This window comes from Pseudomonas sp. 43NM1, from assembly GCF_002836905.1.
Taxonomy (GTDB): Bacteria; Pseudomonadota; Gammaproteobacteria; order Pseudomonadales; family Pseudomonadaceae; genus Aquipseudomonas; species Aquipseudomonas prosekii.
The window spans coordinates 1-57671 of sequence record NZ_MKGS01000091.1; the positions used below are offsets into that span (position 1 = coordinate 1).

Consider the following 57671-nt stretch of genomic DNA (forward strand, 5'->3'; position numbering starts at 1 on the left):
GCCTTACTCACCCCATCAATATGCGTCGCATACCCAGGAATCCCTCCCGCCGTTCCAGCCTTACTCCAATGATGCACAAGACTGCGGCTGGATATCCCCAGCGCATTTTTCAGTTTTGGATGATCCGCAATACCCACACCCTTGCGCACCAATGGCCCAAGGCTGTTATCCAACTGCCCCATCAACCTCTTGCGCTCGGTAAAGAAGTCCGCGCCCTGGAGTTTTCCGTGTTTGTCGAAAGTGCGTTTGTGGAGGTTTTCCAACTCTAAAAGCGTGTCCTTCAAGTTGCCCAAGTGCTTACCAAACATCGCCGCACCAATCCCAACCCCAGTCGAACCCTGCGAAAGAAAAGACTCAATTTCCCCATGATGCCGTGCCATAAACTCCGCCTCCGCATCACTCAAAGGCTCCAGCGCTGCATCAACTTTCTGCGCGGCTTCCATCAGCAAAGCCTCTTCCCGGGTGCATTGCGTGTTGCGCGGATCACTGAGGACGATCAATTGACCGGGTTTGGTGAAGTTGGAGAGCTGTGGATTAAGGCTTCTGAATTTCTCCAGCACCGCGGGCTGCGGTTGCGCAAACAAAATTGACTCAAGCGCAGACCGAGACATGCCCTGCTCCACGATATGGAAACCCGGTTCGACGGTTGAAGCGGGGGCTGTGGATGAGGCCTTTGAGCCACTGGTCAAAGTGTTCGGCGAAGGGCACATCCCTTCCTTGCAACGCTCACACTCCTCACAAAACGGCGCATCGCTTTTCAAGCTCATCACCTGCGCGGCACTCAGCAGCGCCGCCGGGGCCGCCACGAGTTTCAACGGGATGTCCGGTGAAATCGGTGCAGCCGCCAGCGCCGCCATTGGGGCGCCGCCGATCTGGATCGGTACGCTGCTGAAGATGCCGCCGGGGCCGATGTTGATCCACTGTCCGCCGGCCTGAATGGTTGCGCTGGCGCCGCCATCGATGACCACTTGCTGGCCGGCGCTGACGTGGAATTGCTGGCTGGCGCTGAGGGTTTGGCTGGCCACGCGAATGTGTCGGTCGCCGCTCACCAGCAGGTGGTCGTCCTGTTTCACTTCGGTTTGGCGTTGGCCGTGGGTGATGCGTTGCTCGTCGGCCTTCAATTCATGGCGGGCGATGCCGGTGACTACGATGCTGCGGGCGTTATCGACTTGTACCTGTTGATCATTCAGTACGTGCTGGGTCCAGTTTCGCTGGGCGCGCAGGTAAACTTCCTCGGCGCCCTTGCGATCTTCGATGCGCAATTCGTTGTAACCACCACCGCCGGGGCTGCTTTGGCTGCGGAAAATGCTGCGGGTTTTGTCGGCCGGCAGGTCGAGCGGCACCGGCGTCGCGGCGTTGGGCAGGCAGCCCATTACCAGCGGTTTATCGGCATCGGCGTCGACGAAACCGACCAGCACTTCCATGCCGACCCGCGGGATCAATACGCTGCCGTAGCGGTCGTGCGCCCAACCGGTGGCCACACGCAACCAGCAACTGGAGTGCTCGTCGAGCTGGCCGTCGCGATCCCAGGCGAGTTGGACTTTGACTCGGCCGTACTCGTCGCAATGGATTTCGCTGTCGGCCGGGCCGGTGACCACAGCAGGCTGATAGCCGAGCATGCGTGGCTTGTCCGGCCCCAGCGGCGGACGAAAGACAACGTCCCACGGTGTCGCGAGAAAGGTATTACGGTAGCCCTGGAATTCTCCGTCGTCGGTGGCGGACTCTTCCAGCACTTGCGGCTGGCGAGCATGGTGTTCGATCTGCGTGATCAGCCACAGATCATTCCAGGCCTGACGCGGGTGCTCCGCCAGTTGCAGGAAATGTCCGCAAACCAATGCCGATTGATCGCTGCTGCCTTCAGCCTGACGGAAGTCCGCGCCGTGGCGTTCGAGGGTTCTTTGTGTGAGTTTTTTGCCGTAGTCGCGGTCGGTGAATTGACCCGGAAAGTGGTAGTCCTCGAGCACCGGCAGTTGCTCGTTGTCGAGGCGGCTTTCGAGTTGCACGCCGGGCTTTTTGAAGTCGTAGTCGCGACGTGTAACGGCTGTAGTCCGGGTTTCCACTCGTACGCTGAAACGCTTGATCGCCGGTTCACGGGCGGCCATGCCGCTACCGGGCAGGTACAGGGTGGGTTCGGGCAGGCGCGGGAAAGCGGTTTGGTCGTCGCCGAACACCAGCAGATGGCCGTCGGGGCTGTGCTGGAAGTGGAAGTGAATGCCGACCTCGGCGCACAAGCGCTGGATGAATGCCAGGTCGCTTTCGGCGTATTGCACGCAGTACTCGCGGTCGGCGTAGTCGCTGCCGAGCTGGAATTCAAAGGCATCGCGCTGGATGCCGTGGTCCTTGAGGATTTGCGCGATGATGTCCGGCACGTTTTTGTGCTGGAAGATCCGCTGATTGATGCGGTGGCCAAGGTAGGTCAGGCGCGGTACGAGAGTGACTTGGTAGCGTGTCAGACGTTTACCGGAATCGCCTTGGCCGATGCGATAAATCTGACCGTGGATACCGCAACCTTGTGCACCAAAACTCAGAAATGCCTGACGGTGCAGCAGGCTTTCGAGTTCGAGGTCGGGCCGCTCACTGACCAGCTCAAGGTCAAAATGGAAGGGTTGGCTGACGGCTTCCTTGCCCGTGAACTCAAGCACTTTGAGCTCATTCTGGACGCCTTCGAGGGTCAACGTGAAACGCGGTTGATTGGCAGGCGCGAACATCCGATGTGTCTCTGCAGAATGAAGGCGGGCGATTCTGCATGAGCATCAAGGGCGTTTGAGCGGAGGTCAGGAAAATCAGATTTGCCCTACTTGCTTAGAGGATTTTCCTGAAGGGAACAGTACGTTTGGCTACAGACATTCTCTGCTTAGGGACTGTGTTGAGGCGGATGACGCCATCGCGAGCAAGCTCGGCTCCCACAGGTTTTGTAGGCCATCGCGCATAAAAAAACGGCCCGCCTCCTTTAAGGAAGCGGACCGTTTTTTGGGCGAACGATCAGGGCATTACGCCCTGCCCGATCACTTGTTCAGGCGGAAATCTTTCTCGGCGGCAGCGAAGCGTTGCAGCATGCCTTGAGTCGGAGCGCCCATTTTGCTGACGAAGAAGATCGCCAGGCTGGCGAAGATGAAGCCTGGGATGATTTCGTACAGGCCCAGCAGTTCGAAGTGTTTCCAGACGATCACGGTGATCGCGCCGACCAGGATCCCGGCCAGTGCGCCGTTGCGGGTCATGTCTTTCCAGATTACCGAGATCAGCACAACCGGACCGAATGCAGCACCAAAACCGGCCCAGGCGTAGCTGACCAGACCGAGTACGCGGTTGTCCGGGTTGGACGCCAACGCGATCGCGATCAAAGCAACCAGCAACACCATGGCGCGACCGACCCACACCAGCTCGACTTGCGAAGCAGTTTTGCGCAGGAAGGTTTTGTAGAAGTCTTCGGTCAGCGCGCTCGAGCACACCAGCAATTGGCAGCTCAGGGTGCTCATGACGGCAGCCAGAATGGCCGACAGCAACACACCGGCGATCCATGGGTTGAACAGCAGTTTGGCCAGTTCGATAAACACGCGCTCGTGGTTTTCGGTCACAGGACCGGCCACTTCCGGGTGCGCCGAGAAGTAAGCGATACCGAAGAACCCGACCGCGACGGTGCCGCCCAGGCACAGGATCATCCAGGCCATGGAGATGCGACGCGCCTTGGCGATCGACTTCACCGAATCCGCCGCCATGAAGCGCGCAAGGATGTGCGGCTGGCCGAAGTAGCCCAGGCCCCAGCCCATCAGCGAAATAATGCCGATGAAAGAGGTGTTTTTCAGCATGTCGAAGTTGCTTGGGTCTTGCGCTTCGATGGCCAGGAATGTGGTGTCAACGCCACCAGTGGCCAGCAGCACGATGATCGGCGTCAGCAACAGGGCGAAGATCATCAGCGTGGCTTGGACGGTATCGGTCCAGCTCACTGCGAGGAAACCGCCGACAAAGGTGTAGGCAATTGTCGCTGCGGCACCGGCCCACAGCGCCGTTTCGTAGGACATGCCGAAAGTGCTTTCGAACAGACGAGCGCCGGCGACGATGCCGGAAGCGCAATAAATGGTGAAGAACACCAGAATCACGATCGCCGAGATGATCCGCAGCAGGCCGCTTTTATCTTCGAAACGGCTGGAGAAGTAATCCGGCAGGGTCAAGGCATCGCCGTTGTGCTCGGTCTGCACGCGCAGACGGCCGGCGACGAACAGCCAGTTCAGGTAGGCACCGACGATCAGGCCGATGGCAATCCAGCTTTCGGAAAGACCGGACATGTAGATTGCGCCCGGCAGGCCCATCAACAACCAGCCGCTCATGTCCGAAGCACCGGCGGACAAAGCTGTCACGACGCTGCCCAGGCTGCGACCGCCAAGGATGTAGTCAGAAAGGTTGTTGGTGGAGCGATAGGCCATGAAGCCGATCAGCACCATTGCTGCGATGTAGATCACGAACGTGATCAGTGTTGGATTGCTAACGCTCATACGAAGGATGCCCTGGCTTTGTTTTTATGTAGCGTCGAAGTGTGAAACGCCGACAAACGACAATGTTTGATCAGACGATTTCCGGCCCCGCGCATTTATGACTGATGTTTCCCCAGGAAAGCCATCAGCCGGTACACCTGTCTCATCGGACCGGTTGCACCTTGGGCGCGAATCCTATTCAACAATCTAAATAAGGTGCAACCAGTTTCTGGAGAATAAGTTGCACCTAGTCGGAATTACCGCCGAACGCGCCGTTTTTGCTCCCTTTTAAGGCAGTCCGGCAGTTTTACTAGAAGTAAATGCACCAAGCAGAAGCAGTACGTTCGTACCGGAATTTAATTCCTGACGAGCTGCTTATTATTCCGACAAAAAAAGGGTTGCACCCGGTTGCACCTCGATCAGCGCGCAGCTAATCTTGCGGCCAGCTGATGCCACGCAATCGTGGCAAACATGAGGATAAAAATATGGCTACCACCACCCTTGGGGTCAAACTTGATGACCCAACCCGCGAGCGCCTCAAGGCTGCTGCGACCTCGATTGATCGCACGCCACACTGGCTGATCAAGCAGGCAATTTTCAATTACCTGGAAAAACTCGAGGGTGGTGCAACCCTGACCGAGCTGAGCGGTTTGACCAAGGACGCCGACGATGCCGTCGATGCGCCAACGGATCACGCCCACCAGTGCTTCCTCGAATTCGCTGAAAGCATCCTGCCGCAATCGGTTCTGCGCGCTTCAATCACCTCCGCTTATCGTCGCCCTGAGCCGGAAGTCGTGCCGATGCTGATCGAGCAGGCGCGTCTGCCGGCGGCGATGGCTGAAGCCACCAACAAACTCGCTTCCTCGATTGCCGACAAACTGCGCAATCAGAAAAGTGCTGGCGGCCGTGCAGGCATTGTTCAGGGCTTGTTGCAGGAATTTTCCCTGTCGTCCCAGGAAGGCGTGGCGCTGATGTGCCTGGCCGAGGCGCTGCTGCGCATCCCGGACAAAGGCACCCGCGACGCGTTGATCCGCGACAAGATCAGCACCGGCAACTGGCATCCGCATCTGGGCAACAGCCCGTCGCTGTTCGTCAACGCCGCCACTTGGGGCTTGTTGCTGACCGGCAAACTGGTCGCCACCCACAATGAAACAGGTTTGACTTCGTCGCTGAGCCGCATCATCGGCAAGAGCGGCGAGCCGATGATCCGCAAGGGCGTCGACATGGCCATGCGCCTGATGGGCGAGCAGTTCGTCACCGGCGAAACCATCGCCGAAGCCTTGGCCAACGCCAGCAAGTTTGAATCCAAAGGTTTCCGTTACTCCTACGACATGCTCGGTGAAGCGGCGCTGACCGAACACGACGCCCAGAAGTACCTGGCCTCGTACGAACAAGCCATTCACTCGATCGGCAAAGCGTCGCACGGGCGTGGGATTTATGAAGGCCCGGGCATTTCCATCAAGCTGTCGGCACTGCACCCGCGTTACAGCCGTGCGCAGTACGAGCGCGTGATGGAAGAGCTGTACCCGCGCCTGTTGTCACTGACCTTGCTGGCCAAGCAGTACGACATCGGTTTGAACATCGACGCCGAAGAAGCCGATCGTCTCGAACTGTCGCTGGATCTGCTTGAGCGCCTGTGCTTCGAGCCGCAACTGACTGGCTGGAACGGCATCGGTTTCGTCATCCAGGCTTACCAGAAGCGTTGCCCGTACGTGATCGACTACGTGATCGACCTGGCTCGCCGCAGCCGTCATCGCTTGATGATCCGCTTGGTGAAAGGCGCGTACTGGGACAGCGAAATCAAGCGCGCCCAAGTCGAAGGCCTGGAAGGTTATCCGGTCTACACCCGCAAGGTGTACACCGACGTTTCCTACATTGCCTGTGCGCGCAAACTGTTGTCGGTGCCGGAAGTCATCTATCCGCAGTTCGCCACCCACAATGCGCACACCCTGTCGGCCATTTACCATATCGCCGGTCAGAACTATTACCCCGGCCAGTACGAATTCCAGTGCCTGCACGGCATGGGCGAACCGCTGTACGAACAGGTTGTAGGCAAAGTTTCCGAAGGCAAGTTGAATCGTCCGTGCCGCGTGTACGCTCCGGTCGGTACTCACGAAACACTGCTGGCGTATCTGGTACGGCGTTTGCTGGAAAACGGCGCGAATACTTCGTTCGTCAACCAGATTGCCGATCAGTCGATTTCGATTCAGGCGTTGGTCGCCGATCCGGTGGCCAGCATCGAGCAGATGGCTACCGTGGAAGGCGGCTTCGGTCTGCCCCACCCGCGCATTCCGCTGCCGCGTGACCTGTACGGTGCCGAGCGCGCCAACTCCAGCGGCATCGACATGGCCAACGAACATCGTTTGGCCTCGCTGTCCTGCGCGCTGCTGGCCACCGCGCACAACAACTGGAAAGCCGCGCCGATGCTCGGTTGCGTTTCCAGCACTGAAACCCCGGCGCCGGTGCTCAACCCATCGGACCTGCGTGACGTGGTCGGTCATGTGCAGGAAGCCACTGTCGAAGACGTTGATAACGCGATCCAGTGCGCCTTGAACGCCGCACCGATCTGGCAGGCTACCCCGCCGGCCGAACGCGCGGCGATTCTCGAACGTGCTGCCGATTTGATGGAAGGCGAGATTCAGCCGCTGATGGGCCTGCTGGCTCGCGAAGCCGGCAAGACCTTCGCCAACGCCATCGCCGAAGTGCGCGAGGCTGTGGACTTCCTGCGTTATTACGCGGTGCAGGCACGTAACGATTTCAGCAACGACGCGCACCGCCCGTTGGGTCCGGTGGTCTGTATCAGCCCGTGGAACTTCCCGTTGGCGATCTTCAGTGGCCAGGTTGCTGCGGCATTGGCCGCCGGTAACCCGGTCCTCGCCAAGCCTGCCGAACAGACGCCGCTGGTGGCCGCGCAAGCCGTGCGTTTGCTGCTTGAAGCCGGGATTCCCGAAGGCGTGCTGCAACTGCTGCCGGGCCGTGGCGAAACCGTTGGCGCGCGTCTGGTCGGTGACGATCGGGTCAAAGGCGTGATGTTCACCGGTTCCACCGAAGTCGCGCGCTTGCTGCAACGCAACGTCGCCGGTCGCCTCGACGCACAAGGTCGGCCAATTCCGCTGATCGCCGAAACTGGCGGGCAGAACGCGATGATCGTCGACTCTTCGGCGCTCACCGAACAAGTGGTCATCGACGTGGTTTCGTCGGCCTTCGACAGCGCCGGCCAACGTTGCTCGGCCCTGCGCGTGCTGTGCTTGCAGGAGGATTCCGCCGACCGTGTCATCGAAATGCTCAAAGGCGCGATGGCTGAATGCCGTCTCGGCAACCCAGAGCGTCTGTCCGTGGACATCGGCCCGGTGATCGACGCCGAAGCCAAGGCTGGCATCGAGAAACACATTCAGGGCATGCGCGACAAAGGTCGCAATGTCTACCAGGTGGCCATCGCCGATGGCGAAGAAGTCAAACGCGGCACTTTCGTGATGCCAACGCTGATCGAACTGGAAAGCTTCGATGAGCTGCAACGCGAGATCTTCGGTCCAGTGCTGCACGTGGTTCGTTACAAGCGCAAAGACCTCGACCAGTTGATCGGCCAGATCAACGCTTCCGGCTACGGCCTGACGCTGGGCGTGCACACGCGCATCGACGAGACCATCGCCAAGGTGATCGATAACGTCAACGCCGGTAACGTTTATGTGAACCGCAACATCGTCGGCGCAGTGGTTGGCGTGCAACCGTTCGGCGGCGAAGGTTTGTCGGGCACGGGGCCCAAGGCTGGCGGCCCGCTGTACCTGTACCGTCTGTTGTCGACGCGTCCTACCGATGCCATCGAACAATCCTTCGCTCGCGGCGACGCTATCGTTGCCCCGGACGTGCGTTTGCGCGATGCCATGAGCAAGCCGCTGACCGCCCTGCAAGCCTGGGCCGACAGCCAGAAACTGGCGGAACTGAGCGCGTTGTGCGTGCAGTTTGCGGCGCAATCGCAGAGCGGCATTACCCGTGTGCTCGCCGGCCCGACTGGCGAACGCAACAGCTACGCGATCCTGCCGCGCGAACACGTGTTGTGCCTGGCAGAAGTCGAAGGCGATTTGCTCACGCAACTGGCGGCAGTATTGGCTGTAGGCGGTTCGGCGGTATGGCCGGAAGCTGACTTGACCAAGGCATTGTTCGCACGTCTGCCGAAGGAAGTTCAGGCGCGGATCAAGCTGGTTTCCGACTGGAGCAAGGACGAAGTGGTGTTTGATGCGGTCCTGCATCACGGCCATTCCGACCAATTGCGCGCGGCGTGCCAGCAAGTGGCCAAACGTGCCGGGGCGATTGTCGGGGTTCACGGTTTGTCGCAGGGCGAGACCAACATCGCGCTGGAACGCCTGGTGATTGAGCGGGCTTTAAGTGTTAACACCGCTGCGGCGGGTGGTAACGCGAGTTTGATGACTATCGGCTAACACTTGAGTGATCGTTCCCACGCTCCCGCGTGGGGGCGATCAAATGAACGCCTGGAATGCAAAACCTGTAGGAGTGAGCCTGCTCGCGATAGCGGTCTGTCAGTCACATCTGTTCTGGATGTGCCGCCGTCATCGCGAGCAGGCTCACTCCTACATTTGATTAGCGTTGCCCGCGACACACCATCACGCTCATCAATCATCCTGTTCAGCCCTCCCCGCGCGCGCCTAGACTCGGTCCATTCCCAAAAAAGGTAGGCCGACATGTCCGAGACGTTGCTCAGTTCCCGCAATCTGGCTTTCGAGCTGTATGAAGTCCTCGATGCCGAGGGCCTGACCCAGCGTGAGCGGTTCGCCGAGCACAATCGCGAAACGTTCGATGCCGCCATCAGCACCGCGCGCAGCATCGCCGAGAAGTTCTTCGCTCCGCACAACCGCAAGAATGACGAGAACGAGCCACGCTACGAGAACGGTGAAGCGATCCTCATTCCGGAAGTGAAACCCGCCGTGGATGCCTTCCTGGAAGCCGGTTTCCTCAACGCTGCGCGTAGCTTCGATGCCGGCGGCATGCAACTTCCGACCTTGCTCTCGCAAGCGTGCTTCGCGCACTTTCAATCAGCCAACGCGGCGTCCACCTCCTACCCCTTCTTGACCATGGGCGCGGCCAACCTGATCGAAAGTTTTGGCACCGAGGAGCAGAAGCAGCGCTTCCTGCAACCGATGATCGACGGGCGATTCTTTGGCACCATGGCGTTGACTGAACCGCACGCCGGTTCATCGTTGTCGGATATTCGTACACGCGCCGAGCCGGCGTCTGACGGCAGCTATCGACTCAAGGGCAACAAGATCTTCATCTCCGGCGGCGACCATCCGCTCTCGGAAAACATCGTGCACATGGTGCTGGCGAAATTGCCGGACGCGCCGGCCGGGGTGAAGGGCATTTCGTTGTTTATCGTGCCCAAGTTTCTAGTCAACGATGACGGCAGCCTTGGCCAACGCAACGACGTGTTGCTGGCCGGTCTGTTTCACAAGATGGGCTGGCGCGGGACCACGTCTACCGCGCTGAACTTCGGCGATAACGGCGAGTGCGTGGGTTATCTGGTCGGCAAGCCGCACCACGGTTTGAGCTACATGTTCCAGATGATGAACGAGGCGCGAATCGGCGTCGGCATGGGCGCGGTGATGCTCGGTTACGCCGGTTATCTGTACTCGCTGGACTACGCGCGCGAACGCCCCCAGGGTCGGGTGCCGGACAGCAAAGACCCGAATACCGCGCCGGTGGCGATCATTCAGCACGCCGACGTCAAGCGCATGCTGCTCACGCAAAAGGCCTACGTCGAAGGCTCGTTCGACTTGGGCCTTTACGCGGCGCGGTTGTTTGATGACACCACCACACTGGAAACCGCAGAGGCGCGCAAACAGGCGCATGAACTGCTGGATTTGCTCACGCCGATCGTCAAATCCTGGCCGTCGGAGTTTTGCCTGAAGGCCAACGAACTGGCGATCCAGATTCTCGGCGGCCACGGTTACACCCGCGAATACCCGGTGGAGCAGTATTACCGCGACAACCGGCTGAACCCGATTCACGAAGGCACCCACGGCATTCAGTCGCTGGACTTGCTCGGGCGTAAATTGGCGCAGAACGGCGGCGCCGGACTCAAGCAATTGATCCGCCTGATCGCCAATACCGCCGAGCGTGCGCAGGCGTATGAATCGTTGACCGCATTGCGTGAGCCGCTGGAAAAACTGGTCGCGCGCCTGCAAACGGTGACCATCGGTTTGCTGACCGATCTGGGCCAGGGCAAGGTCAATACCAGCCTGGCGAATTCGGCGCTGTACTTGAAAGTGTTCGGGCACACGGTGATTGGCTGGCGTTGGCTGGAACAGGCGATCCGCGCCGAGGAAGGATTGGCCAAATGCAATGCGGCGGATGTCAGCTTCTATAAAGGCAAGCTGCAAGCGGCGCGCTATTTCCTGACATGGGAAGTGCCGGGTTGCCACCACGAACTGGCGATTCTCGAGGCGCGCGATGATGTGTGCCTGGGAATGCAGGATGAGTGGTTCTGACCTTCAGAAATGTCGTCTGCCTGAAAACCAACCCCTCACCCCAGCCCTCTCCCCAAAGGGGAGAGGGGGAAAGGGAGCCGATCTTCACGGTTTTCAAAGCCTGAGTTCGACTCGATATTTCAGGTCGATGTAACCCGAAAGAACAAATCGGTCAGTCCCCTCTCCCCAGTGGGGAGAGGGGAAAGGGAGCCGATCTTCATGGTTTTCAAAGCCTGAGTTCGACTCGATATTTCAGGTCGATGCAACCCGAAAGAACAACCCGGCCAGCCCCCTCTCCCCAGTGGGGAGAGGGGAAAGGGAGCCAATCTTCACGGTTTTCAAAGCCTGAGTTCGACTCGATATTTCAGGTCGATGTAACCCGAAAGAACAACTCGGTCAGCCCCCTCGCCCCGCTGGGGAGAGGGGAAAGGGAGCCGATCTTCATGGTTTTCAAAGCCTGAGTTCGACTCGATATTTCAGGTCGATGTAACCCGAAAGAACAAATCGGTCAGTCCCCTCGCCCCTCGGGGAGAGGGCTAGGGTGAGGGGGCAGTCGTTACTGACACACCACAAACCTCACTTCAACCGAAACCCGCCCATCTGTCGCGCGAGGTCATCGGCCAATCGCTGCAGCATCTGGCAATCCTCACGACACGCGCGGACTTCCCCGGCCGTCGCTCGCGCCAGATCGGAAATCCCTTGCACGTTGCGGTTGATCTCTTCGGTCACCGCCGACTGTTCTTCGGTGGCGGTCGCCACTTGGTGGTTCATGTCGCTGATGCGCTCGATCTGCCCGGTAATCGCCGTCAACGAAGTGCCGGTGCGCTGGCTCGATTCAACGCCGGTGCCGGTCGCAGCCTGGCCCGAATGCATTGAGGAAACAGCATTCTCCGCGCCCTGCTTGAGGCTGCCGATCATCTGCTGAATCTCATCGGTCGACGACTGCGTGCGCCGCGCCAACGTCCGCACTTCATCCGCCACCACCGCAAACCCACGGCCCATGTCGCCGGCCCGCGCCGCTTCGATGGCCGCGTTCAGCGCCAGCAAGTTGGTCTGCTCAGAGATGCCGCGAATCACCGCCAACACTTGATCGATCGACGCCACTTGCTGCGCCAACTCACCCACCGCCGTCGCCGCAACGCCGATTTCGTCGGACATGCTTTCAATGTGGCGAATCGAGCCGCCAACCACTTCGCGCGCCTGCATCGCTTCATCGCGCGCGGTTTGCGAGGCGACGGCAGCGCTGCCGGCGTTCTGCGCGATTTCCTGCACAGTCAGGCCCATTTCGTGAACAGCGGTGGCGACCATTTCGGTCATTTCCTGCTGGCGCCCGGAGCGCTCGGCAGTGTTATCCACCACTTTCGACACCTGGCCGACGGCGGTGCGCAATTGTTCGCTGGTGGCGAGGACTTCGCCGATCATGCCGCGCTGACTGTCGAGGAAGCGGTTGAAGCCGCGCGCGAGGTCGCCCAGCTCATCGGCGCGACTGGAATCTAACCTGTGGGTCAAATCTCCACCACCGCTACCGATTGCTACCAGCGCCGCTGTTACCTGGCGGATCGGACGTACCAAACCACGGGCCAGCAACACCACCAGCAACAGGCACACCAGCGCCACCGCGAGGCCAATCGCGCTGCTCATCCACATGGCGCGGCGTGCTTCGGCGTAAATCTGCGACTGTGGCACTTCGGCCACGAGGGTCCAGCCGAGGTCGCGCAGCGGCAGGCTGAGCGCCAGGAAATCTTCGCCATCGCGGGTAAAACTGCTGCTGGTGGCAGATGCTTTTGAGGTAGCGGGATGACCCATCAAAGAGGCTGCCGCTGGGGCGCCAATCTGTTCGGCCAGAGAACGCTTGCCGCTGAATTGCGCCTCCGGGTGAACCTGGATCAAACCGTCGGAACGCACCAGATAGACTTTGCCGCGCTCACCGAAGCTGAAATTGTGGATCAGCTCCGACAGCTCTTTCATGCTCAAACCGAGCCCGGCAACGCCCACGACTCTGCCGGCCTGCTCGACTTTGAGGTCGATGAACAGCGCCAATTCTCCGGTCGCGATGTCGGTATCAATATTGAGTGTGCGCGGCTGGTCGCTGTCGAGGAACGTATAGAACCAGGCGTCTTTGGGGTTGGATCGGCTCAGCGTGCGGTCCAGGCCTTTTTCCGTGAAGTAATGGTTGGACGCGGTGCCGATGATCAGCGCGGTAAACGCCTTGTGCTCGGCGCGAATGCTTTCCAGGTACTTCACGAAGGTATCGGTCTGGGCACTGTTTTCGCCCTCGGCCAACCAGTCGCGCACCATGCTGTTGCTGGCGATGTCCTTGGCGGCGGTGAGGGGCTGAACGAGGATGCGCTCGATGTCGTTGCGCATCGCTTCGATGCTTGAAGGCAGCGCCTGCTCGACCAGATAACTCTGGGCGAGGCGGTTGACCACGAGGGTATAAACGCCAATCACGATCAGAATACTGACCAGCAGGGCGGTGCCCATCCCCAAGATCAACTGCCACTGAATGCTGCGTCGCCAGAACTGCATGGAACACCCCCAAAGAATAAGTGGCTGAAACCCTGCAACAGCCGTGCCGATTGTATACAACCCAAACGACAATTTATTCTTTGGTTGTGCTCAACGCCGATCAGGCCTGATTGATCGTCTTGGAGATCACTTCAACCGTGGCGCTGACTTGCTCTTGGTAACGGTCGAGTTCGAGTTGGTGCTGCTTTTTCATTTCGATCTGCTGCGAGCACAGGTTCATCGCAGCCAGCACCAGCAAGCGATCACCGATCAGCGTCGGGTATTTGCGCTTGGTGTCCGCTAACGCGGCTTTCAACATCAGTGCGGCGTCCAGCAGGGTTTGCTCTTCCCCGGCCGGTGCCTTGATCGAGTAGTCCTCCCCCAGGATCGAGACGACTTTCACCCCTGCGGCGCCCTGATTCATGCGCTGACAGGGCCGGCGCTGACGCGCTCAACCAAGGCCTGGATGCGCGCGGCGGTGGCGCCTTGTTTCTCTTCCTGTTCCATCAGGCTCAGTTGCAGGCTTTCGTTTTCATCCTTGGCCTGGGCCAGTTCTGCGCTCAGGGTCTGGTTGGTGCCGAGCAGGCTCTGGTTCTGTTGCACCAGGTCGCTGACCAGTTGTTCCAATTGACTTAGGGATGCTTCCAACATTTTGATTTTCCAAGCTTTTTCAAAGGGCGCGTACGATAAAGAAAAGTCACCACGGATGCCAGGGTTATTGGGCCGCAAGGCCTTGATTTCACTGGCGGGCGACCTTCCTCGCGAGTTTTAAAGACTGTGATTGGCGGATCTGGTTCCTGCACTTCGTCGCCGCGCCGCATGTGCGACAAATACGCACAGGGGCTCAAGACTTTAGTCACAGAACCGATAAGTCATGCATACAGCAGTCTTAGCCCGCACGGATGCGCTTTCCCCCCGGTAACCCCCATGTCCCTTCGTAATATGAATATCGCGCCGCGCGCGTTCCTCGGCTTCGCCCTGATTGGCGGCCTGATGCTGATTCTCGGTGTGTTCGCCCTCAATCAGATGAGCAAGATTCGCGCGGCCGGTGAAGACATCGCCAACGCCAGCGTGCCGAGCATCAAAAGCCTCGACGAATTCACTCAGCTGACCCTGCGCCTGCGGGTGTTGTCGTACCGTTTGCTGATCAACCGCGAACCCGATGTGCAGCAGAAAACAATGGACCTGTTTGATGCGCGCAATCAGCAAATTCGCGGCGCGCAACGGGTCTACGAGCCGTTGATCGATGGCGCCGAAGAACGCGCGGCGTACGATCAATACGTGCAGTTGCTGGCGCAGTACCGTCAACTCGAAGACCGGATGAAAAGCCTGTCGCGCGCCAACCAGGTCGATGACCTGCGCAAAATGCTCAACACCGAATTGCTGACCAATTCGGAAGCGGTGAATAGCGCTTTGGCGAAATTGCTCGAGATCAACACCCGGCAAATCGCCGAGACCGATCAAGAAGCGACCGATCAGTATTCGTCGTCCTTTAATCTGGTCATCACTTTGCTGGTCATCGCCACTGGCCTGACCGTGCTGTTTGCCTGGCTGCTGACTAACAGCATCACCAAGCCAATCGCCAATGCGCTGGACGCTGCGGAAGAAATCGCCGAAGGCAACCTGACTCGCCCGATCATCGTCGATGGCGAGGACGAAGCCGGTCGCTTGCTGGCGGCGATGGCGAAGATGCAGGAAAAACTGCGCGACACCCTGCAACGGATCTCCGGCTCGGCCACGCAATTGGCTTCTGCAGCGGAAGAGCTGAACAGCGTCACCGACGAAAGCGCGCGTGGCCTGACTCAGCAGAACAACGAAATCGAGCAAGCGGCGACCGCAGTCAATGAAATGACCAGCGCCGTTGAAGAAGTAGCGCGCAACGCGGTGAGCACGTCCGAAGCGTCGAAAAACGCCACCACCTCTGCCGGTGACGGCCGTGACCTGGTGCAGGAAACGGTCAGCGCGATCGAACGCATGAGCGCTGATGTGCAAAGCACCGCGACGCTGATCGGCGACCTGGCTAACGAATCCCGTGACATCGGCAAAGTGCTGGATGTGATTCGCGGTTTGGCCGACCAGACCAATTTGCTCGCGCTGAACGCGGCCATCGAAGCGGCGCGTGCCGGTGAAGCCGGGCGTGGTTTTGCCGTGGTTGCCGATGAAGTGCGAGCCTTGGCGCATCGCACTCAGCAGTCGACCAGCGAGATTGAGCGGATGATCGGCAGCATTCAGAGCGGCACCGAGCACGCCGTGGATTCGATGCGTAACAGCACTGAACGCGCGGAATCGACGCTGAGCATCGCCCGTGGCGCAGGATTGTCGCTGGACACGATCAACACCGCGATTGTCGAAATCAACGAACGCAACCTGGTGATCGCCAGCGCCGCCGAAGAGCAGGCGCAGGTAGCGCGCGAGGTTGACCGCAATCTGGTGAACATCCGTGACCTGTCGGTGCAATCGGCGACCGGGGCCAATCAGACCAGCGCGGCGAGCAACGAACTGTCGCGCCTGGCGCTGGACCTGAACAACATGGTTGGACGCTTCAGCCTTTGATCTGAAATGAGCGGTGCGCTCAAGAGCCACCCCTCACCCCAACCCTCTCCCCATGGGGGAGAGGGGGAAAGGGAGCCGATCTTCGCGCGTTTCGAAATCTGAGTTCGACTCGAAATCGCAAACCGCTCCTGAGTTAGATGCAATCTTTCAGGTCGATGTACTTCGAACAAACACCTCGGTCAGTCCCCTCGCCCCTTTGGGGAGAGGGCTAGGGTGAGGGGCCGATCCCAAGCCGATCGAAATCGCAGATCCACCCCTGAGTTCAATGCAATCTTTCACGTCGATGTACCTCGAATAAACCCCTCGGTCAGTCCCCTCGCCCCTTTGGGGAGAGGGCTAGGGTGAGGGGGCGATCCCCAGCCGACCCCAAACCCAATCACCACACCGTCAAAAGCTTTTTGACAGCATCACATTTCAACAGGTTAGAATCGCTGGCACGCAGACTGCATGGTCAGTTTGTGCCTGTTTTTTTCAGCTTTCTGGAGTATTGCCTTTGAATGCGACGACCATCAACAGCCTGTTCTTGATCGGCGCGTTGCTGGTAGGTGCGAGCATTCTGGTGAGCTCACTTTCGTCGCGCCTCGGCATCCCGATTCTGGTGATCATCCTGGCTGTGGGCATGGCGGCCGGCGTCGACGGCGGCGGCATCATCTTCGATAACTACCCCACCGCTTACCTCGTCGGCAACCTCGCGTTGGCCGTGATCCTGCTCGATGGCGGCTTGCGCACACGGGTTTCGAGTTTCCGCGTGGCGTTATGGCCGGCGCTGTCGCTGGCCACGGTCGGGGTGTTGATCACCACCGGTTTGACCGGCATGGCGGCCGCTTGGCTGTTCGACCTCAACATGATTCAAGGCCTGCTGATCGGCGCCATCGTCGGCTCAACGGATGCGGCGGCGGTGTTCTCGCTGCTCGGCGGCAAAGGCCTGAACGAACGGGTGACCGCCAGCCTGGAAATCGAATCCGGCAGCAACGATCCGATGGCGGTGTTTCTCACCGTGACCCTGATCGACATGCTTGCCAGCGGCCAGACCGGCCTGCACTGGAGCCTGCTCGGCCACTTGATCCGTGAATTCGGCATCGGTGGCGTGATTGGTCTGGGCGGCGGTTGGGTCATGCTGCAACTGGTCAACCGCATCAACCTGGCCAACGGCCTCTATCCGATTCTGGTGATTGCCGGCGGCCTGCTGGTCTTTGCCCTGACCAACGCCTTGCACGGCAGCGGTTTCCTTGCCGTTTACCTGTGCGGTCTGGTGATCGGCAACCGTCCAGTGCGCAGCCGCCACGGCATTCTGCACATGCTCGACGGCATGGCGTGGCTGGCGCAGATCGGCATGTTCCTCGTCCTCGGTTTGCTGGTCACGCCGCACGACTTGCTGCCAATCGCCCTGCCCGCGCTGGGCTTGGCGCTGTGGATGATCCTGTTTGCGCGGCCGCTGTCGGTGATGGTCGGCCTGCTGCCATTCAAAGCGTTCCACGGACGGGAAAAAGCCTTCATCTCGTGGGTCGGTCTGCGCGGCGCGGTGCCGATCATCCTCGCGGTGTTCCCGCTGATGGCCGGCCTGCCGCACGCTCAGCTGTATTTCAACCTCGCGTTCTTCATCGTCCTCGTTTCGCTGCTGGTGCAAGGCACGAGCCTGCCGTGGGTGGCTAAATTGCTGAAAGTCACGGTGCCGCCGGAGCCCGCGCCAATCTCCCGTTCGGCGCTGGAAGTGCACGTCACCAGCGAGTGGGAGTTGTTCGTCTACCGCCTCGGCGCCGAGAAATGGTGCATCGGTTCACCGTTGCGCGAGCTGAAAATGCCCGAAGGTACGCGCATCGCGGCACTGTTTCGTGGTCAGCAACTGCTCCATCCGTCGGGTAGTACCGTGCTCGAAGTCGACGATTTGCTCTGCGTGATCGGCCATGAACACAACCTCCCGGCCCTCGGCAAACTGTTCAGTCAGGCGCCGCAACGCGGTCTGGATTTGCGCTTCTTCGGCGACTTCGTACTCGAAGGAGATGCCCAGCTGGCTGCGGTTGCGGCGCTGTACGGGTTGAAGGTCGAAGGCATCGATCCGGACATGTCGCTGGGCCGCTTCATCGCGCAGAAAGTCGGCGGTGCGCCAGTCGTGGGCGACCAGGTGGAATGGAACAGTACCATTTGGACGGTCGCGGTCATGGACGGGAACAAGATTGGCAAAGTGGGCGTCAGATTCCCCGAAGGAAGTCGCCCAGGCCCGGGGCTCTTCCTCTAAACTGCCATTCTTTTCACCTAGTTCCAGACCGGTATCTATGCCAACCCTGCGCTCCCTGTTCGCCATCGCCCTGCTGGGCCTGAGTCTTTCCATTGGTCCATTGCAAGCTGCGGAGCCGCCCACCAGCGAAGCCGTGCAGGCGAACCTGGACAAGATTGCCGACCGCAAACTGCCCGAGGCCGACCAGAAAGCCCTGCAGTCACTGCTTCAAGGCACGCTGACCCAGCTCAACAACAAGAAAGATTACGAGCAGAAACTCAGCGATCTGAAGCAGCAACTGGCCACCGCGCCCAAGCTCAACATCGAGAATCAGCGCGAACTGGTCCGGCTCAAAGGCACCAAAGTGCTGCCGGTGGCACAACGCTACGCCAACTCTTCGATCCAGCAACTCGAACAGATGCTGACCGAGCGCTCCACCCAGCAAAGCGATCTGCAAAAAGCCCTGTCTGAAGCCAACAGCCTGATCATCACCGCGCAGACGCGGCCCGAGCGCGCGCAAGCCGAGATCGCCAGCAGCCAGACGCGCATCCAGCAGATCAACAACATCCTCAAGGCCGGCAAAGATAACGGCAAGACCTTGAGCGGCGAGCAGCGCGATCAGCTGAATGCCGAACTCGCGGCGCTCAACGCGCTGATTCCGCTGCGTCGCCAGGAACTGGCCGGCAACAATCAGTTGCAGGATCTGGGCAACAGCCAGCATGACTTGCTCTCGGAAAAGACCACACGTCTGGACCAGGAAATCCAGGAACTGCAAACGCTGATCAACCAGAAGCGTCTCGCGCAGTCCCAGGAAACCGTGACGCAACAGTCGATTGAAGCGCAGAAGTCCGGCAGCAGCAGCTTGCTGGCGGTCGAAAGCGCGGCCAACCTGAAGCTCTCCGATTACTTGCTCAAGAGCACCGACCGTCTCAACGAAGTCACCCAGCAGAACCTGCAAACCAAACAGCAACTCGACAGCGTGACCCAGAGCGATTCGGCGCTGGACGAGCAGATCAACGTGCTCAAGGGCAGCCTGCTGCTGTCGAAGATTCTCTATAAGCAGAAACAAGCACTGCCGCGCCTGCAACTTGATCGCGACCTCGCGGACCAGATTGCCGACATTCGTTTGTATCAGTTCGAAGTCAGCCAGCAGCGCGAATTGCTCAGCAACCCAGCGGCCTACGTCGACAATCTGTTGTCGACGCAACCGCCGGAGCAAGTCACCCCGCAATTGCGCAAAAGCCTGCTGGAACTGGCCAACACTCGCTCCGACCTGCTGGAGCGGCTGAACCGCGAATTGAGCGCGGTGCTCAACGAATCGATCACCCTGCAACTCAATCAGAAACAATTGCTCAGCACCGCGCAGAGCCTGCGCGCGACGCTCGACGAGCAGATGTTCTGGATTCCCAGCAACAAACCGCTGGACCCGGAATGGATGCGCGGCGTGCCGGAGCGCTTGCAACGTCAGGTCACCACGCTGCCGTGGACGTCGAGCCTGAGCGAATTGATTGATGGCCTGGTGCAGCGGCCGCTGCTGTTCCTGCCGCTGGTATTGCTGATCGGCGCATTGTTGTGGCGCCGCAAGAATCTTTACGCGCGGCTGAACAAGGTTCACCAGGACATCGGCCACTTCAAGCGCGACAGCCAGTGGCACACGCCGCAGGCGATTCTGATCAATATTCTGCTGGCGGTGCCGGTGGCGCTGGGCCTGGCCTTGTGCGGCCTCGCGTTGCAATTCGACGCCCGCGGGCAAAACGCCAATATGGGCGCGGCGCTGATCCAGATGGGTCAGGCGTGGCTCGTGTTCTACACCGCTTATCGGATTCTTGCGCCGGGCGGCGTTGCCGAACTGCATTTCCGTTGGGAAAAACCTCAGGTCGAATTCCTGCAAGGCTGGATCCGTCGTCTCGGCCTCGTGGTCATGGCCCTCGTGGCCGTGGTGGCCGTTGCCGAGTTGCAACCGGCGGCGCTGGCCGATGACGTGCTGGGCATGCCGGTGGTGCTGACCTGTTACGGCTTGATGGCTTGGCTGCTCGGTCGCCTGCTGATCAGCAGCCCGACGCACGAAAGCGCTTCGCTGTTCCGTCGAGCGGTGGGGGTGCTGTTCGCGGTGCTACCAATCGCGTTGTTTGTCGCGGTGTGTTTCGGCTATTACTACACCGCGCTGAAACTCAGTGACCGCTTGATCAACACCTTGTACTTGCTGATGTTCTGGCTGGTGATCGAAGCCACGTTTGTGCGCGGCCTCAGCGTTGCCGCACGGCGCCTCGCCTATCACCGCGCCCTGGCCAAACGCCAGGCTGCAAAAGAGGCCGGCGAGGGCGAAGCCGTCATCGAAGAGCCGACGCTGGACATCGAAAAGGTCAACGAACAATCGCTGCGCCTGATCCGTCTGGCGCTGCTCGGCGGTTTCATCGCTGCGCTGTACTGGGTCTGGTCGGACCTGATTTCGGTGTTCTCGTACCTCGACAACATCACGCTCTACGAATACACCAGCGGCACCGGCGCGAACATGAGCATGGTGCCCATCAGCATCGGCGACATGCTCGGCGCGCTGATCATCATCGGCATCACGTTCGCCCTGGCGCGCAACTTGCCCGGTTTGCTCGAAGTGTTGGTGCTGTCGAAGCTCAACCTCGCACAGGGCAGCGCCTACGCCACCACCACGTTGCTGTCGTATGTGATTGCCGGCGTCGGTTTTGTCTCGACCTTGTCCACGCTCGGCGTGAGTTGGGACAAGTTGCAATGGCTGGTGGCGGCGCTCTCGGTTGGCCTCGGTTTCGGCATGCAGGAAATCTTCGCCAACTTCATCTCCGGGATCATGATCCTGTTCGAACGCCCGGTACGGATCGGCGACACCATCACCATCGGCAACCTGTCCGGCACGGTGAGCAAGATCCGCATCCGCGCCACGACCATCACCGATTTCGACCGCAAAGACATCATTGTCCCGAACAAGACGTTCATCACCGGGCAACTGATCAACTGGTCGCTGACCGACACCATTACTCGGGTGACGCTCAAACTTGGTGTCGACTACGGCTCCGACCTCGATCTGGTCAAGGCCTTGCTGCTGCAAGCGGCACGCGAAAACCCGCGCGTGCTCAAGGAACCCGAGCCGCACGTGTACTTCCTGAATTTCGGCGAAAGCACCCTCGACCATGAGTTGCGTATGCACGTGCGCGACCTCGGCGACCGTAACCCGGTGCTCGATGAGGTCAACCGCTTCATCAATAACGAATTCAAGAAGCAGAACATCAACATCTCGTTCCGGCAGATGGAGGTTTACCTGAAAAACCTGCATGGCCAGGAATACAAGTTGGTGCCGGTCGAGGAAGAGAACAAAACCATCATCTCGCGCGAAGTGCCCGCCGGTGTTTCAACGCAGGCCAACACGGATGCCTCGACGGATGTTGCAAAAGATCCTTCGAAGGATGTCTCGACCGGGCTCGCCAAGGATGACCCGGAACAAGAGCCGCCTCCGACCAAACTCGACTAACGCGTTTATCCCTAGCAGAATGCTCGGACATTCTGCTGGAGATGGCCGTTGAAAGCCCTCGACGAACTGACCTTCGATAATCGCTTCGCCCGCCTCGGCGACGCATTCTCAACCCACGTGCTGCCCGAGCCCATCGCCGCGCCGCGACTGGTGGTCGCCAGCCCCGCCGCCATGGCCCTGCTGGACCTCGACCCGGCGCTGGCCGAGACGCCGGTGTTCGCCGAACTGTTTGGCGGCCACAAGCTCTGGGCCGAGGCCGAACCACGGGCGATGGTTTATTCCGGTCATCAATTCGGCAGCTATAACCCGCAACTCGGCGACGGCCGCGGCCTGTTGCTCGGCGAGGTCTACAACGAGGCCGGCGAACACTGGGACTTGCACCTCAAGGGCGCCGGCCAGACGCCCTACTCGCGCATGGGCGATGGCCGCGCGGTGTTGCGCTCCTCGATCCGCGAGTTTCTCGCCTCCGAAGCCCTGCATGCCCTGAACATCCCGACCACCCGCGCACTTTGCGTGATCGGCTCCGACACGCCGGTGTGGCGCGAAAAACAGGAACGCGCGGCCATGGTCCTGCGCCTGTCGCCGAGCCATGTGCGCTTCGGCCATTTCGAATATTTCTACTACACCAAGCGCCCTGAGCAGCAGAAAGAGCTCGGCGAGCACGTGCTGGCCATGCATTTTCCCGAATGCCTGGAACAACCCGAGCCGTACCTGGCGATGTTTCGCGAAATCGTCGAGCGCAATGCCGAACTGATCGCCAAATGGCAGGCTTACGGGTTCTGCCACGGCGTGATGAACACCGACAACATGTCGATCCTCGGCATCACCTTCGACTTCGGCCCGTTCGCCTTCCTCGATGACTTCGACGCCAACTTCATCTGCAACCACTCCGACGATCAGGGCCGCTACTCCTTCAGCAACCAGGTGCCGATCGGCCAATGGAACCTCAGCGCCCTCGCCCAGGCCCTGACGCCGTTCATCAGCGTCGACGCCCTGCGCGAAACCCTCGGCCTCTACCTGCCGCTGTATCAGGCGCACTACCTCGACCTGATGCGCCGCCGCCTCGGCCTGACCACCGCCGAAGATGACGACCAGAAACTCCTCGAACACCTGCTGCAACTGATGCAAAACAGCGGCGTCGACTACACCCTGTTCTTCCGCCGCCTCGGCGATCAATCGCCGCAACTCGCGGTCGCGCAGTTGCGTGATGACTTTGTCGACATCAAGGGTTTCGATGCCTGGGCCGAACTCTATGTGGCCAGGGTTGCGCGCGAAGGCTTGCTCGACCAAGCGCAACGCCAGGTTCGGATGCACGCGGTGAATCCGCTGTACATCCTGCGCAATTACCTGGCGCAGAAAGCTATCGATGCAGCAGAGAGCGGTGACTACGCCGAGGTGCGCCGACTGCATGCGGTGCTGAGCAACCCCTTCGAGGAACAGCCGGGGATGGACAGCTACGCCGAACGGCCGCCGGAATGGGGTAAGCATCTGGAGATCAGTTGTTCGTCGTGAGTGCTTAAATAAACGTTTCTGCCGAGACGGCGAAGCGCTCAGCCAACCAGCGGATCTGTCGCACGTTGAGCTGACGCTTGCCGCTCAGGATTTCGGAAACCACTGATTGGGTTCCGACGCCCGGCAAGTCGCTTTGGCTCAATGCGTGCTCGCGCATCAAATAGCCGAGAACCTCGACGCCACTGGGTTTGGGCATCGGGTGATGCTTGTGATCCCACTCCTCAATCCAGTCGCCGATGATATCCACCAGACTCATCAACGGGTGGGACTCATCGCCGCCGGTCATCGCCAGCAATTCATCGAGAGCCTGGGCCAATTGGTCGTAGTCTTCTTCGTTTTTTGGTTTGCGCAGCAACGGGGCAACGAACTCCCAATGCTCGGCGGCTCTTTTGATCAAAATACTCATGTCCTTTCTTCCTTCCACTTCCCGCGCTCGTACTCGCGGTGATCGAGTACATGCTTGATATAGAGCTTCTGCGCACGGTATCTGACGTAGGCGATCAGCCGTAGCTTGTTGCCGCCGATATCGAAAACATGCAATTCACCTACTTTATCGATGGCGGGAAACAGAGCCTTCATTGCCGCAAAATCGTGCGGTTTGCTTCCTTTGGCCAATTGATACCAATGATCCAGTGCGCTAGCAGTCATTGGCCATTTGACCTTGGCTTCGCGTATGCGTTTTTCGGTGATGACATGCATGCAACATCCTTATCGCATTCTGCTATGGGGAGTTAATCACAGATTGGGGATATCGCAAGTTGCGATAACACCCGAAAGACCAGCGGTCTCACTGATTCACTCAGCCTAGTTTTCGCGCGATAGGCTGCACGATTGAAAATGTCAGCAGACGTCTCCAAATACAGGACATCGGCTTCTTACCAGGACCACCCTCATGTCTGAACCACTGCTAATCCCCTGCCCCCACTGCAACGGCCTCAACCGCATCCCCGCCGAGCGCATGGGCGATCAGCCGAAATGCGGTCGCTGCAAGGCGGAAGTGTTGCTGAGAAAACCTTTTGAATTGAAACAAGGCGATTACGCCAGCCAGATCAAGGGTGATCTGCCGTTGCTGGTGGATGTCTGGGCCGAATGGTGCGGGCCGTGCAAGTCGTTTGCACCGGTATTCGAGCAAGCGGCGGGGCAATTGGCGAGCAAGTGTCGGTTGGCGAAACTGGACAGCGAGGCCAATCAACAGTTGTCGGCGCAGTTGGGGATTCGCTCGATTCCGAGCTTGATCCTGTTCAAAAACGGCCGGGAAATCGCGCGCCAGAGCGGCGCGCTGCCATTGCCGCAGTTGCTCAGCTGGCTGCGTAGCCAAGGAATCTAAGCCCACCAAAGATCAAATGTAGGAGTGAGCCTGCTCGCGATGGCGCCCGTTCATTCAACAAAGATGTTGAATGTGAAGGCCCCATCGCGAGCAAGCTCGCTCCCACAGTGGTTCGGTGGTGGCTGTGGGGTCAGGCGTTCTCAAGCAGGTTATGCAGCTCAACAAATTGCTGGGTCAGTTTGTGTCGTGGATCAAGGTAGATCAGCGGCGTGTTCGCCTGGTGCGACTCCCGCATGCGCACCGAACTGCCCAGATAAACCGGCAACACCGGCAGGCCTTCGGCGATCAGTTCGTCGAGGATCTGCTGCGGCAGGCTCGCCCGGGCCTGAAACTGGTTGACCACAATGCCTTCAACCTCCAGCCCTTCATTGTGGTCCTCTTTCAACTCCTCGATTTCCGCCATCAGGCCATACAGCGCTTGGCGCGAGAAACTGTCGCAGTCGAAGGGAATCAGCACACGATCGGCGGCGATCAAAGCAGACACCGCATAAAAGTTCAGCGCCGGCGGCGTATCGAGGTAGATCCTGTCGTAGTCCTCGTCCAGCTCGTCCAATAATTTGCGCAGCTTGTTGATCTTGTGTTTGGCCTCGAGCTTGGGCTGCAGGTCGGCCAGTTCGGCGGTGGCCGTGATCACGTGGAGGTTGTCGAACGGGGTTTCGTAGATATCGACCTGGTTTTTCTTCGAGAACGGCCCCGAAGACAGGGTCTGCTTGAAGAAATCGGCAATGCCCATCGGGATGTCATTGCCGGTGAGCCCGGTCAGGTATTGCGTCGAGTTGGCCTGGGCATCGAGATCCACCAGCAGGGTGCGATAACCCTCGCTGGCGCTGACTGCGGCCAGATTGCAGGCAATGCTCGACTTGCCTACCCCACCTTTCTGATTGAACACCACACGCCGCATGTCGAAACCTCCGTGTATCAAAGAATTGCCCGAGTGTAGTAGTCCATGGCGCTGCTTAGCTACCTTGCGCGTATCGGGACTACACGGTCAGGTGCAAACTCTTGGTCAACAAAACGCAAAATCGCCCGTTGATCGCAGACTCGCCCGACAGATTTGCGCGCTGGAATGTGGATAATGGCAATACGACAGCTTTACCGCGAACCAACCGGTACATTTCATTGCGCAAAATGTAACCAACATTTGCTACACGCCCGCCGCACCGGGATAATGCGCGCCACTCGGCGTTCAGCGCCTCGTTAGGTCGGGCGCATATTTGTGCGACTCACCGCGTCAAGGAAAGCCCGCAGGGGCGGGATGAATCTCAGTGATCAACTTCAACATCGCCCAATGGCGCGCATGGGCCCCTGGGCTCGAAAGCGTGGACGATTGGCAGGCATGGTGCCGACAACCGGTCGCGCCTACCTGCAGCGATGCCGCCCCCGACGTGTCGTTTCTGCCGGCCATGCAGCGCCGGCGACTCAGCCGCCTGGCGCGGATGGCGTTCAGTGTTGGCTGGCCACTGGCCGATGGTCGGCAGGACCTACCGTTGGTCTTTATTTCCCGTCACGGCGAAACCCCGCGCACCTTCGATATTCTCAGCGATCTGGCCGCCGATCAGCCGCTGTCGCCGACCCAGTTCAGCCTCTCGGTGCACAACGCCGTTATTGGCCTGTGGTCGATCATGCGCGGCGAAACCAGTGAAATGACCGCCCTCGCCGCTGCCGGCGATGGCCTTGAACACGGCATGCTTGAGGCTGCGGCGCTGCTTTCGGAGGGCGCGCCCGCCGTGCTGCTGGTGGTCACCGAAGAACAACCGCCGCAAGCTTATTCGGCGTGGATCGACGATGTGCCGTTCCCTTACGCCGTTGGCCTGTTGATCACCGCCGGTGACGATTGGCAGCTGTCGTTGAGCAGCAATCCGCAGCAATTACCGAAAACCCACTGGCCCCATGCCCTGAATCTCTTGCGTACCCTGCTCGGCCAGCAGTCAACCTGCCAACATGCCTGGAAAAATCGTGTATGGACCTGGCAACGCAACCCGTAACCGGAAAAAACCGCGACGCCTACTACTGGCGTTTGCTGGCCACCGCCGCGAGCTTCGCCCTCTTCGGGTTGGGTGGGCTGTGCCTGCGATTGCTGGTTTTTCCCTTGCTCGGCTGCCTGCCCGGCGATGCCGCGACGCATCGGCTGCGGGCGCGAAAGACCGTCAGTCGCTGCTTCTGGTTTTTCGTGCGTTTCATGGCCCGCGCAGGCGTGCTGACTTACGACATTCAAGGCGCGGAAAAACTGGGCCGGCCGGGGCAAATGATCATCGCCAACCACCCGTCGCTGATCGACGTGGTGTTTCTGATCGGTCTGGTGCGCCACACCAATTGCGTGGTGAAAAAGAGCCTTTGGGAAAACCCGTTCACCCGTGGCCCGTTGCGCAGCACCGAATACATCAGCAACGACGGCAGCATGGACATGCTCGACGCCGCGGCCGACGCGTTGAAAAGCGGCCAGACCCTGATCATTTTCCCCGAAGGCACGCGCACCCAGCCCGGCCAGCCACCGGCCTTTCATCGGGGTGGCGCGGCCATTGCCCTGCGTGGTGCGAAAATCCTCACACCGGTGATTATCAAGGTCAGCCCGACCACCCTGACCAAAGCCGAACCCTGGTATCGCATCCCGAAACGGCGCGTGCACTTCAGTTTCCGTGTCGGGGCCGATATAGACCCACAGACCTTCGCCGCGCAAGGCCCTGCCCCGCAAGCCTCGCGCAAGCTCAACGATTATTTGCACACCTACTTTATTAAGGAGCTCGCCGAAGATGAGCGATCTGCACACCAATAGCCTCGAGCAGGATATTAAACAACTGATCATCGAAGCCCTCGGCCTCGAAGACATCAGTGCCGACGACATCGGCAACGACCAGACCCTGTTTGGCGAAGGCTTGGGCCTGGATTCGGTCGACGCTCTGGAACTGGGTCTGGCGATCCAGAAAAAGTACGGCATCAAGATCGACGCCGATGCCAAAGACACGCGCAATCATTTCAGCAACGTGGCGAGCCTTGCGGCGTTCGTCACCGCAAAACAGGCAGCTTGAGACCGGACCATGCAAACTCGTGATGACATTTTCAACACCCTGCGCGATGCCTTGGTCGAACTCTTCGAGCTGGAGCCCGAGCGCGTCAGCCTCGACGCCAACCTGTATCAGGACCTGGAAATCGACAGCATTGACGCGGTCGACCTGATCGACCACATCAAGCGCCAGACCGGCAAAAAGATCGCTGCCGAAGAATTCAAATCGGTGCGTACCGTCCGCGATGTGGTCGAGGCGGTTTACCGTCTGGTTCAACCCGCCGCATGAGCCGAGTGATCGGCCTCGGTCTGCTGCTGGCGGGCCTGCTGTACCCCTTTGCGGTGTATTTCGGCATGGAGCACTTTGCCCCGTGGCAATTTGGCCTGCTGCTCGGCAGCCTGTGGCTGGCGCGCGCGCTGACCGGCGTGCGCCGGCCCGGCAGCCTGTGGATGGCCATCGTCGCCATCGGGTTTTGCCTGCTGCTGGCGCTGTTCGACAGCCCGGCGCTGCTGCGCTGGTACCCGGTGCTGATCAACGCGTTCATGCTCGCGCTGTTCGGGCTGAGCCTGAAATATGGCCCACCCATGGCCGAACGCCTGGCGCGCTTGCGCGAACCGAAATTGCCCGCAAAGGCGATTGTTTACACACGCAAGGTCACGCTGGCCTGGAGTGTGTTTTTCCTCTGCAACGGATTGTGCGCCGCCGCGTTGACCCTCTGGGCGCCGCTGAGTTGGTGGATGTTGTACACCGGCCTGATCTCCTATGGATTGATCGGCCTGATGTTTGCCATTGAATGGCTGATACGACAACGGGTACGAGGCCACCCATGAATTGGATAAAACTTGAGCAATTGCTGCTCAAGGCTCAGCCGGAACGCGCCATGACGGCCGCCCCGGCGCTGAATCACGCGCAGTTTTGCGCGCAAGCCCTGAGCTTCGCCGCCGGCCTGCAAGCCGACGGTGTCAAACGCATTGCCGTGCACCTCGAAGACGCCGCCAACCTGGCGATTGCGCTGCTCGGCGCCTGGCGTGCCGGGGTCAGCGTGTTGCTGCCGGCCGACCTGCAAGCGCAGACGCGCCAGCGCTGGTCGAGCGACGTCGATCTGTGGCTGACCGATCAGCCCGACGACGCGCATCTGGCCGACTATCAGCACGCGCCGCTGGCCGCCGCTGCGCTGGATCTGGATCGCTGTGAGTTGAGCCTGTGCACCTCCGGCTCCAGCGGCGAACCCAAGCGTATCGACAAAACCCTGCGCCAACTGGCCAATGAGGTCGAAGCGCTGGAACAGCTGTGGGGCGCCGATCTGGGCCAGTCCTGCATCATCGGCAGCGTCGGCACTCAGCATATTTACGGTTTGCTGTTTCGCGTGCTCTGGCCGTTGTGCGCCGGGCGTACGTTTGTGCGCAAGCAATTGGCCTTCCCGGAAGACTTGCAGCGCGCCAGCCGCGAATACCCGGCGTTTGCCTGGGTCGGCAGCCCGGCGCTGCTCAAACGCATGGGCGATAACCTCGACTGGCCGGCCCTGAGCGCGGTGCGCCGAGTGTTTTCCTCCGGTGGCGCGCTGCCTGCCGACGCCGCGCAAAGCCTGTTCGAACGCTTGCAGCAATGGCCGACGGAAATCCTCGGCAGCTCGGAAACCGGCGGCATTGCCTGGCGCCAGGGCCAAGACCTGTGGCAGCCATTCGCCGACGTGGTGCTGAGTCAGGACAGCGACGGCGCTTTGCTGATCGCCTCGCCGTATTTGCCTGCCAGCCACATCGAGCACACCGCCGACGCCGCGCGAATGGCCGCCGACGGCCGTTTCGAATTGCTTGGCCGGCTCGACCGGATCGTCAAACTGGAAGAAAAACGTATCTCCCTGCCGATGCTCGAACAAGCGTTGATGGCCCACGATTGGGTCGCCGACGCGCGGCTTGGCGTGGTCCAGGAAAACCGTGCTTCGCTGGGCGCGCTGCTGGTGCTCAGCCAACAAGGGCTGCATGCGTTGCGCAATCAGGGCCGTCGCACGTTGACCCTGGAACTGCGCCAGCACCTGAGCCAGCATTGCGAAGCGCTGGCATTGCCACGGCGCTGGCGCATCCTCCGTCAATTGCCGCTGAACGCCCAAGGCAAGCTGCCGCAGGCCGGCGTCGAAGCGCTGCTGCTGGCGCCGCGAGCGAAGACCCCGGAAGTGCTGGAACAAGTGGAAACCGACGGTGAATGGAGCCTGCAACTGGCCGTGCCGCCGGACCTCGCCTATTTCAGCGGTCACTTCCCGCAAACCCCGGTTTTGCCCGGCGTGGTGCAAGTGGATTGGGCGCTGAGCCTCGGCCAGCAATTGATGAACCTGCCGAGCCGCTTCGCCGGCATGGAAGTGCTGAAATTCCAGCAACTGGTGCGCCCGGGCGACGAAATCCAATTGCACCTGCGTTTCGACGCGGTGCGCAGCAAATTGTATTTCGCCTTCCGCAACGACACCGCCACCTGCTCCAGCGGACGGATTGTGCTGGAGGCGTCCTGTGGATAAGTTGAATTCCTGTGTAGCAGCTGCCGCAGGCTGCGTCCGAGTGCGAAGCGCTCGCAATCAGGCCGCCATGGTGATGAAGCATCTCGTTGATCTGGTTTGCGACCGCTTCGCGGCCGGACGCAGGCTTCGCCAGCTGCTACAAGGGTGCGGCGGGTATCAAAATGCATAACCCCTGCGCAATCATCCCGGTCTACAACCACGAAACCGCGATCACCACGGTCGTCGATGCCCTGATCGCTCAGGGTTTGCCGTGCATTCTGGTCGATGACGCCAGCACCCCGACCTGCGCGAAAGTGCTCGACCAACTGGCGCAGCGCGATGACGTTTTCCTGGTCCGTCTGACTGTCAATCAAGGCAAGGGCGGCGCGGTCATGACGGGTCTGCGCGAAGCCTCGCGGCTGGGCTTCAGCCACGCCTTGCAAGTGGACGCCGACGGCCAGCATGACCTCGCCGACGTCGCGACTTTCATCGAGCAATCGCGGGCCAATCCGGCAGCGTTGATCTGCGGTTATCCGCTGTACGACGCCAGCGTGCCCAAGGGCCGTTTGTATGCGCGGTACCTGACCCACGTGATGGTCTGGATCAACACCTTGTCGCTGCAGATCCGCGATTCGATGTGCGGTTTTCGCGTCTATCCATTGCCGCCAACCCTGGCGTTGATCAGCTCGGCGAAAATCGGCAAACGCATGGATTTCGACTCGGACATTCTGGTGCGCCTGTCGTGGCGCAATCAGCCGATGTTGTGGCTGCAAACCAAGGTCCATTACCCGCTGGACGGCGTCTCGCATTTTCGCCTGTTCCACGACAACGTCCTGATCTCGAGCATGCACACCCGGCTGTTCTTCGGCATGTTGCTGCGCGCGCCGCTGATCCTCTGGCAACGGTGGCGCACATGACCGCCAATACCGATAAAAAGCACTGGGCCGACCGCCAGGAGCGCGGCAGTTTCTGGCTGATGAAATTCACCGCCGTTTGCGCCAAAGTCCTTGGCCGACGGCTGTTGAGCCCGCTGCTGTACGGCATCGTGCTGTACTTTTTCCTGTTCGGCCGCAGCGCGCGTAAAAGCGCCTGGCAGTACCAGCAGCGCCTCGCCGACTGGAGCGCTCGCGCGCAATTGCGCCCGACGCACTGGCGCGTGTTCGGCCAGTTCATGGCGTTCGCCGATTCGATGCTCGACAAGCTCGACGTGTGGAACGGCAAGCTCAGCATCAACCAAATCGAAATCGTCGACCCGGCGTTGCTGCGCACGCAACTGCGCGGCACCCGTGGCCAACTGCTGGTCGGCGCGCACCTGGGCAACCTTGAAGTCTGCCGCGCACTGGCGGAAATCGGCGAGCAGGTGACGATGAATGTGCTGGTGCATACCAAGCACGCCGAGCAGTTCAATCGCCTGCTCGGCGAGGCTGGCGCAAGCAATTTGCGCCTGATTCAGGTCAGCGAGCTCGACCCGGTGATCATGCTGCAATTGCACGAACGCCTGGAGCGCGGCGAGTGGCTGGCGATTGCCGGCGACCGCGTGCCGCTGCACGGTGGGCGCAGCGTCAACGTCGACTTTCTCGGCTACCCGGCAGCGTTCCCGCAAGGCCCGTGGCTGCTGGCCGGGCTGCTCAAATGCCCGGTCAATCTGCTGCTGTGCCTGAAGAAGCCCGACGGTGAATATCGCCTGACCCTCGAACCCTTCGCCGACGCCATCGTGTGGAAACGCAGCGACCGCGAGCAGGTCATTCATCAGTGGGCGACCCGCTACGCCGAACGCCTGGGCCACTATTGCCTTGAAGCGCCTCAACAATGGTTCAACTTTTACCCTTTCTGGAAAACCGATGACGACGCCAACGCTTGAGCCGGTAACCTTCGGCGAACTCCCTTTGCGCATCGAAGACGTGCTGGCCGTGGCCAACCGCCACGCGCCGACGCAGTTGCAGGGCGACCCTGAATACCGCGAACGCATTGCCAAAGGCGCGCGTTTTCTCGACTCGCTGCTGGACAAGGAAGGCGTGATCTACGGCGTGACCACCGGTTACGGCGATTCCTGCGTGGTCGCGGTGCCGCTGCATCACGTCGAAGCGCTGCCGCGTCATCTCTACACTTTCCACGGTTGCGGCTTGGGCAAATTGCTCGACGCCCAGGCGACCCGCGCGGTGCTCGCGGCGCGTTTGCAGTCGCTGTGCCACGGCGTTTCCGGGGTTCGCGTGGAACTGCTGGAACGCCTGCAAGCTTTCCTCGAACACGACATCCTGCCGCTGATTCCGGAAGAAGGTTCGGTCGGCGCCAGCGGCGATCTGACCCCGCTGTCGTACGTCGCCGCGACCCTGTCCGGTGAGCGCGAAGTGCTGTTTGGTGGCGAACGTCGGCAAGCTGCCGATGTGCATCGCGAACTCGGCTGGACGCCGCTGGTGCTGCGCCCCAAAGAGGCCCTGGCGCTGATGAACGGCACGGCGGTGATGACCGGGATTGCCTGCCTCGCCTTCGCCCGTGCCGATTATCTGCTGCAACTGGCCACGCGCATCACCGCGCTGAACGTGGTCGCGCTGCAAGGTAATCCGGAGCATTTCGACGAGCGCCTGTTCGCCGCGAAACCGCATCCGGGGCAGATGCAAGTCGCCGCGTGGTTGCGCAAGGATCTGGCGATCGACGCGCCCACCGCGCCGCTGCATCGTCTGCAGGATCGCTATTCCCTGCGTTGCGCGCCGCACGTACTTGGCGTGTTGGCCGACAGCCTGAACTGGCTGCGTTCGTTCATCGAAATTGAGCTCAACAGCGCCAACGACAACCCGATCATCGACGCCGAAGCCGAGCGCGTGCTGCACGGCGGGCACTTCTACGGTGGCCACATTGCGTTCGCCATGGACAGCCTGAAAAACCTCGTCGCCAACGTCGCCGATCTGCTGGATCGACAACTCGCGCTGCTGGTCGACGAGCGTTACAACCACGGTTTGCCGAGCAACCTGTCCGGCGCCAGCGCCGAACGGGCAATGCTCAATCACGGCTTCAAAGCGGTGCAGATCGGCACCAGCGCCTGGACCGCCGAAGCGCTGAAAAACACCATGCCGGCCAGCGTGTTCTCGCGCTCCACCGAATGCCATAACCAGGACAAAGTGAGCATGGGCACCATCGCCGCGCGCGATGCCGTGCGGGTGCTGGAGCTGACCGAACAGGTCGCCGCCGCCACCCTGCTCGCGGCCAACCAAGGTGTGTGGCTGCGCAGCCGGGCGCAAGATGCGCGACCGCTGCCGCCCGCGCTGGCAGCGATGCATGAGGAGCTGGCGAAAGACTTTGCGCCGGTCATCGAAGACCGTGCGCTGGAAGGCGAATTGCGCCTGTGCCTGCAACGTATCGCCGAGCAACACTGGAGGCTGCATGCGTAGCAAAGGAGTGCTTCACGCCGATACGGAAATCCTCGTGCCGTTCTTTGATGTCGACACCATGCACGTGGTCTGGCACGGCCATTACGTGAAATACCTGGAAATCGCCCGGTGCGCGTTGCTCGACAAAATCGGCCACAACTACACAGCGATGGTCGAGTCCGGGTTTGCCTGGCCGGTGATCGACCTGCAACTGCGTTATGTGCGCGGCGCGGTGTTCGGCCAGACGCTGAACGTGCGCGCCAGCCTCGTCGAATGGGAGAACCGGTTGAAGATCAATTACCTGATCAGCGACCTGCAAACCGGCGAACGCCTGACCCGCGCCAGCACCGTGCAAGTCGCGGTCGAGATGAACAGCCGCGAAATGCAACTGGCCTCGCCCAAGGTCTTCACCGAAGCCGTCGAAAGGATGCTGCCATGAAGTTCACCCAACTCCTCTGTAGCAGCTGCCGAGCCCGCGAGGCTGCGTTCGACGGCGAAGCCGTCGCAAAACCTGCACATGCGGTACATCAGAAGAAACCCAAGGCGACTGCTGCGCAGCCGAACGCAGGCTTCGCCAGCTGCTACAGGTTCGTAGTGACGCTGGTATTGATGCTCGGTTTTACTTCGTGGGCACAGGCTTTCGATTTGCAGCAGTTGAGCGATCAACTGGCGAAACCCGAGGTCATCCACGGTAATTTCATCCAGGAAAAACACCTGCGCGCCCTGCCCCAGCCGCTGGTCAGCAAAGGCACCTTTGTCCTCGCGAAGAACCACGGTTTGCTGTGGTTGCTGAAAACCCCGCTGCAACAGGATTACCGCATCAGTGCCAAAGGTATCGCCCGGCGCGATGCCAACGGCTGGCAATTACTGCCCGGCAAGAGCGCCGGCGCCGAGCAGAACCGCTTGTTCCTCGCCGTCCTGCAAGGCGACAGCAGCGGTTTGCAACGGGATTTCGAACTGGCGCTGAGCGGCGATGCGCAGAAATGGCAACTGGTGCTGACCCCGCGCTCGATGCTGCTCAAGCAAGTGTTCAACCAGATCAACATTGATGGCGGCGAACTGGTCAACACCATCCAACTGCTCGAAACCCAGGGCGACAGCACGCTGCTGCGCATGCAGGACAGCACCAGCGCCCAACCGTTGAGCGATGCGGAGCAACATGACTTTGCCGAGTGAACGGATGCTCCCACGGCTGTTCCTGATCCTGCTGCTGGCGGTGCTCGCGCTCGCCGGTTGGCAGTGGCGTGACGGCGCGCCGCTGTCGGCCAACCTGATGGAACTGGTGCCAGGCACGACGCCGGACGCGCTGGAACTGCGCGCCGAACAACGCATGCAAGAACCGCTGAACCGCGAAATGCTGGTACTGGTCGGCCACGCCGATCGCCAGCAAGCGGTGGCCATGGCGCAAAAAATCGGCGAGCAATGGCAGGCCAGCGGTGTGTTCGAAAAGGTCCAGTGGACCTTGCAAGCCGACTTGCCGGCCCTGCGCACGCAACTGCTGCAAGGACGCCTGGCGATGCTCGGTGACGAAGATCGGCGCCAACTGATCGAGCATCCACAAGCGTTTATCCAGCAACGCGTCCAGGCCTTGTTTGACCCGTTTACCGGGTTCACGCTGGTGCCGAGCCAGGACGATTGGCTGGGCCTGACCGGGCGCATCCAGAACAGCCAGCCGCAGCACGGCGCGGTGCAACTGGACATCGGCAGCGGCGCGTTGATTGCCGATGCCGACGGCAAGAGTTGGGTGTTGCTGCGCGCGCGCACCACCGGCAACGCCTTCGACATGAACCTGCCGCTGCAAGTCGCCGACCTGCTCGAACACAGCCGCGAACAAGCCGCGCAGAGCGACGTGCAATTGCTCGCCGCCAGCGGGTTGCTCTACGCCGCCAACGGTCAACGGCAAGCCACGCGCGAAATGACCTGGGTTGGCGGCGGCGCCACGGTGGGCATTCTGCTGTTGCTGTTACTGGCGTTTCGGCGCTGGCGCGTGTTGCTCGCGTTTGTCCCGGTGCTGGTCGGCATGCTGTTCGGCGGTGTCGCGTGCGTGGCGCTGTTCGGGCATATGCACGTGATGACGCTGGTGCTCGGCTCAAGCCTGATCGGCGTCGCCGTCGATTACCCGCTGCATTACCTGTCCAAGAGCTGGAGCCTGAAACCCTGGAACAGTTGGCCGGCGTTACGCCTGACGTTGCCGGGGCTGACGCTGAGCCTGATCACCAGTTGCATCGGCTACCTCGCATTGGCCTGGACGCCGTTCCCGGCACTGACGCAAATCGCCGTGTTCTCCGCCGCCGGCCTGCTCGGCGCCTACCTGTCGGCGGTGTGCCTGTTGCCGGCGCTGCTCAAGGGCGCCGATCTGCGCCCGGCGCAATGGCCGCTGCGCGTCGCCGAATGCCTGGTGAGCCTGCGCGAAGCATTGCTCAAACAGGTCAAAACGCCGGTGTTGCTGGCGCTGTTACTCGCGTTTTGTGTCGGCGGAATCTTGCAGCTCGACAGCAAAAACGACATTCGCCAATGGGTCGGCATGCCGCAGCACCTGACCGATGAAGCGCAGGCCATTGCACGCATCACCGGCTACCAGCCCACCAGCCAGTTTTTCCTGATTCGCGCGGCCAATCAGCAAGAGCTGCTCGAGCGGCAAAACGCGCTCAGCGAGCGGCTGCAGCAACTGGTCAACCTCGATAAATTGCAGGGCTTTTTGTCGCTCAATCAACTGGTCAGCCAGCCGAGCGAACAACAGCAAGTGCGCGAGGCGCTGAACCAACTGCCGCAATTCTGGCAACCCTTGCTCGACCTCGGCGTGCCGGCCGAAGCGCTGCAAGCCGAGCTGGCGATATTGCAGGCGTTGCCCACCGAAGACATCGACGCGGCGCTGCTCGGCCCGCTGGCCGAACCTTATCGCACGTTATGGCTAGGGCCGACCGATGACGGCGGCGTGGCGGCGATGGTCAGCCTGCAAGGCTTGAATAACCCGTCGTTGCTGCGCGTGCAGGCGCTGGACTTGCCGGGGGTGCAACTGGTTGATCGTCTTGGCGAACTGAACACGGTGTTCGCCAAAACGCAGATCAGCGCCGCTGAATTGAAACTCGCATCGTGCGTGTTGATTGTGCTGGTGCTGATCCTGCCATTCGGTTTTGGCGGTGCGCTGCGCATCGTCGCGCTGCCGCTGCTCGCGGCGCTGTGCAGCCTCGCTAGCCTCGGTTGGCTGGGGCAACCGCTGACCCTGTTCAGCCTGTTCGGCTTGCTGCTGGTGACGGCGATCAGCGTCGATTACGCGATCCTCATGCGCGAGCAGATCGGCGGCGCCGCCGTCAGTCTGCTGGGCACCTTGCTTGCGGCAGTGACGACGTGGCTGTCGTTCGGTTTGCTCGCGGTGTCGAGTACGCCAGCGGTGAGCAACTTCGGTTTGTCGGTGAGCCTCGGTCTGGCATTCAGCTTCATTCTGGCGCCGTGGGCCGGACGCACCCTTCATCCGTCGTCACCGGCCGTCGCAGCCACGGAGCCGGTCGCATGATGATCGCGTTGTTTTGGGCGATGGCCCTGCTGCTGTTCGCCGTGGCGACCCGTGTCGGTCGGCACTTCGGGCTGATCCCGATTGTCAGCCAATTGCTCTTGGCGACCTTCGGTTTGCCGCTGCTGATGTACTTCTGGATCGAACCGGGCTGGCAACTCAGCGGCGCCGCGCTGATCTCGCCGGTGTGGCTGAAAAACCTCTACAGCCTGAGTTTTGCCTTGCTGCTGGGGCACATTCTCAGCGACGTGATCGACCTGCGACTGGACCGCCAGAGCCTGAAAATCGCTTTGCCGAGTTTCTGCCTGCCGTTCGCCTGCGGGCTCGCAACGGCCGTCTGGCTGTTGCCGGCGCAATCGTGGATCAGTTCGTTGGCGGTCGGTCTGGTGTTCGCCATTACGGCGGTGCCGGTGTTGTACCTGTACCTGCGCCACATCAATTACCCGCCCGCCGCGACCCGGCGTCTGGTGCAAACCGCGATCGTCATCGACCTCGCTTGTTGGACCTTGTTCGGTTTCGCCCAGGGCAGCCTGCACCTGAGCAGTCTGTTATTGCCGCTGGCCGGCGCGTGCCTGCCGTTGCTGTTGCGCCTGCTCGGTTTGCGCCAACCTTTACTGCACAGCGGTTGTTTCTTCGCGCTGCTGGTGGTGGCCGAGCACTTCAAGCTCAACGCGCTGATTTTCGGCATCGGTTATTTGCTGTGCATGGCCGCGCTGAAAGTGCCGCTGGTATTGCCGCTGCCGGCGCAGTGGATGAACCGTTTGCAGACGTGGATCGCCATCCCGCTGATCCTCACGTTCGGCATTGTCCAGATCGACGTGCACAGCGCCATGGCCAGCCTCGGCTGGTTGCAACTGGCGGCACTGCTGCTGTTGCCGATTCTCAGCAAAATACTCGGCAACTGGCTGGGCCTGGGTTGGGCCGGCGTGTCGTTTCAAGGCGCCAGCCGCTGGCGCGAAACCTTGCTGCTGAATATTCGCGGTTTGAGCGAGATCGTTTTCCTCAACCTGCTGCTGCAACAACAACTCATCAGCCCGGCGCTGTACTTCGCGCTGATGCTGATGGGCCTGATCGCAACACTGCTGCCGGCACTGGCCGGCATGCACCGCATCCCGCTGAACATCGCCGCCCCGGCAAGGAGTCCTCGTGCCAACAGTTGAAATGGAACATCGTCAGGTGGTGATCATCGGTGCCGGCCCTTCGGGGGCCATCGCCGCCGCGCTGCTCAAGCGCAACGGTCACGATGTTCTGGTGATCGAACGTCAGCATTTCCCAAGGTTTTCCATCGGCGAAAGCCTGTTGTCGCATTGCCTGGATTTCGTCGAAGAAGCCGGCATGCTCGACGCGGTGAACGCCGCCGGTTTTCAGATCAAGACCGGCGCCGCATTCGCCTGGGGCGAGCAGTACAGCGCCTTCGATTTCGGCGATACGTTCAGCAACGGCAAGCCGACCACGTTCCAGGTGCAACGTGCCGATTTCGACAAGTTGCTGGCCGATCAAGCGGCGTTGCAAGGCGTCGAGTTGCGCTACGGCGAGGCCATCGTCAGCGCCGATTTCAGCCTGGCGAAACCGCAACTCAATGTGCTGCGCGAGGACGGCAGCGAATACCGTGTCGAGGCCGATTTCGTGCTCGACGCCAGCGGTTATGGCCGCGTCCTGCCGCGCCTGCTCGACCTCGAAGCGCCGTCGAATTTCCCGGTGCGCCAAGCGGTGTTCACCCACGTCGAAGATCACATCGACAACCCAAAATTCGACCGCAGCAAAATCCTCGTCACCACCCACCCGATCCACCGCGACATCTGGTTCTGGAGCATCCCGTTCAGCAACGGGCGCTGCTCGGTGGGCGTGGTCGCGGCGGCGGAACATTTCGCCGGCCGGTCCGACGATCTCGACGCCTGCCTGCGAGGCTTCATCGCCGAAACTCCAAGCCTCGCCGGCGTGTTGAACAACGCCGTGTGGACACCCCGGCGCGGACCATCGGCGGCTACTCGGCCAACGTCAAAACGCTGCACGGCCCGGGCTTCGCACTGCTCGGCAACGCGGCGGAATTCCTCGACCCGGTGTTTTCCTCCGGCGTGACCATCGCCATGCGCTCGGCGAGCATGGCCGCCGCCGTGTTGCACCGCCAGTTGCAGGGCGAAAGCGTCGATTGGCAAACCGAGTTCGCCGAACCGCTGAAACGCGGCGTCGACACCTTCCGCTGCTACGTCGAAGGCTGGTACGCCGGGACGTTCCAGGACGTGATTTTCCATGAAGCCAGCTCGCCGGATATCCGCCGCATGATCGCTTCGATCCTCGCCGGTTACGCCTGGGATGAGCGCAACCCGTTTGTCAGCGAAGCGAAACGCCGGTTGAAAGTGATCTCGGAAATCTGCGCAAGGGACGCGACATGAGTTACCTGAGCGACAACTACGTCGAAGAAACCCGATTCGGTTTCTGGTTCCTGCGCAGCCACACCTGGCAACACCACGTGCTGCGCGTGGCGATCAATGATTTGCGCGGGTTGTTCAGTGAGTCGCTGCCGGCCAATCCGGTTTTGCTCGACGCCGGTTGCGGCCAGGGCAAGTCGTTCCAATACCTGCGCCAGACCTTCGCGCCGCAGCGTTTGATTGGCGTCGATGCCGACCCGCACAGCCTGAAACTCAGCGGCGAAGAAGCAGCGCGTAAGGGCATGCAGGTCGAGTTGATCGGCAGCGATTGCGCGACGCTGAATGTCGCCGATGCCAGCGTCGATCTGCTGTTCTGCCACCAGACATTTCATCATCTGGTGGAGCAGGATCAGGCGCTGGCCGAGTTTTATCGGGTGCTCAAACCGGGCGGCTATTTGCTGTTTGCCGAATCGACCGAGGCTTACATTGATACGTGGGTGATCCGCTGGTTGTTCCGCCACCCGATGCATGTGCAGAAAAGCGCTGCGGGGTATCTGCAGATGATTCGTCAGCAGGGTTTTGAATTCGCACCGCAGAACGTTTCCTACCCGTATTTGTGGTGGAGCCGGGCGAAGGATTTCGGTTTGCTTGAACGCTTTGGTTTGCGCAAGCCCAAGCCCTTTGGCCAACGGGAAGAAACCCTGGTCAATGTGGTGGCGCGCAAGCCGCTGCAAGGGGCTGTTTGATGTTTGGCGCAATTCAAACCAGTCGCAGAACTTGTGGGAGCGAGCTTGCTCGCGATAGCGGTGGACCTGCCTGCTTAAATGTCGGCTGTGCTGACGCTATCGCGAGCAAGCTCGCTCCCACAGGGTTTGCGGCGTTGTTGCGACTTGTGTTGGTGGCTTGTGCGTTGCTTCTCAGCGCCTGCGCCAGCCGTGCGCCGCTGCCCGAGCAGCTGCCGAACCTCGCGCTGCCGATGCAATTGCACATCCAGCGCCTCGTCGCCGATCAGCGTCAGGATTGGGTGTTGGTGATTCAGCAGGAAGGCCCGGCGCTGCGCTGGTCGATGATGGACTTGCTCGGCATTCCCCAGGCGCGGCAAAAGCTGCAGGACGGCGAATGGCACGCCGACGGTCTGCTGCCGCCCAATCCCGAGGCCCGCGAGTTGTTCGCCGCGTTGTTGTTTGCGCTGACGCCCAACGCCGAGTTGCAAGCTAACTACCCCAACGCGCAGCAGCACGGCGCGCAACGGGTATTGCCCGAGCATTGGGACGTGCGTTATTACGCGCCGAACAGCTTTGAACTAAGCCTGCCAAAAGGGCCGAAATACCAAGTCACACCGCTCAACGGTGACGCGCCATGACCGCCTACCTCAACGCCCTCGGGGTGATTTGCGCCCTCGGTCGCGACAAGCAGCAAGTCGCGCGCAATCTGTTTGCCGGCGATTGCTCGGGCATGCGCAGCGAGGCCGGTTGGGTCGCGGAACGCTCGTTACCAGTGGCGGCGGTTCACGGTGAATTGGCGGCGATACCGCCAGAGATGGCCGATCAGCGCAGTCGCAACAATCAATTGCTGCTGGAAGCCGCGCTGCAGATTCGTGCGGACATTGATCGCGCGATCCAGACCTTCGGCCACGGGCGCATCGGCGTAGTGCTCGGCACCAGCACCTCGGGCATCGACGAAGCCAGTCGCGGCTTGGCGCATTACATTCGCGAGCAGCAATTTCCTGCCGACTACGACTATCAGCAACAGGAACTCGGCGCCCCGGCCAACTTCCTCGCCGACTGGCTGCAATTGAGCGGCCCGGCCTACGTGATTTCCACTGCCTGCACGTCGAGCGCGCGCGCGTTGATGAGCGCGCAGCGTCTGCTCGACCTCGGCTTGTGCGATGCCGTGCTGTGCGGCGGCGTCGACAGTTTGTGCAAACTGACGCTCAACGGTTTCTCGGCGCTGGAAGCGGTGTCCGAACAACGCTGCAATCCGTTTTCGGCCAATCGCAACGGCATCAATATCGGCGAAGCAGCGGTGCTGTTCTTGATGAGCAAACAGCCGGGCGCCGGCCAATCGATTGCCTTGCTCGGCAGCGGTGCCAGTTCCGACGCGCATCACATTTCCGCGCCGGAACCGAGCGGTCGCGGCGCCCTGCAAGCGATGCGCAAAGCCTTGGGCCGCGCGCAGCTGCAACCGGCGCAAATCGCTTACCTGAACCTGCACGGCACCGCCACGCAACATAACGACGCGATGGAAAGCCTGGCCGTGTCGGCATTGTTCCCGGACGGCGTGCCCTGCTCGTCGACCAAACCGATGACCGGTCACACCCTCGGCGCCGCCGGTGCGCTGGAGGCAGCGTTCTGCTGGCTGAGCCTCAGCGCCGACAATCCCCAGCACGCCTTGCCGCCGCACGTCTGGGACGGCCAACCCGACCCCGACCTGCCGCCGCTGAATTGGGTGACCCCGGCCACGCGCCTGGCGTCCACTGCACCTCGCTACCTGATGAGCAATTCGTTTGCCTTCGGGGGCAATAACGTCAGCCTGATTATCGGAGACGCCCCATGATTGACTGGCCGCTCGCCGAATTGCTGCCTCACGCTGGCGACATGATCCTCATCGAGCAGATCCTGTCGTTCGATGACGAGCAGATTCACACGCGCCTCACCGTCAAACCCGGCGGCTTGTTCAACCGCGCCGATGGCAGTTTGCCGGCCTGGGTCGGCATCGAGCTGATGGCGCAGAGCGTCGCCGCCTACGCCGGTTGCCACGCGCGCGCTCGCGGGGATGCGGTGGAGCTGGGTTTCCTGCTCGGCACGCGCAAATTCGAATGCAACGTCGAACATTTTCCCGCGGGCACCGAGCTGAGCATCCACGGCGTGCGTTCGCTGGAAGATGACAGCGGCATGGGCGTGTTCGAATGCCACATCAACGCGCCCGGCATCCACGCCACCGCGCGGCTGAACGTGTACCGTCCGCCGCAAGCGGCGCACTATCTTCAAGAATCCCAAGGAGTCGAGTGATGACTGAATCCGTACTGGTCACCGGTTCCAGCCGTGGTATCGGCCGCGCCATCGCGCTGCGCCTGGCCCAGGCCGGCCACGACATCGTGCTGCATTGCCGCAGCGGCCGGGCCGAGGCTGAGGCCGTTCAAGCCGAAATCCAGGCATTGGGCCGCACTGCCCGCGTGTTGCAATTCGACGTTTGCGACCGCGCCAGTTGCAAAGCCATTCTCGAAGCCGACGTCGAAGCCCACGGCGCCTATTACGGCGTGGTGCTCAACGCCGGGCTGACCCGTGACGGTGCTTTTCCGGCACTGAGCGAGGATGATTGGGACGTGGTGATGCGCACCAACCTCGACGGTTTCTACAACGTGTTGCACCCGGTGATGATGCCGATGATTCGTCGTCGCGCAGCCGGGCGTATCGTCTGCATCACCTCGGTGTCGGGTTTGATCGGCAACCGTGGCCAGGTCAACTACAGCGCTTCCAAAGCGGGTTTGATCGGCGCCGCGAAAGCGTTGGCGATTGAACTGGGCAAGCGCAAAATCACCGTCAACTGTGTCGCACCCGGCCTGATCGACACCGCGATGCTCGACGAAAACGTGCCGGTGGAAGAACTGATGAAAATGATCCCCGCACAACGCATGGGCACACCTGAAGAGGTGGCCGGCGCGGTGAATTTCCTGATGTCGGCGGAAGCCTCGTACATCACCCGGCAGGTTCTGGCCGTCAACGGAGGCCTGTGCTGATGAAGCGCGTCGTCGTCACCGGCATGGCCGGCATCACCTCACTGGGCAGCGATTGGGCGACCATCGCCGCTAACTTCGCAGCCAACCGCAGCGGCATCCGCAGGATGGACGAGTGGGACCGCTTCACCGAACTCAACACGCGCCTCGCCGGGCCGATCGATGACTTCAAGGTTCCCAGCCACTGGACACGCAAACAATTGCGCAGCATGGGCCGCGTCTCGCGCCTCGCTGTCGGTGCCGCCGAGCAAGCGCTGGCCGATGCCGGGCTGCTGGGCGACGAATCGATCAAGGACGGGCGGATGGGTGTCGCGTGCGGCTCGTCCACCGGCAGCACCGACGAGATCAAGGCGTTCGGCAACATGCTGCTCAACTCGGTCGCCGAAGGCCTCAACGCCAACTCCTACGTGCGGATGATGCCGCACACCACTGCGGCGAATATCAGCATTTTCTTCGGCCTCACCGGCCGGCTGATCCCGACTTCCAGCGCCTGCACCAGCGGCAGCCAAGGCATCGGCTACGCCTACGAATCGATCAAGTTCGGCCGCCTGCCGCTGATGCTCGCCGGTGGCGCCGAAGAACTGTGCCCGACCGAAGCCATGGTGTTCGACGCGCTCTACGCCACCAGCCTGAAAAACGACGCCCCGCAGACTTCTCCCCGCCCCTACGACAGTGGCCGCGATGGCCTGGTGATCGGTGAGGGCGGCGGCATGCTGGTGCTCGAAGAACTCGAACACGCCTTGGCCCGTGGCGCGCACATCCACGCCGAGCTCGTCGGTTTCGGCAGCAACGCCGACGGCCAGCACACCACGCGCCCGGAGCAAGTCACCATGCGCCGGGCCATGGAGCTGGCACTGGAAGACGCCGGGCTACAGCCCTCGGACATCGGCTACGTCAACGGCCACGGCACCGCGACCGAACAGGGCGACATCGCCGAAACACTGGCGACCAGCGCATTGTTCGGCGAGCACATGCCGATCAGTTCGCAGAAGAGCTTCCTCGGCCACACGCTCGGCGCGTGCGGCGCGCTGGAATCCTGGTTCAGCATCGAAATGATGAACCGCGACCTCTACGCCCACACGTTCAACCTCGACGAGGTCGACCCGCACTGCGGCAAACTCGATTACCTGCGCGGCGAATTCCGCCAGATGAGCAATCAGTACGTCATGAACAACAACTTTGCCTTCGGCGGCGTCAACACTTCGCTGATCTTCCGCCGCTGGTCGTAACTCACATTTCAGGGTCAAGGAGACCTTCATGCACTTCAAGAAAATCGCTGCCGCCGCCACTCTGCTGATCTGCGCCCTGCCCGCCGTCAGCCAGGCCCGTGACACCGCCGTGTACCTGCCTTTCGACAAAGCCGTCGCCGAAGCCACCCGCACCGGAAAAATCGACGGCAGCGTGAAGTTCTACCTCGCCGGCAACACGCCCGCCGGCAAAGCCACCGTCCTCAGCGCCGGTTCGGTGACCAACAAAAAAACCAACGCTTTCAACAAAACTGACGAAGTGGCCTGCGAATGGGTTGCCCAATCGGCAATCATCAGCCTGCACCAGGCAGCAAAAAGCGCTGGCGCAAACGCAGTGACCAACATCGTCAGCTTCTACAAAAGCAACGAACGCAAAGACGCCAAGAACTACGAATGCCACGCCGGAGCCATCATGGCGGGTGTTGCGCTGAAAGGTGACTTGGTTCAGCTCAAGTAACCCGAAGTAATCCCAAAACCCCGTGGCGAGCGAGTTTGCTCGCGCTGGGTTGCGCAGCAGCCCTAAAATCTTCGTAAGTGCGGAGATTTTGTGAGCGCTGCGCACTCAAGCGGTAGCAAGTTACCTCGCCACAACGAAAAGGGCGCCCTACGAGGCGTCTTTTTTTCACCCGGAAAACGCCCAGCAACTACTCCCCAGGCAACTCCGTGAAAAAGGAAATTTCAGCGCCGCATTTGGGAAACGTCCTAACGCCAACCCGTGAACCTCGGGAGTAATTTCGAGACTTCTCAGCTACACGTGGAAAGGCATCCATGGCGCGTAACAAGGATATTCCTCAGGTCTGGAAACAAGGAACTGGCGGCGGCAGCAGCGGAATAGGCATTCGCTACCTGCGCGATATGACCCCGACTGAACTGGCTGAGCGTAACGCCAGACAAAAATCCTACGAGAGCATGCTTGCTCGGCAGCAGGCGTATGAAGACCGCTACGTCGGACAGTCAAAAAAACATCAGCAAACATCCACAAATGGCTGCGTGTTCGCCAAAAGCTGCAACCTTCCCGACGGTGTTATCAACCACAACGACCCTGCCGGTTTTATCCCGGTTGAAAAACTCGCGAACTATGGGTCCTGGGCCGTACTGGGCACCGGCGCAGCAATTACGGCGCAAGGTCTACCACTTAAATGGATAGCCGGTTCGGCAACCAGCGCTGCCATCGCCCAACGCCTCGGCGGTTCTCTGTCCCTTCGTTTGGTCGAAGGCTCGACTGTCGTGGCAACAAGCGCCGCAGTCGGAACCGTGGCGCTACTGATGCCGAACACAAATCTTTCGCCCGACAGCGCTTTTTACAAAACCGAGCAATATGCCGAGTTGGAAGCGGGCCGAACGCGTGTCCGCGTCAACGCGAAAACCCTGCCTGATGGCACGATCAACGCTCATGGTTTTTACACCGGCGGAAAAAAAGAGTGGGAATTCGTCCCGATCATCAAAGCAATAAAAGAAGGAGAAACGTTTGTCGCAGACATCGGCAATGGTATTGGCCTGACATGGACGCCCGCGACGAATCCCGCCGGCACGCTAGGCATTCCAGCACTGGAAGGTGCCGCACCATTGCCAACTATTTGGGTGTATCCGCCCACTGAGCAAGCCAACAAAATACTGGTGAACCCGGAGCATCCACCCGACTATCAAGATGCGATTATCTGGTTTCCGGGAACGGCGCTTGAGCCTGTCTACATTATGCTCAGCACCCGCTACGAACCCGGCGTGGTCACGGGCTTCGGCCAGGATGTTTCCGGGGTTTGGCTTGCCGGGGCTAATGTTGGGGATGGGGTGCCAGTTCCAACATCGATAGCGAATTTACTCAGGGGGCGTGAGTTCAAAAACTTCAAAAAATTCAGAACCGCATTCTGGTTAGCCGTCGGAGACAACCCTGAACTTTTCAGTCAGTTCAATGAGGATGCTCAGCGCCGTTTGAAGTCAGGCAACGCGCCTGCGGCTCGGGATAGGGAAGCGGTGGGGAATCGAGGAGCCTTTGAGATACACCACGTCGTGAGAATTGCCGATGGCGGCGCGGTCTACGACATAGACAACCTACGCGTGAACACCCCCAAAAACCATATCGATCAACACAGATCAAAGTAGGTACAAAATGCAAACCATCGGCGAGTACACCGAAAAAGAGTTCATTCATTTCGTTCAGAAGATACGCGTGATCAATGAAAAGGGGAGCGACGAAGAACTGGGAGAAATACTCGCGAAATTCAGAAAGCTGACCGGCCATCCGAATGGCAGCGATCTAATTTTTTATCCTGAGCCAGGCTCAGATAACTCCGCTGAAGGCGTTACGCAGATTGTCAAAGCATGGCGTTCTGGTCAGGGGCTTCCGGGATTCAAGGACGAATAACCTGTCCAACCGCAGCAAGTGATGACACCGCCCCCCTGTGGCGAGCGAGCTTGCTCGCGCTGGGTTGCGCAGCAGCCCCAAAATCTTCGTAAGTGCGAAGATTTTGTGAGCGCTGCGCACTCAAGCGGTAGCAAGCTACCTCGCCACAACAGCGTTTTCAGCAATGCGACGCCGTTACGCGGCGGTTGTACTTTTTAGGTCTATATTCCCGATTACGTATTTTTTGAACAATGATCTTGCGCCGTATGCGGGCAGGATATTGAACACAGCAAAACACATCTTGACGGTGATTTGGACATAGATAATGTCGAGTATCGCGTCATTCGACATTGAACCGGAAAATGCAATAAAGCAGAAAATAAAGGTATCAATGATTACGGCGAAAAAAGTACTCAGGAAAACCCGTAAAAACAAGAACCTGGAATTCGTAAGCTCTTTTATCCTGCACAGCAAATATGAATTCAAATATTCAGACAACAGAAAAGAAATGGATGAGGCGATGAGTACCGATGAAACATGATTCATAACTTCGGTGTAAGGCGCATCTAACTTCCATTCTGGCACCCCAGGTAGGTAACTTGTACCACTTAACAAAATAATGATGAATGCATTGCTCGCGAACGCGAAAACTATGGCTCTTCGCGCAAGTTTAAATCCAAAAGACTCATTCAAAAGATCAACAATTAAAAATGTTAGCGGATACAGAAATAGGCCGGGCGTCACTATTACGTCAAACCGCTCCACATAAACAAGCTTTGTCGCGGCTATATTTGCAAAGATATAAAGAGCGAAAAGGAGCAAATTCAGAACCACGTAGGCCATCCAGGATCGTTCATTCCTGTCAGCCATTTCATAAGCAGTAAGCGCAGCGCCGCCCGAATAAAACTTTTTGTAAATGCTTTTAATCTCCATTCTACTCAAGTTGTCAAAGATTTCGCTTTTTAGCAGCTCACCCAGTTTTAATCTGACAACTTTCCCGGTAGAGATCACCATGATGACGGCAAGATTCTTCTTACTCTCGAATCCGAGAAGTTTATACCTACTGTTCTCAGCGCCATCATCCATTGTATCTTTCCTCCAAAATATCCCCAATGACGAAGAACTCGTCAGGATCAAAACAAGTCTGTGTACCTACAAACAGCCGCTTTGTTTTTTTGTCGTATATCAGCTTATCCCTGCTGCTGCACGTCAAACCTTTTTGTACGATTAGCAAGTCACCAGGGTCATTCAGACCTGGAATTCCGTTTTCAAGAAGAACGCCGATTACATTGCAGGCCGTACCGAAGTAATACGTAAGAGGGTGAGTCGTCACCAATTCGCCAATTCCCTTGTCTTTAATCTGGATTAACAAGCGCTCCTTGATCACAGGAACCGCCGAAGGGTTGACATTCCCAACGAAAGATATCTCGCACTCCACGGACTCCTTCTCTTCGAAGTCAACGGTTTCTATTTCGGTGTAAGACACGCCAAAAAAATCAGAAATCTTGCGAATCGTAGATTGTTGAACATTAACAACACGACCCTCCAGAATATTGTAAATCGTACTCCTTGTGAGCCCACTCGAACTGCATAGCGATATTTGCGTCTCCCCTCGACTTTTTATCAAATATTTAAGGTTGTTTTTTAAATTCTGTGCTTTGGCTTTCTTATACATCCAGGACCAACTACTCATCAACACGCTAAACAGCGGAGCACCTACCCAGCCTTGCTAAGCGGCGTACCAGTGACATTCAGACCACTACCCTTACAGAAGCCATACAAAACATAAAGTGTATAAATACAGGATTCATTAAATTATATTTCAACGCAGGTTATTTCAATACGAGCCCGTCGACATTTACCATATGATTTTAAGACATTTCCCACAAATTGGTCTTACAGCAATTTCCTACAGCAAGTATCCCGAAGCGGGACGAATCATTTAATTACACAGATGTTCAATTTTTTGATTAATAAAAATGATTTTTCTGATAATAAATACACACCACTTGGCTTCCATGCAGCTAACAACTTTATTGAAGTGTGGAGTAAGCGGTTCTCAAATCCTCAAGGGTATTCGAATATGAACAACATTCCCTCTATCCCTCGCAGATCTGCCTGCGAGCGGGATCGCTCCCCTCGTAATTTGCGACGACGCTTCATCAGTTGGTCACAACCCGGTCGAGAGTACGGTTCAGCGAAACTGTCTCAACTCCCGCAAAAAGCATCACTTGCACCTCAATGTTGAGCTGCCGCGATTTTTCCCAAAATGGAGAGTTTTCGTCATGGATAGATACATGCCTATCACCGGTATCGACTGCACCATCGCTTCGCTGGTAATAGATACAGAAGCACCACTGGACGTGTTGTACGAAACGGCGGCCTATCGCATACGCACGGCCACCCAGTTCCTGGAAAACCTCGCCTTCACCGATGGCGTTCACAGTGAGCTGGCGCGGTTATTGGTGACGTCTCTGCGCGATGGCTGCGATTTGCTGGATGTCATCGGGCGACGTTTGCAGGCGAATCTGGCTACCTGAGAGGGGCTACGCTAACAACCCGTCGGTATCACTTCAGTGCAACGTGCAACATCTGCACGCGCTGGATCAGGCTGAGGCAAGCAGCCTACTTGAACCATCATCGCCCTCACTTTCATCAGCGCCAGAAACTCTGACGACCCGAACCCGATCCTGTGGCGAGCGAGCTTGCTCGCGCTGGGCTGCGCAGCAGTCCCAAAAATCCGACATTCTCTGAAATCTCTTCGCGGGCAAGCCTCGCTCCTACAGAACAAAGTCAGCGTTTTCACACAAACCGCAGCGGCTTTTTTCGCCACAACGACAAAGGGCGCCTTTCGGCGCCCTCTCACAAACAGGTGGCTTGTCATCGCCATTTACCTGTCTGGCTCTGCGACAGCTGGTTACCCAGGATCCTCAGAGTCTCACAAGCCCCTTTCGGGAACATAGGCAACGATTCGCCCTTCGTCCAACTCAAGTGCTGGCGTGCAACTTCAGTCCCAACGCCTTGACCACTTTTAGAATGGTGCCGAATTCTGGATTCCCTTCGCCTGATAAGGCGCGGTAGAGACTTTCCCGGGAAAGCCCCGCGTCACGCGCCACCTGAGTCATGCCACGAGCGCGAGCGATAGTCCCGAGAGCCTTGGCGATGAAAGCAGGATCATCCCCGGCCTCCTCCATACAAGCGTCCAGATAGTTAGCCATGTCCTCTTCGGTCTTGAGGTACTCGGCAGAGTCCCAACGAGTGAATTGTTCGGTCATGGATTTTGCTCCTGCCAGGACTTCGCGATGAGCCTGGCTTGTTTGATGTCGCGAGTTTGGCTGCTTTTGTCACCGCCACAAAGGAGGATGACCAATTGACGGCCTTGTTGCATGAAATAGATCCTATAACCGGGTCCATGATCAATACGCGCCTCACTTAATCCTTCCCCGATGGCTTTGACATCACCAAAATTGCCATCGGCCATGCGGTCAATTCGCGCCTGGATACGCATCCTGGCGCGACTGTCGGCCAGCTTGAACAGCCAGCCAGAGAATGTTGAACTGCGAAGGATCTCCGTCATGAATCCGAGTGTAGCCTTTGAGCTACACCAGCTCAACCCGAATTTTTTTGAGGCATGGATCGGCCATCACACTGTTAACGGTTCAACCTTCCTCGTCAGCAACTCCACAAATGCCTTCGCCATCGGCGATTTCTGATCCTTGCGTTGCACCAGCCACACTGCTGACACGGCTTCTGGATCGAGCAGCGGTCGGTAGACCACGCCGTCGATCCGCATGCGCTGATACGACGCCGGTAGCACGGAAACGCCCAGGCCCGCCGCGACTAAGCCGATGATTGTCATGGCCTCGCCCGCCTCTTGCGCGAAGTGCGGACTGAACCCCGCATCGCGCGCCAGGCTGAGTAACTGGGCGTACAGACCGCTGCCATAACTGCGTGGGAAAAAGACGAAAGGTTCGAGGGCCAACGCCGCCAGGAACAGTCCATCTTCACTGTCCTTGACCAGCGGATGCTTGGAGCTGAGCACCGCCACCAATGGCTCGCGCATCAGTTCGACAACGCTCAGCGAATCCGGCAAGCCGAGCGGTCGCATGATCCCGACTTCGATCGATTCATCGACCAAGGCGTCCGCCACTTGCGTACTGCTCATCTCCCGAAGGTTCAAATGCACGGCCGGAAAACGCTGACGGAACGAGAAAATCGCTTGAGGAATGGTGGAGTTGAACGGCGCCGACGAGGTGAAGCCGATTTTCAGTTCACCCAGTTCACCCAGTTGCGCGCGGCGGGCGACGTCCGCGGCTTTATCGACCTGCGCCAGCACCAATCGCGCTTCTTCGAGAAACAATCGACCGGCTTCACTGAGTTCGACGCGACGATTGGTTCGCTCGAATAAACGTGCGCCGACCTCCGCTTCCAGCGCTTGAATCTGCTGGCTCAGCGGTGGTTGGGAGATGCCAAGCACCTGTGCGGCGCGGCCGAAGTGCAGTTCTTCGGCGACGGCGATGAAGTAGCGCAAGTGGCGCAATTCCATGAAAACTCCATTAGGTCGTTAAACCTATCAAACAGGTCGAACAATATATTGGATTGAATCATTAGCCAGCTATATGATTTTTTCATTGCCTGACCGGCTGCGTCCCCCGAGGTCCGAAGTGAAAACTGCTGTTGCTCCACTTGCCCATGAAGTTCCGCCCTCCGCGCTGGATGAAGCGGTCGCCGAGCTGCAAGAGATTTACATCGAGAAAGGCACGCCGATGTTCATGCGCACGGTGCTGGCGCTGTTCTCCGGCGGCTTCGCGACGTTTGCGCTGCTCTATTGCGTGCAGCCGATGATGCCGCTGCTGTCCCACGAATATTCGATCAACGCGGCGCAGAGCAGCCTGATCCTCTCGGTGGCCACCGGCATGCTGGCGATTGGTTTGCTGATCACCGGGCCGATTTCCGATCGCGTCGGGCGCAAACGGGTAATGGTGACGGCATTGTTCGCCGCCGCCCTGTGCACCATGGCCAGCGCGATGATGCCGAGCTGGGAAGGCGTGTTGATCATGCGCGCGTTGATCGGTTTGTCGCTGAGCGGCTTGGCGGCGGTAGCCATGACGTACCTGAGCGAAGAAATTCACCCGCAACACATCGGCCTGGCGATGGGTTTGTACATCGGCGGCAATGCGATCGGCGGGATGAGCGGACGGCTGATTACCGGCGTGTTGATCGATTTCGTCAGTTGGCACACGGCGATGCTGGTGATCGGCGCTCTGGCGCTGATCGCGGCCACGGTGTTCTGGAAGATCCTCCCCGAATCACGCAACTTCCGCGCGCGCTCGCTGCACCCGCGCAGCCTGCTCGACGGCTTCACCATGCACTTTCGCGACGCTGGCCTGCCGCTGCTGTTCCTCGAGGCGTTTGTGTTGATGGGCGCGTTTGTCACGTTGTTCAACTACATCGGCTATCGCCTGCTGGCGGCGCCTTACAACATGGATCAGGCGTTTGTCGGGTTGCTGTCGGTGGTGTACCTGTCGGGGATTTACAGCTCGGCGAAAATCGGTTCGCTGGCCGACAAACTGGGCCGCCGCAAAGTGCTGTGGGCGACGATTGTGCTGATGCTCGCGGGGTTGGCGCTGACCCTGTTCACGCCGCTGCCGCTGGTGATCATCGGCATGCTGATCTTCACGTTCGGCTTCTTCGGCGCGCATTCGGTGGCCAGCAGCTGGATCGGACGCCGCGCCATCAAGGCCAAGGGTCAGGCTTCGTCGCTGTATCTGTTCAGCTATTACGCGGGTTCGAGCATTGCCGGCACGGCGGGCGGGGTGTTCTGGCACATGGGTGGCTGGAACGGGATCGGCTTGTTTATTGGCGGCCTGCTGGTGATTGCGTTGCTGGTGGCGTTGAAATTGGCCAAGTTGCCGCCGCTCGACGCTGTAAAGGCCTGAGTTCGGCCAACCAAAAACAACTGTGGGAGCGAGCTTGCTGGCAATGACGGCTTCACATTCAACATCTCTGTTGAATGATCCGCCGCCATCGCGAGCAGGCTCGCTCCCACATTAAAACCGGGTGTTTGTTAACCCTTCACGATCACTCGTGATACTGCGCCGACAGTTCATGCACCGCGCGCAGGAATGCGCCGGCATGTTCCGGGTTAACTTCCGGGGTGATCCCGTGACCGAGGTTGAACACGTGGCCGCTGCCCTTGCCGTAGCTGGCCAGAATGCGCCCGACTTCTGTGCGGATGGCTTCCGGTTTGGCGTAGAGCACGGTCGGGTCCATGTTGCCTTGCAGCGCGACTTTGTTGCCGACGCGCTCGCGGGCGTTGCCGATGTCGCAGGTCCAGTCCAGGCCCAACGCGTCAGCGCCGGCGTCGGCGATGCTTTCCAGCCACAGGCCGCCGCCCTTGGTGAACAGGATGACCGGCACTTTGCGGCCGTCGTGTTCGCGGATCAGGCCGCTGACGATTTTGCGCATGTAGGCCAGGGAGAATTCCTGGTACGCCGCCGCCGAAAGATTACCGCCCCACGTGTCGAAGATTTGCACAGCTTGCGCGCCGGCCATGATCTGGCCGTTGAGGTAGCTGGTGACTGACTGCGCGAGTTTATCCAGCAACAGGTGCATGGCTTGCGGGTTGTCGTAGAGCATGGCTTTGGTCTTGCGGAAGTCTTTCGACGAGCCGCCTTCAACCATGTAGGTCGCCAGCGTCCACGGGCTGCCGGAGAAGCCGATCAGCGGTACGCGGCCGTTCAGTTCGCGGCGGATGGTGCTGACTGCGTCCATCACGTAGCCGAGGTCTTTGTGCGGATCCGGGATCGGCAGCGCTTCGATGTCGGCCAGCGTGCTGACGACTTTCTTGAAGCGCGGGCCTTCACCGGTTTCGAAGTACAGGCCTTGGCCCATGGCGTCCGGGATGGTCAGGATGTCGGAGAAGAGGATCGCCGCGTCCAGTTGCGGATAGCGGTCGAGCGGCTGCATCGTGACTTCGCAGGCGAACTCCGGGTTCATGCACAGGCTCATGAAGTCACCGGCCTTGGCGCGGCTGGCGCGGTATTCCGGCAAGTAGCGACCGGCCTGACGCATCATCCATACCGGCGTGACGTCTACGGGTTGCTTGAGCAGGGCGCGAAGGAAACGGTCGTTCTTCAGGGCAGTCATGTCGGCATCCGGAAAAAAAGTGCGGGCATTTTCTCAGAGCGCGACGCAAAAGGCACGGTTGCAGGTCGGCCTTTTGTCTATCGGGTCAATTTATCGCAGTGAAAACCGGGTACTCGCAACACTGAGAAACAACTGTGGGAGCGAGCTTGCTCGCGATGGCGGCCTTTCATTCAACATCTCTGTCGACTGAACTACCGCTATCGCGAGCAAGCTCGCTCCCACAATTAATCGCATTCCAGTTTTGGAAAACGATCAGACCTCCAGGTAATCCAGGATCCCTTCAGCCGCATTACGCCCTTCGAAGATCGCCGTGACCACCAGATCAGACCCGCGAACCATGTCGCCACCGGCGAAAATTTTCGGGTTGCTGGTCTGGTGCTTGTATTGACCTTGTTCCGGGGCGACGACGCGGCCCTGGCTGTCGGTCTGGATTTCGAACTGTTCGAACCACGACGCCGGGCTCGGACGGAAACCGAAAGCGATGACCACGGCGTCGGCCGGGATGATCTCTTCGGAGCCCGGGATCGGCTCGGGGCTGCGGCGGCCACGGGCGTCCGGTTCGCCGAGACGGGTCTCGACGACTTTCACGCCTTCGACGCGGTCTTCACCGACGATGGCGATCGGCTGGCGGTTGTAGAGGAATCTCACCCCTTCTTCCTTGGCGTTTTTCACTTCTTTGCGCGAGCCCGGCATGTTTGCTTCGTCGCGACGATAAGCGCAGGTCACCGATTTGGCGCCCTGGCGAATCGACGTGCGGTTGCAGTCCATCGCCGTGTCGCCGCCGCCCAACACCACCACTCGCTTGCCTTTCATGTCGACGAAATCTTCCGGCGACTTTTCAAAACCGAGGTTGCGGTTGACGTTGGCGATCAGGAAGTCGAGCGCATCGTGCACGCCCGGCAGGTCTTCACCGGCAAAACCGCCCTTCATGTAGGTGTAGGTGCCCATGCCCATGAACACCGCATCGTATTCTTCGAGCAGTTGCTCGATGGTCACGTCCTTGCCTACTTCGGTGTTCAAGCGGAACTCGATGCCCATGCCGGTAAAGACTTCGCGGCGATTGCTCAGCACAGTCTTTTCCAGTTTGAACTCGGGGATGCCGAAGGTCAGCAAACCACCGATTTCCGGGTTCTTGTCGAACACCACCGGGGTGACGCCGCCGCGTACAAGCACGTCGGCACAGCCCAGACCGGCCGGGCCTGCGCCGATGATCGCGACACGTTTGCCGGTCGGTTTGACCTTGGACATGTCCGGGCGCCAGCCCATGGCGAACGCAGTGTCGGTGATGTACTTCTCGACCGAGCCGATGGTCACTGCGCCGAAGCCGTCGTTGAGGGTGCAGGCACCCTCGCACAGACGATCCTGCGGACACACCCGGCCACACACTTCCGGCAAGGTGTTGGTCTGGTGCGAGAGCTCGGCGGCCTGAAGGATGTTGCCCTCGGCCACCAGCTTCAGCCAGTTCGGAATGAAGTTGTGCACCGGGCACTTCCATTCGCAATACGGGTTACCGCACCCCAGGCAGCGGTGGGCCTGATCGGCCGAATGCTGGGGTTTGAACGGTTCGTAGATTTCCACGAACTCTTTCTTGCGTTGACGCAACAGTTTCTTCTTCGGATCTTTGCGCCCGACGTCGATGAACTGGAAGTCGTTATTCAGACGTTCAGCCATTGTTAAAACCTCATCAAACTCTTCAGGCGCATATCACTGCGGGTTGGCACGGGTGCTGGAAAGCAACGATTTCAGGTTGGCAGCCTTGGGCTTGACCAGCCAGAAACGGCGCAGATAGTCATCGAGGTTTTCAGCGAGGTTACGACCCCATTCGCTGTCGGTTTCCGCGACGTATTCGTCCAGCACGCGTTGCAGGTGGCTGCGATAGGCTTCCATCGCTTCGCCGCTGATCCGCTGGATTTCCACCAGTTCGTGATTGACCCGGTCAACGAAGCTGTTGTCCTGATCGAGCACGTAAGCGAAACCGCCGGTCATGCCTGAGCCGAAGTTGTAACCGGTCTTGCCCAGAACGCAGACAAAACCACCGGTCATGTATTCGCAGCAGTGATCGCCAGTGCCTTCCACCACGGTGTGAGCCCCGGAGTTACGCACGGCAAAACGCTCGCCCGCGGTGCCGGCAGCAAACAACTTGCCGCCAGTGGCGCCGTACAGGCAGGTGTTGCCGATGATCGCGCTGTCCTGGGTCTTGTAGACGCTGCCCTTCGGCGGAACGATGACCAGTTTGCCGCCGGTCATGCCTTTGCCGACGTAATCGTTGGCGTCGCCTTCCAGGTACATGTTCAAGCCGCCGGCGTTCCACACACCGAAGCTCTGACCGGCCGTCCCTTTGAAGCGGAAGGTGATCGGCGCGCTCGCCATGCCTTGGTTGCCGTGCTTACGCGCGATTTCGCCGGAGATCCGCGCGCCGATCGAACGGTCGCAGTTGCAGATATCCAGTTCGAACTCGGCGCCGCTTTTGTCGTTGATCGCCGAGGTGGCCATGTCGATCATCTTCTCGGCGAGCAGACCTTTGTCGAACGGCGGGTTGCGCTCAACCTGGCAGAACTGCGGTTTGTCGGCCGGGATGTGATCGCTGCCCAACAATGGCGTCAGATCGAGGTGCTGCTGCTTGGCAGTCTGGCCTTCGAGGATGTCCAGCAGATCGGTACGACCGATCAGCTCCTCGAGGGAACGCACGCCCAGTTTGGCCAGCCACTCACGGGTTTCTTCGGCGACGTAAGTGAAGAAATTCACCACCATGTCGACGGTGCCGATGTAGTGATCCTTGCGCAGCTTCTCGTTCTGCGTCGCGACGCCGGTGGCGCAGTTGTTCAGGTGGCAGATGCGCAGGTATTTGCAGCCCAAAGCGATCATTGGCGCGGTGCCGAAGCCGAAGCTTTCAGCGCCGAGAATGGCTGCCTTGATCACGTCGAGGCCGGTTTTCAGGCCGCCGTCGGTTTGTACCCGGACCTTGCCGCGCAGGTCGTTGCCGCGCAGGGTCTGGTGGGTTTCGGCGAGGCCGAGTTCCCACGGGGCGCCGGCGTATTTGATCGAGGTCAGCGGCGATGCGCCGGTGCCGCCGTCGTAGCCGGAAATCGTGATCAAGTCCGCGTAGGCCTTGGCCACACCGGCAGCGATGGTGCCGACGCCTGCTTCCGCAACCAGCTTCACCGAGACCAGCGCTTTCGGGTTGACTTGTTTCAAGTCGAAAATCAGCTGCGACAAGTCTTCAATCGAGTAGATGTCGTGGTGCGGCGGCGGCGAAATCAGGGTCACGCCCGGCACTGCATAACGCAGCTTGGCGATCAGCCCGTTGACCTTGCCACCCGGCAACTGACCACCTTCGCCGGGCTTGGCGCCCTGAGCGACTTTGATCTGCAGCACTTCGGCGTTGACCAGGTATTCCGGGGTAACCCCGAAACGGCCGGTCGCGACTTGTTTGATTTTCGAGCTCTTGATCGTGCCGTAACGCGCCGGGTCTTCACCACCTTCGCCGGAGTTGGAACGCGCACCGAGGCGGTTCATCGCTTCGGCGAGGGCTTCGTGAGCCTCGGGCGACAAGGCGCCCAACGAGATGCCGGCGGAGTCGAAGCGCTTGAGCACCGATTCCAGCGGTTCGATCTCACTGATGTCCAGCGCCGTGTCCAGCGTCTTCACTTTGAACAAGTCGCGGATCATCGACACTGGGCGGTTATCCACCAGCGCCGTGTATTCCTTGAATTTGCTGTAGTCGCCCTGCTGCACAGCGGCTTGCAGCATGCTGACGACGTCCGGGTTGTAGGCGTGATATTCGCCACCGTGCACAAACTTCAGCAAACCGCCCTGCTGGATCGGCTTGCGCGGGCTCCAGGCTTCGGCGGCGAGGGCTTTCTGTTCGGCTTCGATGTCGACGAAACGCGCACCCTTGATGCGG

Annotated in this window: 45 protein-coding genes and 4 pseudogenes (1 of these 49 running past the window's edge); 33 read left to right on the forward strand and 16 right to left on the reverse strand. The window is 59.8% G+C overall.

The window, feature by feature from the left end:
* Window positions 1-698: 698 nt before the first annotated feature.
* Together BI292_RS09200 and putP are read right to left on the reverse strand one after the other, a co-directional pair.
* Window positions 699-2708, reverse strand: a pseudogene (locus tag BI292_RS09200) (type VI secretion system tip protein VgrG); the annotation flags it as partial.
* Between the two features lie 297 nt (window positions 2709-3005).
* Window positions 3006-4490, reverse strand: a complete 1485-nt coding sequence (gene putP / locus BI292_RS09205) for a sodium/proline symporter PutP (RefSeq protein WP_101207690.1) — start codon at window positions 4488-4490, stop codon at window positions 3006-3008.
* A 464-nt stretch (window positions 4491-4954) separates the two neighbouring features.
* Between putP and putA the strand changes: the two genes are divergently transcribed.
* On the forward strand, window positions 4955-8905 hold the full coding sequence (putA, locus tag BI292_RS09210; protein WP_101207691.1) for a trifunctional transcriptional regulator/proline dehydrogenase/L-glutamate gamma-semialdehyde dehydrogenase: 3951 nt from the start codon (window positions 4955-4957) through the stop codon (window positions 8903-8905).
* A gap of 261 nt (window positions 8906-9166) precedes the next feature.
* Window positions 9167-10969: an acyl-CoA dehydrogenase gene (locus BI292_RS09215; RefSeq protein ID WP_092274355.1), complete on the forward strand. Its 1803-nt coding sequence runs from the start codon at window positions 9167-9169 to the stop codon at window positions 10967-10969.
* Between the two features lie 555 nt (window positions 10970-11524).
* Here BI292_RS09215 and BI292_RS09220 read toward each other — a convergent pair.
* The 3 genes from BI292_RS09220 to BI292_RS09230 form a co-directional block, all read right to left on the reverse strand.
* Window positions 11525-13477: a methyl-accepting chemotaxis protein gene (locus BI292_RS09220; RefSeq protein ID WP_101207692.1), complete on the reverse strand. Its 1953-nt coding sequence runs from the start codon at window positions 13475-13477 to the stop codon at window positions 11525-11527.
* A 100-nt stretch (window positions 13478-13577) separates the two neighbouring features.
* Window positions 13578-13880 (reverse strand): cell division protein ZapA, encoded by a 303-nt coding sequence (locus tag BI292_RS09225; protein ID WP_092274361.1) that lies wholly within the window; start codon window positions 13878-13880, stop codon window positions 13578-13580.
* Window positions 13877-14107 (reverse strand): hypothetical protein, encoded by a 231-nt coding sequence (locus BI292_RS09230; RefSeq protein WP_054053207.1) that lies wholly within the window; start codon window positions 14105-14107, stop codon window positions 13877-13879. Before BI292_RS09230 ends, BI292_RS09225 begins: the two co-directional genes overlap by 4 nt.
* A gap of 342 nt (window positions 14108-14449) precedes the next feature.
* Here BI292_RS09230 and BI292_RS29465 point away from each other — a divergent pair.
* From BI292_RS29465 to selO, 5 genes and pseudogenes are all read left to right on the forward strand, one after another.
* A pseudogene (locus tag BI292_RS29465) lies at window positions 14450-15106 on the forward strand (MCP four helix bundle domain-containing protein); the annotation flags it as partial.
* 303 nt (window positions 15107-15409) lie between these two features.
* Window positions 15410-16009, forward strand: a pseudogene (locus tag BI292_RS29470) (methyl-accepting chemotaxis protein); the annotation flags it as partial.
* 493 nt (window positions 16010-16502) lie between these two features.
* On the forward strand, window positions 16503-18245 hold the full coding sequence (locus BI292_RS09240) for a potassium/proton antiporter (RefSeq protein ID WP_092274366.1): 1743 nt from the start codon (window positions 16503-16505) through the stop codon (window positions 18243-18245).
* 37 nt (window positions 18246-18282) lie between these two features.
* The gene (gene mscK / locus BI292_RS09245) at window positions 18283-21723 is read left to right on the forward strand and encodes a mechanosensitive channel MscK (RefSeq protein WP_371918720.1); all 3441 of its coding nucleotides are present in this window, start codon (window positions 18283-18285) and stop codon (window positions 21721-21723) included.
* Between the two features lie 48 nt (window positions 21724-21771).
* Complete coding sequence (gene selO / locus BI292_RS09250) at window positions 21772-23235, forward strand: protein adenylyltransferase SelO (RefSeq protein ID WP_101207694.1); 1464 nt, start codon at window positions 21772-21774, stop codon at window positions 23233-23235.
* Between the two features lie 4 nt (window positions 23236-23239).
* On the opposite strand, the gene BI292_RS09255 is transcribed toward selO, so the two are convergent.
* Together BI292_RS09255 and BI292_RS09260 are read right to left on the reverse strand one after the other, a co-directional pair.
* Complete coding sequence (locus tag BI292_RS09255; RefSeq protein ID WP_101207695.1) at window positions 23240-23641, reverse strand: type II toxin-antitoxin system HigA family antitoxin; 402 nt, start codon at window positions 23639-23641, stop codon at window positions 23240-23242.
* Window positions 23638-23934, reverse strand: a complete 297-nt coding sequence (locus BI292_RS09260; RefSeq protein ID WP_092274375.1) for a type II toxin-antitoxin system HigB family toxin — start codon at window positions 23932-23934, stop codon at window positions 23638-23640. The genes BI292_RS09255 and BI292_RS09260 overlap by 4 nt, the downstream gene beginning before the upstream one ends.
* 193 nt (window positions 23935-24127) lie before the next feature.
* Here BI292_RS09260 and trxC point away from each other — a divergent pair, with 193 nt between their 5' ends.
* Window positions 24128-24562, forward strand: coding sequence for a thioredoxin TrxC (trxC, locus tag BI292_RS09265; RefSeq protein WP_101207696.1), 435 nt, complete (start codon window positions 24128-24130; stop codon window positions 24560-24562).
* Between the two features lie 130 nt (window positions 24563-24692).
* Here trxC and BI292_RS09270 read toward each other — a convergent pair whose 3' ends face one another.
* Window positions 24693-25463 (reverse strand): ParA family protein, encoded by a 771-nt coding sequence (locus tag BI292_RS09270; protein WP_101207697.1) that lies wholly within the window; start codon window positions 25461-25463, stop codon window positions 24693-24695.
* Between the two features lie 358 nt (window positions 25464-25821).
* Here BI292_RS09270 and BI292_RS09275 point away from each other — a divergent pair, with 358 nt between their 5' ends.
* From BI292_RS09275 to BI292_RS09390, 23 genes and pseudogenes are all read left to right on the forward strand, one after another.
* Window positions 25822-26547 (forward strand): beta-ketoacyl synthase chain length factor, encoded by a 726-nt coding sequence (locus tag BI292_RS09275; protein WP_101207698.1) that lies wholly within the window; start codon window positions 25822-25824, stop codon window positions 26545-26547.
* On the forward strand, window positions 26523-27335 hold the full coding sequence (locus tag BI292_RS09280) for a 1-acyl-sn-glycerol-3-phosphate acyltransferase (protein WP_092274388.1): 813 nt from the start codon (window positions 26523-26525) through the stop codon (window positions 27333-27335). The genes BI292_RS09275 and BI292_RS09280 overlap by 25 nt, the downstream gene beginning before the upstream one ends.
* Window positions 27313-27588: a phosphopantetheine-binding protein gene (locus tag BI292_RS09285; RefSeq protein ID WP_101207699.1), complete on the forward strand. Its 276-nt coding sequence runs from the start codon at window positions 27313-27315 to the stop codon at window positions 27586-27588. The genes BI292_RS09280 and BI292_RS09285 overlap by 23 nt, the downstream gene beginning before the upstream one ends.
* Window positions 27589-27597: 9 nt before the next feature.
* Entirely contained in the window at window positions 27598-27852 is a 255-nt protein-coding gene (locus BI292_RS09290) for an acyl carrier protein (RefSeq protein WP_092274393.1), read from the forward strand.
* Entirely contained in the window at window positions 27849-28394 is a 546-nt protein-coding gene (locus tag BI292_RS09295) for a hypothetical protein (RefSeq protein WP_092274396.1), read from the forward strand. Before BI292_RS09290 ends, BI292_RS09295 begins: the two co-directional genes overlap by 4 nt.
* Window positions 28391-30070: an acyl-CoA synthetase family protein gene (locus BI292_RS09300; RefSeq protein WP_101207700.1), complete on the forward strand. Its 1680-nt coding sequence runs from the start codon at window positions 28391-28393 to the stop codon at window positions 30068-30070. Before BI292_RS09295 ends, BI292_RS09300 begins: the two co-directional genes overlap by 4 nt.
* A 161-nt stretch (window positions 30071-30231) precedes the next feature.
* On the forward strand, window positions 30232-30966 hold the full coding sequence (locus BI292_RS09305; RefSeq protein ID WP_101207727.1) for a glycosyltransferase family 2 protein: 735 nt from the start codon (window positions 30232-30234) through the stop codon (window positions 30964-30966).
* Window positions 30963-31910, forward strand: coding sequence for a glycosyl transferase (locus tag BI292_RS09310; RefSeq protein ID WP_092274402.1), 948 nt, complete (start codon window positions 30963-30965; stop codon window positions 31908-31910). Before BI292_RS09305 ends, BI292_RS09310 begins: the two co-directional genes overlap by 4 nt.
* Window positions 31891-33435: a histidine ammonia-lyase gene (gene hutH, locus BI292_RS09315; RefSeq protein ID WP_101207701.1), complete on the forward strand. Its 1545-nt coding sequence runs from the start codon at window positions 31891-31893 to the stop codon at window positions 33433-33435. Before BI292_RS09310 ends, hutH begins: the two co-directional genes overlap by 20 nt.
* Window positions 33428-33853 (forward strand): thioesterase family protein, encoded by a 426-nt coding sequence (locus BI292_RS09320; RefSeq protein WP_101207702.1) that lies wholly within the window; start codon window positions 33428-33430, stop codon window positions 33851-33853. Before hutH ends, BI292_RS09320 begins: the two co-directional genes overlap by 8 nt.
* A gap of 170 nt (window positions 33854-34023) precedes the next feature.
* Window positions 34024-34590, forward strand: a complete 567-nt coding sequence (locus BI292_RS09325; protein ID WP_101207728.1) for an outer membrane lipoprotein carrier protein LolA — start codon at window positions 34024-34026, stop codon at window positions 34588-34590.
* The gene (locus BI292_RS09330) at window positions 34574-36928 is read left to right on the forward strand and encodes an MMPL family transporter (RefSeq protein WP_101207703.1); all 2355 of its coding nucleotides are present in this window, start codon (window positions 34574-34576) and stop codon (window positions 36926-36928) included. Before BI292_RS09325 ends, BI292_RS09330 begins: the two co-directional genes overlap by 17 nt.
* Window positions 36928-38085: a sodium:proton antiporter gene (locus tag BI292_RS09335; RefSeq protein ID WP_101207729.1), complete on the forward strand. Its 1158-nt coding sequence runs from the start codon at window positions 36928-36930 to the stop codon at window positions 38083-38085. The genes BI292_RS09330 and BI292_RS09335 overlap by 1 nt, the downstream gene beginning before the upstream one ends.
* A pseudogene (locus tag BI292_RS09340) lies at window positions 38072-39318 on the forward strand (NAD(P)/FAD-dependent oxidoreductase). The gene BI292_RS09335 and the pseudogene BI292_RS09340 overlap by 14 nt, the downstream one beginning before the upstream one ends.
* Window positions 39315-40040, forward strand: coding sequence for a class I SAM-dependent methyltransferase (locus tag BI292_RS09345; protein ID WP_101207704.1), 726 nt, complete (start codon window positions 39315-39317; stop codon window positions 40038-40040). The pseudogene BI292_RS09340 and the gene BI292_RS09345 overlap by 4 nt, the downstream one beginning before the upstream one ends.
* Window positions 40040-40657 (forward strand): hypothetical protein, encoded by a 618-nt coding sequence (locus BI292_RS09355; RefSeq protein ID WP_178076557.1) that lies wholly within the window; start codon window positions 40040-40042, stop codon window positions 40655-40657. The genes BI292_RS09345 and BI292_RS09355 overlap by 1 nt, the downstream gene beginning before the upstream one ends.
* Entirely contained in the window at window positions 40654-41850 is a 1197-nt protein-coding gene (locus BI292_RS09360; protein ID WP_101207706.1) for a beta-ketoacyl-[acyl-carrier-protein] synthase family protein, read from the forward strand. The genes BI292_RS09355 and BI292_RS09360 overlap by 4 nt, the downstream gene beginning before the upstream one ends.
* A complete protein-coding gene (locus BI292_RS09365; RefSeq protein ID WP_092274426.1) occupies window positions 41847-42305 on the forward strand; it encodes a hotdog family protein in 459 nt (152 codons plus the stop codon). The genes BI292_RS09360 and BI292_RS09365 overlap by 4 nt, the downstream gene beginning before the upstream one ends.
* Window positions 42305-43033, forward strand: coding sequence for a 3-oxoacyl-ACP reductase FabG (gene fabG / locus BI292_RS09370; RefSeq protein WP_092274429.1), 729 nt, complete (start codon window positions 42305-42307; stop codon window positions 43031-43033). The genes BI292_RS09365 and fabG overlap by 1 nt, the downstream gene beginning before the upstream one ends.
* Entirely contained in the window at window positions 43033-44259 is a 1227-nt protein-coding gene (locus BI292_RS09375) for a beta-ketoacyl-ACP synthase (protein ID WP_101207707.1), read from the forward strand. Before fabG ends, BI292_RS09375 begins: the two co-directional genes overlap by 1 nt.
* A 28-nt stretch (window positions 44260-44287) precedes the next feature.
* A complete protein-coding gene (locus tag BI292_RS09380; RefSeq protein ID WP_092274435.1) occupies window positions 44288-44734 on the forward strand; it encodes an excinuclease in 447 nt (148 codons plus the stop codon).
* A gap of 311 nt (window positions 44735-45045) precedes the next feature.
* A complete protein-coding gene (locus tag BI292_RS09385) occupies window positions 45046-46377 on the forward strand; it encodes an S-type pyocin domain-containing protein (RefSeq protein WP_101207708.1) in 1332 nt (443 codons plus the stop codon).
* 7 nt (window positions 46378-46384) lie between these two features.
* Complete coding sequence (locus BI292_RS09390; protein WP_101207709.1) at window positions 46385-46639, forward strand: bacteriocin immunity protein; 255 nt, start codon at window positions 46385-46387, stop codon at window positions 46637-46639.
* 174 nt (window positions 46640-46813) lie between these two features.
* Here the strand turns inward: BI292_RS09390 and BI292_RS09395 are convergent, their stop codons facing one another.
* Window positions 46814-47704 (reverse strand): queuosine precursor transporter, encoded by an 891-nt coding sequence (locus BI292_RS09395; protein WP_101207710.1) that lies wholly within the window; start codon window positions 47702-47704, stop codon window positions 46814-46816.
* Window positions 47697-48293, reverse strand: coding sequence for a helix-turn-helix transcriptional regulator (locus BI292_RS09400; protein ID WP_101207711.1), 597 nt, complete (start codon window positions 48291-48293; stop codon window positions 47697-47699). The genes BI292_RS09395 and BI292_RS09400 overlap by 8 nt, the downstream gene beginning before the upstream one ends.
* Before the next feature lie 610 nt (window positions 48294-48903).
* On the opposite strand from BI292_RS09400, the gene BI292_RS09405 reads away from it, so the two are divergent.
* Complete coding sequence (locus BI292_RS09405) at window positions 48904-49158, forward strand: hypothetical protein (protein WP_092274443.1); 255 nt, start codon at window positions 48904-48906, stop codon at window positions 49156-49158.
* A gap of 447 nt (window positions 49159-49605) precedes the next feature.
* Here BI292_RS09405 and BI292_RS09410 read toward each other — a convergent pair whose 3' ends face one another.
* From BI292_RS09410 to BI292_RS09420, 3 genes are all read right to left on the reverse strand, one after another.
* Entirely contained in the window at window positions 49606-49893 is a 288-nt protein-coding gene (locus tag BI292_RS09410) for an addiction module antidote protein (RefSeq protein ID WP_007943750.1), read from the reverse strand.
* The gene (locus BI292_RS09415) at window positions 49890-50195 is read right to left on the reverse strand and encodes a type II toxin-antitoxin system RelE/ParE family toxin (RefSeq protein ID WP_101207712.1); all 306 of its coding nucleotides are present in this window, start codon (window positions 50193-50195) and stop codon (window positions 49890-49892) included. Before BI292_RS09415 ends, BI292_RS09410 begins: the two co-directional genes overlap by 4 nt.
* Window positions 50196-50261: 66 nt before the next feature.
* Window positions 50262-51164, reverse strand: a complete 903-nt coding sequence (locus BI292_RS09420) for a LysR family transcriptional regulator (protein WP_101207713.1) — start codon at window positions 51162-51164, stop codon at window positions 50262-50264.
* Window positions 51165-51282: 118 nt separating this feature from the next.
* On the opposite strand from BI292_RS09420, the gene BI292_RS09425 reads away from it, so the two are divergent.
* Entirely contained in the window at window positions 51283-52557 is a 1275-nt protein-coding gene (locus tag BI292_RS09425; protein ID WP_101207714.1) for an MFS transporter, read from the forward strand.
* A 142-nt stretch (window positions 52558-52699) separates the two neighbouring features.
* On the opposite strand, the gene hemE is transcribed toward BI292_RS09425, so the two are convergent.
* From hemE to gltB, 3 genes are all read right to left on the reverse strand, one after another.
* Window positions 52700-53767 carry a uroporphyrinogen decarboxylase gene (hemE, locus tag BI292_RS09430; RefSeq protein WP_101207715.1) on the reverse strand — a complete coding sequence of 356 codons (1068 nt, stop codon included), beginning with the start codon at window positions 53765-53767 and terminating at the stop codon, window positions 52700-52702.
* A 252-nt stretch (window positions 53768-54019) separates the two neighbouring features.
* Window positions 54020-55438, reverse strand: a complete 1419-nt coding sequence (locus BI292_RS09435) for an FAD-dependent oxidoreductase (protein WP_092274459.1) — start codon at window positions 55436-55438, stop codon at window positions 54020-54022.
* 33 nt (window positions 55439-55471) lie between these two features.
* On the reverse strand, window positions 55472-57671 hold the 3' end of the coding sequence (gltB, locus tag BI292_RS09440; protein ID WP_101207716.1) for a glutamate synthase large subunit. The gene runs 2246 nt beyond the window's last position; only the last 2200 of its 4446 coding nucleotides appear in the window; its start codon lies off the right edge, out of view; its stop codon occupies window positions 55472-55474.

What these genes read in the sequence shown, in the direction of transcription:
- putP (WP_101207690.1), bottom strand. Translation starts at nt 4,490, where the DNA reads ATGAGCGTTAGCAATCCAACACTGATCACGTTCGTGATCTACATCGCA.
- putA (WP_101207691.1), top strand. Translation starts at nt 4,955, where the DNA reads ATGGCTACCACCACCCTTGGGGTCAAACTTGATGACCCAACCCGCGAG.
- BI292_RS09215 (WP_092274355.1), top strand. Translation starts at nt 9,167, where the DNA reads ATGTCCGAGACGTTGCTCAGTTCCCGCAATCTGGCTTTCGAGCTGTAT.
- BI292_RS09220 (WP_101207692.1), bottom strand. Translation starts at nt 13,477, where the DNA reads ATGCAGTTCTGGCGACGCAGCATTCAGTGGCAGTTGATCTTGGGGATG.
- BI292_RS09225 (WP_092274361.1), bottom strand. Translation starts at nt 13,880, where the DNA reads ATGAATCAGGGCGCCGCAGGGGTGAAAGTCGTCTCGATCCTGGGGGAG.
- BI292_RS09230 (WP_054053207.1), bottom strand. Translation starts at nt 14,107, where the DNA reads ATGTTGGAAGCATCCCTAAGTCAATTGGAACAACTGGTCAGCGACCTG.
- mscK (WP_371918720.1), top strand. Translation starts at nt 18,283, where the DNA reads ATGCCAACCCTGCGCTCCCTGTTCGCCATCGCCCTGCTGGGCCTGAGT.
- BI292_RS09255 (WP_101207695.1), bottom strand. Translation starts at nt 23,641, where the DNA reads ATGAGTATTTTGATCAAAAGAGCCGCCGAGCATTGGGAGTTCGTTGCC.
- BI292_RS09260 (WP_092274375.1), bottom strand. Translation starts at nt 23,934, where the DNA reads ATGCATGTCATCACCGAAAAACGCATACGCGAAGCCAAGGTCAAATGG.
- trxC (WP_101207696.1), top strand. Translation starts at nt 24,128, where the DNA reads ATGTCTGAACCACTGCTAATCCCCTGCCCCCACTGCAACGGCCTCAAC.
- BI292_RS09270 (WP_101207697.1), bottom strand. Translation starts at nt 25,463, where the DNA reads ATGCGGCGTGTGGTGTTCAATCAGAAAGGTGGGGTAGGCAAGTCGAGC.
- BI292_RS09280 (WP_092274388.1), top strand. Translation starts at nt 26,523, where the DNA reads ATGGACCTGGCAACGCAACCCGTAACCGGAAAAAACCGCGACGCCTAC.
- BI292_RS09285 (WP_101207699.1), top strand. Translation starts at nt 27,313, where the DNA reads ATGAGCGATCTGCACACCAATAGCCTCGAGCAGGATATTAAACAACTG.
- BI292_RS09290 (WP_092274393.1), top strand. Translation starts at nt 27,598, where the DNA reads ATGCAAACTCGTGATGACATTTTCAACACCCTGCGCGATGCCTTGGTC.
- BI292_RS09295 (WP_092274396.1), top strand. Translation starts at nt 27,849, where the DNA reads ATGAGCCGAGTGATCGGCCTCGGTCTGCTGCTGGCGGGCCTGCTGTAC.
- BI292_RS09300 (WP_101207700.1), top strand. Translation starts at nt 28,391, where the DNA reads ATGAATTGGATAAAACTTGAGCAATTGCTGCTCAAGGCTCAGCCGGAA.
- BI292_RS09305 (WP_101207727.1), top strand. Translation starts at nt 30,232, where the DNA reads ATGCATAACCCCTGCGCAATCATCCCGGTCTACAACCACGAAACCGCG.
- BI292_RS09310 (WP_092274402.1), top strand. Translation starts at nt 30,963, where the DNA reads ATGACCGCCAATACCGATAAAAAGCACTGGGCCGACCGCCAGGAGCGC.
- hutH (WP_101207701.1), top strand. Translation starts at nt 31,891, where the DNA reads ATGACGACGCCAACGCTTGAGCCGGTAACCTTCGGCGAACTCCCTTTG.
- BI292_RS09320 (WP_101207702.1), top strand. Translation starts at nt 33,428, where the DNA reads ATGCGTAGCAAAGGAGTGCTTCACGCCGATACGGAAATCCTCGTGCCG.
- BI292_RS09325 (WP_101207728.1), top strand. Translation starts at nt 34,024, where the DNA reads ATGCTCGGTTTTACTTCGTGGGCACAGGCTTTCGATTTGCAGCAGTTG.
- BI292_RS09330 (WP_101207703.1), top strand. Translation starts at nt 34,574, where the DNA reads ATGACTTTGCCGAGTGAACGGATGCTCCCACGGCTGTTCCTGATCCTG.
- BI292_RS09335 (WP_101207729.1), top strand. Translation starts at nt 36,928, where the DNA reads ATGATCGCGTTGTTTTGGGCGATGGCCCTGCTGCTGTTCGCCGTGGCG.
- BI292_RS09345 (WP_101207704.1), top strand. Translation starts at nt 39,315, where the DNA reads ATGAGTTACCTGAGCGACAACTACGTCGAAGAAACCCGATTCGGTTTC.
- BI292_RS09355 (WP_178076557.1), top strand. Translation starts at nt 40,040, where the DNA reads ATGTTTGGCGCAATTCAAACCAGTCGCAGAACTTGTGGGAGCGAGCTT.
- BI292_RS09360 (WP_101207706.1), top strand. Translation starts at nt 40,654, where the DNA reads ATGACCGCCTACCTCAACGCCCTCGGGGTGATTTGCGCCCTCGGTCGC.
- BI292_RS09365 (WP_092274426.1), top strand. Translation starts at nt 41,847, where the DNA reads ATGATTGACTGGCCGCTCGCCGAATTGCTGCCTCACGCTGGCGACATG.
- fabG (WP_092274429.1), top strand. Translation starts at nt 42,305, where the DNA reads ATGACTGAATCCGTACTGGTCACCGGTTCCAGCCGTGGTATCGGCCGC.
- BI292_RS09375 (WP_101207707.1), top strand. Translation starts at nt 43,033, where the DNA reads ATGAAGCGCGTCGTCGTCACCGGCATGGCCGGCATCACCTCACTGGGC.
- BI292_RS09380 (WP_092274435.1), top strand. Translation starts at nt 44,288, where the DNA reads ATGCACTTCAAGAAAATCGCTGCCGCCGCCACTCTGCTGATCTGCGCC.
- BI292_RS09385 (WP_101207708.1), top strand. Translation starts at nt 45,046, where the DNA reads ATGGCGCGTAACAAGGATATTCCTCAGGTCTGGAAACAAGGAACTGGC.
- BI292_RS09390 (WP_101207709.1), top strand. Translation starts at nt 46,385, where the DNA reads ATGCAAACCATCGGCGAGTACACCGAAAAAGAGTTCATTCATTTCGTT.
- BI292_RS09395 (WP_101207710.1), bottom strand. Translation starts at nt 47,704, where the DNA reads ATGGATGATGGCGCTGAGAACAGTAGGTATAAACTTCTCGGATTCGAG.
- BI292_RS09400 (WP_101207711.1), bottom strand. Translation starts at nt 48,293, where the DNA reads ATGTATAAGAAAGCCAAAGCACAGAATTTAAAAAACAACCTTAAATAT.
- BI292_RS09405 (WP_092274443.1), top strand. Translation starts at nt 48,904, where the DNA reads ATGGATAGATACATGCCTATCACCGGTATCGACTGCACCATCGCTTCG.
- BI292_RS09410 (WP_007943750.1), bottom strand. Translation starts at nt 49,893, where the DNA reads ATGACCGAACAATTCACTCGTTGGGACTCTGCCGAGTACCTCAAGACC.
- BI292_RS09415 (WP_101207712.1), bottom strand. Translation starts at nt 50,195, where the DNA reads ATGACGGAGATCCTTCGCAGTTCAACATTCTCTGGCTGGCTGTTCAAG.
- BI292_RS09420 (WP_101207713.1), bottom strand. Translation starts at nt 51,164, where the DNA reads ATGGAATTGCGCCACTTGCGCTACTTCATCGCCGTCGCCGAAGAACTG.
- hemE (WP_101207715.1), bottom strand. Translation starts at nt 53,767, where the DNA reads ATGACTGCCCTGAAGAACGACCGTTTCCTTCGCGCCCTGCTCAAGCAA.
- BI292_RS09435 (WP_092274459.1), bottom strand. Translation starts at nt 55,438, where the DNA reads ATGGCTGAACGTCTGAATAACGACTTCCAGTTCATCGACGTCGGGCGC.